58 protein-coding genes and 2 pseudogenes are annotated in these 52,729 nt (G+C 62.7%); 34 read left to right on the top strand and 26 right to left on the bottom strand.

All coding sequences use genetic code 11. The features are described from left to right. Positions 1-234: 234 nt before the first annotated feature. From AC1DUB_RS23690 to AC1DUB_RS23680, 3 genes are all read left to right on the top strand, one after another. On the top strand, positions 235-441 hold the full coding sequence (locus AC1DUB_RS23690) for a DUF6494 family protein (RefSeq protein WP_477716507.1): 207 nt from the start codon (positions 235-237) through the stop codon (positions 439-441). Positions 442-525: 84 nt separating this feature from the next. Further along, positions 526-1,548 (top strand): class I fructose-bisphosphate aldolase, encoded by a 1,023-nt coding sequence (locus tag AC1DUB_RS23685; RefSeq protein WP_477731611.1) that lies wholly within the window; start codon positions 526-528, stop codon positions 1,546-1,548. Between the two features lie 255 nt (positions 1,549-1,803). Beyond that, on the top strand, positions 1,804-2,199 hold the full coding sequence (locus AC1DUB_RS23680; RefSeq protein WP_477731610.1) for a response regulator: 396 nt from the start codon (positions 1,804-1,806) through the stop codon (positions 2,197-2,199). Positions 2,200-2,310: 111 nt separating this feature from the next. Here the strand turns inward: AC1DUB_RS23680 and AC1DUB_RS23675 are convergent, their stop codons facing one another. Next, positions 2,311-2,571: a hypothetical protein gene (locus tag AC1DUB_RS23675; RefSeq protein ID WP_477731609.1), complete on the bottom strand. Its 261-nt coding sequence runs from the start codon at positions 2,569-2,571 to the stop codon at positions 2,311-2,313. A gap of 364 nt (positions 2,572-2,935) precedes the next feature. Here AC1DUB_RS23675 and AC1DUB_RS23670 point away from each other — a divergent pair, with 364 nt between their 5' ends. The 5 genes from AC1DUB_RS23670 to AC1DUB_RS23650 all read left to right on the top strand — a co-directional run bounded on the left by AC1DUB_RS23670 (position 2,936) and on the right by AC1DUB_RS23650 (position 6,411). Beyond that, on the top strand, positions 2,936-3,325 hold the full coding sequence (locus AC1DUB_RS23670) for a DUF6216 family protein (protein WP_477731608.1): 390 nt from the start codon (positions 2,936-2,938) through the stop codon (positions 3,323-3,325). After that, positions 3,216-3,710 (top strand): CHC2 zinc finger domain-containing protein, encoded by a 495-nt coding sequence (locus AC1DUB_RS23665; RefSeq protein WP_477731607.1) that lies wholly within the window; start codon positions 3,216-3,218, stop codon positions 3,708-3,710. Before AC1DUB_RS23670 ends, AC1DUB_RS23665 begins: the two co-directional genes overlap by 110 nt. Positions 3,711-4,101: 391 nt before the next feature. Next, positions 4,102-4,872 carry a tRNA-uridine aminocarboxypropyltransferase gene (locus tag AC1DUB_RS23660; protein WP_477731606.1) on the top strand — a complete coding sequence of 257 codons (771 nt, stop codon included), beginning with the start codon at positions 4,102-4,104 and terminating at the stop codon, positions 4,870-4,872. Positions 4,873-5,181: 309 nt separating this feature from the next. Further along, complete coding sequence (locus tag AC1DUB_RS23655) at positions 5,182-5,847, top strand: glutathione S-transferase family protein (RefSeq protein WP_477731605.1); 666 nt, start codon at positions 5,182-5,184, stop codon at positions 5,845-5,847. 312 nt (positions 5,848-6,159) lie between these two features. Then, positions 6,160-6,411 carry a hypothetical protein gene (locus AC1DUB_RS23650; protein ID WP_477731604.1) on the top strand — a complete coding sequence of 84 codons (252 nt, stop codon included), beginning with the start codon at positions 6,160-6,162 and terminating at the stop codon, positions 6,409-6,411. On the opposite strand, the gene AC1DUB_RS23645 is transcribed toward AC1DUB_RS23650, so the two are convergent. Beyond that, positions 6,408-6,881 carry a bacteriohemerythrin gene (locus tag AC1DUB_RS23645; RefSeq protein WP_477731603.1) on the bottom strand — a complete coding sequence of 158 codons (474 nt, stop codon included), beginning with the start codon at positions 6,879-6,881 and terminating at the stop codon, positions 6,408-6,410. The genes AC1DUB_RS23650 and AC1DUB_RS23645 overlap by 4 nt on opposite strands. On the opposite strand from AC1DUB_RS23645, the gene AC1DUB_RS23640 reads away from it, so the two are divergent. Both AC1DUB_RS23640 and AC1DUB_RS23635 read left to right on the top strand, forming a co-directional pair. Further along, the gene (locus AC1DUB_RS23640; RefSeq protein ID WP_477731602.1) at positions 6,870-7,031 is read left to right on the top strand and encodes a hypothetical protein; all 162 of its coding nucleotides are present in this window, start codon (positions 6,870-6,872) and stop codon (positions 7,029-7,031) included. The genes AC1DUB_RS23645 and AC1DUB_RS23640 overlap by 12 nt on opposite strands. Positions 7,032-7,214: 183 nt before the next feature. After that, the gene (locus AC1DUB_RS23635) at positions 7,215-8,183 is read left to right on the top strand and encodes a PDR/VanB family oxidoreductase (protein WP_477731601.1); all 969 of its coding nucleotides are present in this window, start codon (positions 7,215-7,217) and stop codon (positions 8,181-8,183) included. Positions 8,184-8,202: 19 nt separating this feature from the next. Here the strand turns inward: AC1DUB_RS23635 and AC1DUB_RS23630 are convergent, their stop codons facing one another. Beyond that, positions 8,203-8,892 carry a Crp/Fnr family transcriptional regulator gene (locus tag AC1DUB_RS23630; protein ID WP_477731600.1) on the bottom strand — a complete coding sequence of 230 codons (690 nt, stop codon included), beginning with the start codon at positions 8,890-8,892 and terminating at the stop codon, positions 8,203-8,205. Positions 8,893-9,197: 305 nt separating this feature from the next. On the opposite strand from AC1DUB_RS23630, the gene AC1DUB_RS23625 reads away from it, so the two are divergent. From AC1DUB_RS23625 to AC1DUB_RS23585, 9 genes and pseudogenes are all read left to right on the top strand, one after another. Continuing rightward, on the top strand, positions 9,198-9,371 hold the full coding sequence (locus AC1DUB_RS23625; RefSeq protein ID WP_477731599.1) for a hypothetical protein: 174 nt from the start codon (positions 9,198-9,200) through the stop codon (positions 9,369-9,371). 137 nt (positions 9,372-9,508) lie between these two features. After that, positions 9,509-10,267 (top strand): SDR family NAD(P)-dependent oxidoreductase, encoded by a 759-nt coding sequence (locus tag AC1DUB_RS23620; RefSeq protein ID WP_477731598.1) that lies wholly within the window; start codon positions 9,509-9,511, stop codon positions 10,265-10,267. A 90-nt stretch (positions 10,268-10,357) separates the two neighbouring features. Beyond that, entirely contained in the window at positions 10,358-11,383 is a 1,026-nt protein-coding gene (locus AC1DUB_RS23615; RefSeq protein WP_477731597.1) for a Bug family tripartite tricarboxylate transporter substrate binding protein, read from the top strand. 124 nt (positions 11,384-11,507) lie between these two features. Further along, a pseudogene (locus AC1DUB_RS23610) lies at positions 11,508-11,850 on the top strand (transposase family protein); the annotation flags it as partial. Between the two features lie 347 nt (positions 11,851-12,197). Then, positions 12,198-13,640 (top strand): NAD-dependent succinate-semialdehyde dehydrogenase, encoded by a 1,443-nt coding sequence (locus AC1DUB_RS23605; protein WP_477731596.1) that lies wholly within the window; start codon positions 12,198-12,200, stop codon positions 13,638-13,640. A 189-nt stretch (positions 13,641-13,829) separates the two neighbouring features. Next, on the top strand, positions 13,830-15,125 hold the full coding sequence (locus AC1DUB_RS23600) for a cytochrome P450 (RefSeq protein WP_477731595.1): 1,296 nt from the start codon (positions 13,830-13,832) through the stop codon (positions 15,123-15,125). Between the two features lie 19 nt (positions 15,126-15,144). Continuing rightward, positions 15,145-15,369, top strand: coding sequence for a ferredoxin (locus AC1DUB_RS23595; protein WP_477731594.1), 225 nt, complete (start codon positions 15,145-15,147; stop codon positions 15,367-15,369). Positions 15,370-15,393: 24 nt separating this feature from the next. Next, the gene (locus tag AC1DUB_RS23590) at positions 15,394-15,717 is read left to right on the top strand and encodes a 2Fe-2S iron-sulfur cluster-binding protein (protein WP_477731593.1); all 324 of its coding nucleotides are present in this window, start codon (positions 15,394-15,396) and stop codon (positions 15,715-15,717) included. Next, positions 15,714-16,988 carry an NAD(P)/FAD-dependent oxidoreductase gene (locus tag AC1DUB_RS23585; protein ID WP_477731592.1) on the top strand — a complete coding sequence of 425 codons (1,275 nt, stop codon included), beginning with the start codon at positions 15,714-15,716 and terminating at the stop codon, positions 16,986-16,988. The genes AC1DUB_RS23590 and AC1DUB_RS23585 overlap by 4 nt, the downstream gene beginning before the upstream one ends. Before the next feature lie 49 nt (positions 16,989-17,037). On the opposite strand, the gene AC1DUB_RS23580 is transcribed toward AC1DUB_RS23585, so the two are convergent. The 5 genes from AC1DUB_RS23580 to AC1DUB_RS23560 form a co-directional block, all read right to left on the bottom strand. After that, entirely contained in the window at positions 17,038-17,451 is a 414-nt protein-coding gene (locus tag AC1DUB_RS23580; RefSeq protein WP_477731613.1) for a LysR substrate-binding domain-containing protein, read from the bottom strand. After that, complete coding sequence (locus tag AC1DUB_RS23575) at positions 17,414-17,920, bottom strand: LysR family transcriptional regulator (RefSeq protein ID WP_477731591.1); 507 nt, start codon at positions 17,918-17,920, stop codon at positions 17,414-17,416. Before AC1DUB_RS23575 ends, AC1DUB_RS23580 begins: the two co-directional genes overlap by 38 nt. A 126-nt stretch (positions 17,921-18,046) precedes the next feature. Then, positions 18,047-19,282: a Rieske 2Fe-2S domain-containing protein gene (locus tag AC1DUB_RS23570; RefSeq protein WP_477731590.1), complete on the bottom strand. Its 1,236-nt coding sequence runs from the start codon at positions 19,280-19,282 to the stop codon at positions 18,047-18,049. Positions 19,283-19,341: 59 nt separating this feature from the next. Beyond that, complete coding sequence (locus AC1DUB_RS23565; protein WP_477731589.1) at positions 19,342-20,331, bottom strand: Bug family tripartite tricarboxylate transporter substrate binding protein; 990 nt, start codon at positions 20,329-20,331, stop codon at positions 19,342-19,344. Positions 20,332-20,356: 25 nt separating this feature from the next. Next, a complete protein-coding gene (locus tag AC1DUB_RS23560; RefSeq protein WP_477731588.1) occupies positions 20,357-21,220 on the bottom strand; it encodes a fumarylacetoacetate hydrolase family protein in 864 nt (287 codons plus the stop codon). 345 nt (positions 21,221-21,565) lie between these two features. Here AC1DUB_RS23560 and AC1DUB_RS23555 point away from each other — a divergent pair, with 345 nt between their 5' ends. After that, entirely contained in the window at positions 21,566-22,543 is a 978-nt protein-coding gene (locus tag AC1DUB_RS23555; protein ID WP_477731587.1) for a porin, read from the top strand. Positions 22,544-22,750: 207 nt separating this feature from the next. Next, positions 22,751-22,990, top strand: coding sequence for a hypothetical protein (locus AC1DUB_RS23550; protein ID WP_477731586.1), 240 nt, complete (start codon positions 22,751-22,753; stop codon positions 22,988-22,990). A gap of 21 nt (positions 22,991-23,011) precedes the next feature. Here AC1DUB_RS23550 and AC1DUB_RS23545 read toward each other — a convergent pair whose 3' ends face one another. After that, positions 23,012-23,659 carry a TetR/AcrR family transcriptional regulator gene (locus AC1DUB_RS23545; RefSeq protein ID WP_477731585.1) on the bottom strand — a complete coding sequence of 216 codons (648 nt, stop codon included), beginning with the start codon at positions 23,657-23,659 and terminating at the stop codon, positions 23,012-23,014. A gap of 114 nt (positions 23,660-23,773) precedes the next feature. Between AC1DUB_RS23545 and AC1DUB_RS23540 the strand changes: the two genes are divergently transcribed. Next, on the top strand, positions 23,774-24,202 hold the full coding sequence (locus tag AC1DUB_RS23540; protein WP_477731584.1) for a nuclear transport factor 2 family protein: 429 nt from the start codon (positions 23,774-23,776) through the stop codon (positions 24,200-24,202). Between the two features lie 11 nt (positions 24,203-24,213). Next, a complete protein-coding gene (locus AC1DUB_RS23535; RefSeq protein ID WP_477731583.1) occupies positions 24,214-24,720 on the top strand; it encodes a c-type cytochrome in 507 nt (168 codons plus the stop codon). 215 nt (positions 24,721-24,935) lie between these two features. Here the strand turns inward: AC1DUB_RS23535 and AC1DUB_RS23530 are convergent, their stop codons facing one another. Continuing rightward, a complete protein-coding gene (locus tag AC1DUB_RS23530) occupies positions 24,936-25,352 on the bottom strand; it encodes a hypothetical protein (RefSeq protein ID WP_477731582.1) in 417 nt (138 codons plus the stop codon). Positions 25,353-25,521: 169 nt separating this feature from the next. Next, the gene (locus AC1DUB_RS23525) at positions 25,522-26,010 is read right to left on the bottom strand and encodes a hypothetical protein (RefSeq protein WP_477731581.1); all 489 of its coding nucleotides are present in this window, start codon (positions 26,008-26,010) and stop codon (positions 25,522-25,524) included. Positions 26,011-26,370: 360 nt separating this feature from the next. Here AC1DUB_RS23525 and AC1DUB_RS23520 point away from each other — a divergent pair, with 360 nt between their 5' ends. Beyond that, entirely contained in the window at positions 26,371-26,940 is a 570-nt protein-coding gene (locus AC1DUB_RS23520) for a DUF1439 domain-containing protein (RefSeq protein ID WP_477731580.1), read from the top strand. A gap of 232 nt (positions 26,941-27,172) precedes the next feature. Here the strand turns inward: AC1DUB_RS23520 and AC1DUB_RS23515 are convergent, their stop codons facing one another. Both AC1DUB_RS23515 and AC1DUB_RS23510 read right to left on the bottom strand, forming a co-directional pair. Beyond that, a complete protein-coding gene (locus tag AC1DUB_RS23515) occupies positions 27,173-27,880 on the bottom strand; it encodes an aspartate/glutamate racemase family protein (RefSeq protein ID WP_477731579.1) in 708 nt (235 codons plus the stop codon). Positions 27,881-28,007: 127 nt separating this feature from the next. Beyond that, the gene (locus tag AC1DUB_RS23510) at positions 28,008-28,850 is read right to left on the bottom strand and encodes a MipA/OmpV family protein (RefSeq protein ID WP_477731578.1); all 843 of its coding nucleotides are present in this window, start codon (positions 28,848-28,850) and stop codon (positions 28,008-28,010) included. A gap of 163 nt (positions 28,851-29,013) precedes the next feature. Here AC1DUB_RS23510 and AC1DUB_RS23505 point away from each other — a divergent pair, with 163 nt between their 5' ends. Together AC1DUB_RS23505 and AC1DUB_RS23500 are read left to right on the top strand one after the other, a co-directional pair. Continuing rightward, positions 29,014-29,985: an alpha/beta fold hydrolase gene (locus AC1DUB_RS23505; RefSeq protein ID WP_477731577.1), complete on the top strand. Its 972-nt coding sequence runs from the start codon at positions 29,014-29,016 to the stop codon at positions 29,983-29,985. Positions 29,986-30,144: 159 nt separating this feature from the next. Continuing rightward, positions 30,145-31,335 carry an NAD(P)/FAD-dependent oxidoreductase gene (locus tag AC1DUB_RS23500; RefSeq protein WP_477731576.1) on the top strand — a complete coding sequence of 397 codons (1,191 nt, stop codon included), beginning with the start codon at positions 30,145-30,147 and terminating at the stop codon, positions 31,333-31,335. A 387-nt stretch (positions 31,336-31,722) separates the two neighbouring features. On the opposite strand, the gene AC1DUB_RS23495 is transcribed toward AC1DUB_RS23500, so the two are convergent. Next, the gene (locus tag AC1DUB_RS23495) at positions 31,723-32,502 is read right to left on the bottom strand and encodes a GntR family transcriptional regulator (RefSeq protein ID WP_477731575.1); all 780 of its coding nucleotides are present in this window, start codon (positions 32,500-32,502) and stop codon (positions 31,723-31,725) included. A gap of 237 nt (positions 32,503-32,739) precedes the next feature. Here AC1DUB_RS23495 and AC1DUB_RS23490 point away from each other — a divergent pair, with 237 nt between their 5' ends. The 3 genes from AC1DUB_RS23490 to AC1DUB_RS23480 all read left to right on the top strand — a co-directional run bounded on the left by AC1DUB_RS23490 (position 32,740) and on the right by AC1DUB_RS23480 (position 35,948). Beyond that, on the top strand, positions 32,740-33,510 hold the full coding sequence (locus AC1DUB_RS23490) for an SDR family oxidoreductase (protein WP_477731574.1): 771 nt from the start codon (positions 32,740-32,742) through the stop codon (positions 33,508-33,510). Positions 33,511-33,605: 95 nt separating this feature from the next. Continuing rightward, on the top strand, positions 33,606-34,574 hold the full coding sequence (locus tag AC1DUB_RS23485) for a tripartite tricarboxylate transporter substrate binding protein (protein WP_477731573.1): 969 nt from the start codon (positions 33,606-33,608) through the stop codon (positions 34,572-34,574). 126 nt (positions 34,575-34,700) lie between these two features. After that, a complete protein-coding gene (locus tag AC1DUB_RS23480; RefSeq protein WP_477731572.1) occupies positions 34,701-35,948 on the top strand; it encodes an enolase C-terminal domain-like protein in 1,248 nt (415 codons plus the stop codon). Between the two features lie 344 nt (positions 35,949-36,292). Here the strand turns inward: AC1DUB_RS23480 and AC1DUB_RS23475 are convergent, their stop codons facing one another. Next, positions 36,293-37,069 carry a formylglycine-generating enzyme family protein gene (locus AC1DUB_RS23475; protein ID WP_477731612.1) on the bottom strand — a complete coding sequence of 259 codons (777 nt, stop codon included), beginning with the start codon at positions 37,067-37,069 and terminating at the stop codon, positions 36,293-36,295. Positions 37,070-37,206: 137 nt separating this feature from the next. Further along, positions 37,207-38,181, bottom strand: coding sequence for a LysR family transcriptional regulator (locus AC1DUB_RS23470; protein ID WP_477731571.1), 975 nt, complete (start codon positions 38,179-38,181; stop codon positions 37,207-37,209). A 121-nt stretch (positions 38,182-38,302) separates the two neighbouring features. Between AC1DUB_RS23470 and AC1DUB_RS23465 the strand changes: the two genes are divergently transcribed. Further along, entirely contained in the window at positions 38,303-39,184 is an 882-nt protein-coding gene (locus AC1DUB_RS23465) for a pirin family protein (RefSeq protein ID WP_477731570.1), read from the top strand. A gap of 139 nt (positions 39,185-39,323) precedes the next feature. Then, complete coding sequence (gene ycaC, locus AC1DUB_RS23460) at positions 39,324-39,950, top strand: isochorismate family cysteine hydrolase YcaC (protein ID WP_477731569.1); 627 nt, start codon at positions 39,324-39,326, stop codon at positions 39,948-39,950. Positions 39,951-40,060: 110 nt separating this feature from the next. On the opposite strand, the gene AC1DUB_RS23455 is transcribed toward ycaC, so the two are convergent. The 4 genes from AC1DUB_RS23455 to AC1DUB_RS23440 form a co-directional block, all read right to left on the bottom strand. Then, positions 40,061-40,420: a hypothetical protein gene (locus tag AC1DUB_RS23455; protein WP_477731568.1), complete on the bottom strand. Its 360-nt coding sequence runs from the start codon at positions 40,418-40,420 to the stop codon at positions 40,061-40,063. Positions 40,421-40,519: 99 nt separating this feature from the next. Beyond that, positions 40,520-41,428 (bottom strand): SDR family oxidoreductase, encoded by a 909-nt coding sequence (locus AC1DUB_RS23450; protein ID WP_477731567.1) that lies wholly within the window; start codon positions 41,426-41,428, stop codon positions 40,520-40,522. Between the two features lie 48 nt (positions 41,429-41,476). After that, positions 41,477-41,986, bottom strand: coding sequence for a DUF1097 domain-containing protein (locus tag AC1DUB_RS23445; RefSeq protein ID WP_477731566.1), 510 nt, complete (start codon positions 41,984-41,986; stop codon positions 41,477-41,479). 165 nt (positions 41,987-42,151) lie between these two features. Continuing rightward, the gene (locus AC1DUB_RS23440; RefSeq protein ID WP_477731565.1) at positions 42,152-42,925 is read right to left on the bottom strand and encodes a glucose 1-dehydrogenase; all 774 of its coding nucleotides are present in this window, start codon (positions 42,923-42,925) and stop codon (positions 42,152-42,154) included. Positions 42,926-43,248: 323 nt separating this feature from the next. On the opposite strand from AC1DUB_RS23440, the gene AC1DUB_RS23435 reads away from it, so the two are divergent. Continuing rightward, positions 43,249-44,145, top strand: coding sequence for a LysR family transcriptional regulator (locus AC1DUB_RS23435; protein ID WP_477731564.1), 897 nt, complete (start codon positions 43,249-43,251; stop codon positions 44,143-44,145). Positions 44,146-44,257: 112 nt separating this feature from the next. Here AC1DUB_RS23435 and AC1DUB_RS23430 read toward each other — a convergent pair whose 3' ends face one another. Next, positions 44,258-45,220, bottom strand: coding sequence for a LysR family transcriptional regulator (locus tag AC1DUB_RS23430; protein ID WP_477731563.1), 963 nt, complete (start codon positions 45,218-45,220; stop codon positions 44,258-44,260). Between the two features lie 168 nt (positions 45,221-45,388). On the opposite strand from AC1DUB_RS23430, the gene AC1DUB_RS23425 reads away from it, so the two are divergent. Next, entirely contained in the window at positions 45,389-46,255 is an 867-nt protein-coding gene (locus AC1DUB_RS23425) for an oxidoreductase (protein ID WP_477731562.1), read from the top strand. Positions 46,256-46,265: 10 nt separating this feature from the next. On the opposite strand, the gene AC1DUB_RS23420 is transcribed toward AC1DUB_RS23425, so the two are convergent. The 4 genes from AC1DUB_RS23420 to AC1DUB_RS23405 all read right to left on the bottom strand — a co-directional run bounded on the left by AC1DUB_RS23420 (position 46,266) and on the right by AC1DUB_RS23405 (position 52,020). Beyond that, positions 46,266-47,105 carry an oxidoreductase gene (locus tag AC1DUB_RS23420; RefSeq protein ID WP_477731561.1) on the bottom strand — a complete coding sequence of 280 codons (840 nt, stop codon included), beginning with the start codon at positions 47,103-47,105 and terminating at the stop codon, positions 46,266-46,268. Between the two features lie 40 nt (positions 47,106-47,145). After that, positions 47,146-50,220, bottom strand: a complete 3,075-nt coding sequence (locus AC1DUB_RS23415; protein ID WP_477731560.1) for an efflux RND transporter permease subunit — start codon at positions 50,218-50,220, stop codon at positions 47,146-47,148. Further along, positions 50,217-51,326, bottom strand: coding sequence for an efflux RND transporter periplasmic adaptor subunit (locus AC1DUB_RS23410; protein WP_477731559.1), 1,110 nt, complete (start codon positions 51,324-51,326; stop codon positions 50,217-50,219). Before AC1DUB_RS23410 ends, AC1DUB_RS23415 begins: the two co-directional genes overlap by 4 nt. A 76-nt stretch (positions 51,327-51,402) precedes the next feature. After that, positions 51,403-52,020 (bottom strand): TetR/AcrR family transcriptional regulator, encoded by a 618-nt coding sequence (locus AC1DUB_RS23405; protein ID WP_477731558.1) that lies wholly within the window; start codon positions 52,018-52,020, stop codon positions 51,403-51,405. A 93-nt stretch (positions 52,021-52,113) separates the two neighbouring features. Between AC1DUB_RS23405 and AC1DUB_RS23400 the strand changes: the two are divergent. Further along, positions 52,114-52,512: pseudogene (locus AC1DUB_RS23400) on the top strand (TolC family protein); the annotation flags it as partial. On the opposite strand, the gene AC1DUB_RS23395 reads toward AC1DUB_RS23400, so the two are convergent. Continuing rightward, positions 52,493-52,729: integrase core domain-containing protein (locus AC1DUB_RS23395; protein ID WP_477731557.1), on the bottom strand; the 237-nt coding region annotated here is incomplete at its 5' end. The pseudogene AC1DUB_RS23400 and the gene AC1DUB_RS23395 sit on opposite strands and share 20 nt — an antisense overlap.

The following is a 52,729-nucleotide window of genomic DNA, read 5'->3' as shown; positions in this document are numbered from 1 at the left end:
CTCATAGCAGTTCTCCGGCTCCCAGCCTTATGAATACGAAATGTGTTCGGTCAACCATTCGGGATGCAGCAGAACAAAGAGACCACCACCGTGCGCCCTGGGCTGTCATTCGAGCTCGGGCTCGCAGGAGACACAGGCTGCACAGCGGTGAGTCAACCGGTTCAGCAATCAAGACTCTCAACCATGTCCTGACCACTGAAGTTTGAACTATTTGAAAGATATAAGGAGACCCTGATGGACGAAGAAACATTCAACCTCAGCATCCGCAAGTTTTTGAAAATGGTAGGCGTCAAGTCGCAGCACGAGATCGAGCAGGCCGTGGCGCGGGCTCGCGCGAGCGGGGCCATCACCGGCACCGAGACACTGCCCGCCACCGTGACCCTCGAGGTCGCGGGCGTGCAGCTCAAGGTCAAGTTCGACGGCGACATCGCACTTCAATAGTGCAGTAGTGCAGTAGTGCAGTAGTGAATAGTCCATAGTCAGTAGTCAGTAGCTCGTCATGAGCGTCCGAACATGGGGGTCGTCATGAACACTCAAAGCGAACTGCAGGCAACGGTGCAAGCGCTCGTGCAAAAGGGCAAGGGCATTCTTGCCGCCGACGAAAGCGGCCCGACCATCGCCAAGCGCTTCAAGACCATCGGCGTGACATCCACCGAAGAGAACCGGTGCGCCTGGCGCAGCCTGCTGCTGGCGACGTCGGGGCTGGGCGACTTCGTCAGCGGCATCATCCTGCATGAAGAAACACTCAGCCAGCGCGCGCACGACGGCACGCCCTTGCCGCAATGCGCCACACTGCAGGGCATCGTGCCCGGCATCAAGGTCGATGCGGGCAAGATCCCGCTAGCCGGGGCGCCGGGCGACGAGATCACCCAAGGCCTGGACGGGCTCGCAGAGCGCCTGGATGCGTACAAGGCGCTGGGCGCCCGCTTTGCCAAGTGGCGCGCCGTCTACAACGTCTCTGACACGCTGCCCAGCCCGCTGGCGGTGAAGGCCAATGCGGAGGCCCTCGCCTGCTACGCCGCCATCTGCCAGGAGCGCGGCATGGTGCCCATCGTCGAACCCGAGGTGCTGATCGACGGCGACCACACAATGGCGCGCTGCGCCGAAGTAACCGAGACCGTGCTGCACGAGGTGTTCCACGCGCTGCACAGACACCGCGTCGTGCTCGAGTACATGCTGCTCAAGCCGAGCATGGTGGTGCCCGGCAAGACACACGCGGAGCAGGCAACCCCGGCCGAGGTGGCGGAACAGACCGTCCGGGTCCTGCGGCGCACGGTGCCCGCGGCGGTACCCAGTATCAATTTCCTGTCGGGCGGCCAGACGCCTGAAGAGGCGACGGCCAATCTCGATGCCATGAACCGGCTTGGCCCCCACCCGTGGCAATTGAGCTTCTCGTACGGGCGTGCGCTGCAGGAGCCCGCCTTGCAGGCCTGGAAGGGCCAAGCCGCCCATGCGCTCAACAGCCAGGACGCGCTGCTCAAGCGCGCCAAACTGAACGGCGCAGCGTGCCAGGGGCAGTACAACGCCGCGATGGATACGGTTGACTGACCCGGCGCGCCGGTTGGCGTAGGGCCGAGCAGCCGAACAGCCGTCAGGGCAGTCAAGACAGAACGGCACGGGCGCTGCCCGACTTCTCGCCGAACTGCCCCAGCCACCACCAAACATCACCACACAACCACCACGCGTGGGAAAACGCCTACAGCAGAAAGTGAACAGTGATCACCCGGTTCCGGCCCGGCCTGCGGTAGCTTTGCAGGTTACCCAGAGGGATACAACAGGAACAAAAAAGGGGGCGTCATGCTGATGAGCGTGTTTCTTGTGGAGGACAGGGCCGATATCCGCGACTCCTTGGTCGAGGGCATGGAAGAGCTTGCGCCGCTCCGCTTCGTGGGCCACGTAGACGGTGAAACGGCGGCCACACAATGGTTTGGCGCCAACCACGGCAACTGGGACCTGGCCATTGTTGACCTCTTCCTGGCCGAAGGCTCGGGCTTTGGCGTGCTGAAAGTTTGCCAGGCACGCCAGCCCTGGCAAAAGGTGGTCGTACTCACCAGTCACAGCCAGAAGAACATCCTGGACCATTGCCGCGAACTCGGCGCAGACGAAGTGTTTCACAAGGCCGGCGACGTGGACAAGCTCGTCGACTACTGCAGAAACCACGCACAGAACCTCGCCAGCATTCCCCGGACCGTGCAATAAACGGCTTCGGGCGGCGCCGTGGTGATCAGCAGGAAGTAAGACGCGGCAAGCCGCGGTCCGCCTTTGCTCCCTCTCCCCCTGGGAGAGGGCAGGGGTGAGGGCCAATGGCCTTCAAACAAGCACGGCGAAACACCACAAGCCGCAGGCCCTCATCCCCGCCTTCTCCCAGAGGGAGAAGGAGTAAAGCCATGAGCACAGCCGCAGCATTCCCATCTCCACCCCCTCTCCCTCTGGGAGAGGGTTGGGGTGAGGGCCAACAGCCTTCAACCACGCCCGGCGAAACATCAGGCGCTGCCCGTTGAGCAGAACACCCACCAGGGTGCGGCGCGTGCCGTGAAGCGTTGTCTTGCTGGTGCAGGGCAGCAGGTTCATTGGCAAATGGGTTGCTCGTTGCGACTATTTTCATAGCTGCATGCACCCGTGCTCTATGGGCTGGTGGCCATTTCCATGCTGAATAGCTCTCTGGCACATCAACACGGCCGCGCAGCCCGGCAACCGTTCTGGTGAATATTCACACCAAATATTTTCCAAAATGAATACCTTCGGAGTACCGCCTCCTCAATACTGACTAGAACCGACGCGCTTTCCCTGTGATGATGGTTGTCACCAAGTGTTAACAGGCTGACAACTCCCGGATGGCGACTCTTATTCCTTCGATCGGTACCTGCGTTTCGCGCATGACCAGTGGTGAGCGGCTGGAACACCACCTGGACTGAGTCCGATCACACCCAACCCAATGGATTCATCAACTCTTTCGACCTTCTCCAGCGCATTCGGTGTTCTTGCTCCCGTACTCTTTGTGCTTCTATTTGTATGGGTGTGGTGGCGCACTGGGTCTCGTCACGTACTGGTTTATCGCTTATGGCAGTTGGTCCACGGAAGTCAGGAAATCAGCGACCCGGAGGTCAGAGCGTTCATCAACGAACAAACCAGTCTGATGTCTTTTCGTTTTGTTACCGGCATCCGTGTGCGAACGCTGGAGCATGCGCGACAACTTATTCAATGGACTCAGCGCCATGACGTGGAGATGCGCACCGTCAGCCTGTGCGGCGAGTACTTTGATCTTGACTTGCGACAGGTTAGGGTGCACAAGCTTCCTTCACCGCAAATGCAAGCGGGAAGGTGATCGCAATCGCATTCTTTGCCCCTTCCATTCCGAAACCAACCCTTCAGTTGTGCTGTACCCCGGTGATGGGGCAAGACCCCCTCATTTCCATTGCTTCGCCTGCGGTGAGCACGGCGACATCATCTCGCTGGTGAAGCAGATAAACAATACTGACTTCATGGGGGCTATTCAATGGTTAGCCACCTCCTTTGGCGTGTCACTCCAAACAATTCAAGCGCACAACAAGGGTAGCCGCGCAGAGGCATACGGCAGGGATCGATCACAGCAGCCAAAATCTGAGCCCGCACCTGCTTTGTACGACTGGCTGGAAGTTGACCTGACACTTGGCGAATCTGAGGAGATACCAAAAGTGAAGGTGCCGAGCTGGGTGACGCAGGTTAAGTAGGCGGCGCCGCATTGCCTGCACCACGTCGGAAAACCAGGCACGAAGGCGTTCTTCTGCAAAAAAATACTGGTTTTCTGTGCTCTCCTATTTCACAGCCGAGCCGTTTTTCAGGAGACGCTGCTGACGGGATATAACTTGATGGGTCTCCTCGGATAAACCTCACTGTGGCGAGCCGACGCGTGCCTGTGTGGGGAGGTAGCGAAATCCAGTTTGGCGACCACGGGGCGACAATTAACCCCAACCCGGCGTGAAGCCACCGCTCAACTCCAATCCCTCGTTGAAGAGGCCTTGACCGATACGGTGGTTCACCAACGGATGAATGGCAAAAAAGACCAGCCAGCACCAACATCAAGAGCAGCAACATAACCAAATCCGCTTCCAAACCATCAGCATGACCCACGCCGTCTTCCGCCTGCGCACCGCGCGCCTGGCGCGCAGCTCCAAACCCTTTCTGGCCCGTGGCGGTCCGCGCGGGGAGCGCTGTGCCGGTTGCCGCCTGCTTCCCAGCCACTGCCTGTGCGCCTTGCGCCCGGCAGTGCCTGCGCGTGCGGGCGTGTGCCTGATCATGGCCGACATCGAGCCGCTCAAGCCCAGCAACACGGGCTGGCTGATTGCCGATGTGGTGGCCGACACGTTTGCCTTTGGCTGGGCGCGCACCGAGGTGGACCCTGCGCTGCTGGCCCTGCTGGCCGACCCGCAGTGGCAGCCGTATCTGGTGTTTCCGGGGGAGTTTGTGGCGGCCGGGCGGGTGGTGACGGAGGTGCTGCCCGTCGAAGCCCAGGATAGCAAGGAGGGTAAGGAATCCAAGAAGCCACTGTTTGTGTTGCTGGATGCCACCTGGCCCGAGGCGCGCAAGATGTTTCGCAAGAGCCCTTACCTGGACCACTTGCCCGTGCTCAGCCTGCAGAGCGAGCAACTCTCTCGCTACAAGCTGCGCCGCTCGAAGCGCCAGATTGGGGAACAGAGCCACTTCTGCACCTCGGAGGTCGCCGCCCTGTGCCTGGAGCTGGCCGGTGAAACGCATGCGGCGCAGACCCTGGAGGCTTACCTGGATGTGTTCACCAACCACTACCTGAATGCCAAGCAGCAGTTGCCCGTGGACCAGGAAGACGCTGCGCACCAGCGTTTGCGCAGCCTGCGCTCCCGGAATGACCACCGCTGACAGGCCCCGCTGCCGCGTCAGACTTGGCAAGAATGGTCGGCTTTCCGGCGTCGGGTCGAACAGTCAATCACGACCCTGATCTGCCGGCCACGAACGTCTGGAATTGGGCAATCTGATTTGAGTGGAGGCCGATCTTTTGCCTGAATGGTTTCGTTCGGGACACCGATTTACCCGATTTTTGAGCACTGGCAAAAAAAAGTAATTCAGGGATGTCGATTTAGGCCTATCTCGAACGTCTAGTTCTAGTAAGTGAGCGGTAAAAATGCGTATCCGGCACTCAACGAGACATCCAGCAAAGGAGAAATCACCATGACCCTTCCGACAACCCCTACCATTACTGCCTTTGAACGGTCGCCCGATCGCGGCAGGGGACTGGCGCGTGACATGCGCGTTCGCTGGGCGCTTGAAGAAGTGGGCCAACCTTACGAGGTTCGTCTTGTTTCGTTCGGGGCGATGAAGGAGCCCGCGCATCGAGCGCTTCATCCTTTCGGGCAGATTCCGACCTATGAAGAGGGTGATCTTGCGCTGTTCGAGTCGGGGGCGATCGTGTTCCATATCGCAGAGCGCCATGCGGGCCTGCTGCCTGACGATGCGAATGCCCGGGCGCGCGCGATCACCTGGATGTTTGCCGCGCTTAACACGGTGGAGCCGCCGATCCTTGATCGCGGAATCGCCACGCTCCTGGAGCACGACAAACCCTGGTATGGGGAGCGCCTGTCTATCCTCGAGGATCGCGTCCATGTACGGCTGGGCGAACTTTCCAGTCGGCTCGGGCGTGCCGACTGGCTYGAYGGTGCGTTCAGCGCMGGYGACCTGCTGATGGTGACGGTGCTGCKCAGGTTGAACGGATCGGGTCTACTGGAGAAATATCCGAACCTCTCCGCCTATGTCGCCCGTGGCGAAGCGCGGCCGGCCTACAAGCGTGCTTTCGACGCTCAATTGGCGGTTTTCACGGGCAAGCCACCGACCGGCTGAAACCAACTGACATGTCGTACCTTTACGCGACGTCAGGAAGGAAAAAAGCGGAATTTGAACTGAGCCAAGTAGAGGCGCGTCTCTGGCAAGCCGGTCAGTTTCAGGCACCTAATTTTGGTAGCTCTTCGACTGGTATTGGCCGGGAGCGTGAGTTCGACACCCGCAAACGCCGACACTGCCGGCGCCCCATAAGTTCTAGAACTTCGAGCGCACCACACCAGCGTCTAACCAGACGCCGCCACGCGGGCGACTCAAGAGCGACAATCGACCCCAACACACTACCTCGCCCCACATCAAGACAAGAGCAGCACCATGACCGAAGACCTGAACCGACAGAACGAATTGAAGAAGATGGAGCTGTGCGATTCATGCGCCGGCATCCAGCGCAACTGGCGCAAGGCCCCGGGCCACCCTGAGCTGGTGCAGGGCGGCAACCGGCAAGAAAAGCGCGGCGGCCATCTGGTCACCATCACCAAGTACCGCTGTGACCGCTGCGGCACCGCGTGGGAGTACGAGAACGACAAGGCCAACCTCAAGGCGGGCTGGTCGGTGGTGGGACGCTAGTCGGCGCCCGCCGTGGCGCCAGCCGGCTCGACCGGCCTGCGCCGCAGCATCGTCACCGGAACGCCGCCAAATCGGGACTTGCTGCGGACCGCCGCCAGGTTCGCGTCCATTTCACTCACATGCTCCGGCAGCCAGCGCAGGAGTTCGAGCGAAAAACTAGAGACCAGTCGCTGTGCCGTCGCCGGTGTCGTCGCCGTTTCGCCGAGGATGAGATGCACTTCGTCCAGGGACTTCAGGACTGCGGCGTGCTCGTCCAGGTGACACGCGGCGTTGTTGCCGCCCAGGCGACGCAGATCCGCGTCCTCGCGGCCAAAATGCTCCCGCATCTCGGTGCGCAAGCTGTCCAAGGCCATAGCCGCCTCGTCGCTGGAGGCATCGAGCAGCGTCCCCACCAGACGGAACAGCTCTGCGTGCTCCCGGTCCAGAAGGGCGTCACCCAGATTCATCGGCTGAAATGGATGGATATTCATTTCGACGAGATCTTTGCTTCTGTGATCACCTTGCCCCGTTTCGTGAGCTCGCTTGCCAGCAATTCGCGCGTCTGCATCGATGTACCCCTAGCGGCCCAGATTGAAAGCGGTGTTCGTCATGTTGATCCTCGTGAAGTGAATCTGCTGTGAGGCAGTATTGACTGCGCGCGTTCTTCCAGCAACCGGCGAAGTGAGGAAATTGTTCTGTTTGTTGCCTTTGGCGTTTGGGGCACGCGGACGCTGTGCAGGCTCGATCGGCCAATTGCAACTTTGGAAACGGTTGCGCCCTGTCTGGATTGGACCAACGCCTTGGCATCGCCAAGAATGGTCCTCATGAACATACTTCAAGCAAGGCTGCATTCGATCGAATGGCTCGCCTCCGGAATCCTCGGCTTCGATTTCAGGCCGCTGGGCGAAAATCAGTGGCCCAGCGCTCCGGCGGGATCCCACATCGACGCGCACCTTCCCAACGGCCTCGTGCGCAGCTATTCACTGGTCAATGCGCCGGGCGAACGCCATCGCTATGCGATTGCGGTGAACCGCGACGAATCCGGCAGAGGCGGCTCGCGCTACATGCACGAGCAGCTGCGGGTCGGGCAGGTGCTGTCCATCTCCGAGCCGCGTGACAGTTTTCCGCTGAACGAAGCGGCTTCGCATTCGGTGTTCATCGCCGGCGGCATCGGCATCACCCCCCTGTGGAACATGGTCCAGCGCCTGTCGCAGATCGGGGCCCCGTGGACGCTGCACTATTCAACGCGAACGCCCGAAGGCACGGCGTTTGCCGGCCCGATCGCCTTGCTTGCGTCGCAGGCGGGGGGCCGGGTGCACATGAACTACGACGGCGGGATGAGCTGCAAGCGGCTTGACCTTGGGGCCATCGTCGCGTCAGCCCCGCCCGATGCGCACGTGTACTGCTGCGGCCCCATCCGTATGCTGGAAGGATTTGAATCCGCGTGCGCGCAGCGGGACCCTGCCCTGGTGCATCGCGAGTATTTTGCCGCGCCGGCGGCGCCGCAGCCGGCGGGCGCCACGGACCAGGAATTTACCGTGAAGCTGGCGAGGGCCGGCAAAACGATTCCGGTCGGTGCCGGCATGTCTATTCTCGACGCGATCCTGAAGGCCGGCGTGGATGTTCCCCACTCCTGCATGAGCGGCATCTGCGGGGCCTGCGTGACGAACGTCCTGGATGGCGCTCCGGATCACCGCGACCTGGTCCTGTCCGATGCCGACAAGAACTCCGGGAAGACGATGATCATCTGCTGCTCCCGCGCGAAATCGCCGGAACTGACCCTCGACCTGTAAACGGGCGATGTGGATGAAGCTAGTTCGAGTCCGGCGCCATCTGACCCAGCTTGTCGTGGTCGAGGATCAAAATCCGGCCGTACTCGACCCGGATCACGCCTTCCGCCGCCATGTCCCTCAGCGCCCGGTTAACGACCTGCCTTCGCGTGCCCAGCATCGTCGCGATTTCATCTTGCGACAGGTTGACTCCGGAGCCGTCGCGCCCGCTCACGCTGCGGGCATCGATGGATTTCAGCAGGCCCGCCACCCTGGCCTGGATCGAGTCGACGGCGGCGCTGGCGTGGAGCTTCAGGGCCCGAAAATGGCGCCGTTCCTGCGCGGCGAAGAGAGAGAACGACAAGCGCCCGTTGCTGGCGATCATCTCGCGCAGGAGTTCGGCGGGGATTCGGACAAGCACGGTTTTTTCCTTGCAGGTCGCGTTGAAAAAATGCGGCACATGGGAAAGAACCGGCCCCAGCCCGTGGAATTCACCTGCAAGATGGAGCCCCGCCGTGAAAGTGCGCCCGGAGGACATTTCCCGGGTTAGGTGCATCGAGCCCGCAACGAGGATGGTCAGATACTTGGCCGGGTCCCCGGTGTGATGGACACAGGTGCCGGGCTCGACCATCAGCACCACGGCGTGGGCGACGAGACGGGCGATCGCTTCGTCGGGCCAGTCGGAAAAAAGCTCGGACTGTGTGATCGCCAGCCGTACCAGGGTGTCATTCATTTGGCCCGGCCTCCGCACCGGTGCGATTCAAGAGCAGCCCTCCTCGATGCGGGGAGGATATTCGCGTTGTAACACAGCGGCAAAGCGGCTGCTTTCCCCCTCGAACCACACGGGCTTGCGATGGCCCCGAGATGCACCAAACCCGCAAGGCCAAGGAAACGGACCCGGAAGGCCACAAAAAAGCGCGTTCAGCGCCCGCTTGAACCATATTCCCTCGTCATCGACCCGTGTGGGATCTTTGACGGGGCTGATTCAGCGTCGCCTTAAAGAATTGCTTCGATGAGCCTCGGACCCTCGAGGTTTGCTTGACGGCCAATCAGGCCAAGCTTTTTCACATGGGACTGAAGGGCGTACCTGCCCGCTCGACGCTGTCGGATGCATTGAACGTCTATCCGTTGGACACGACCACCATCGGCCTGTGCCTGAGTCTGTTCGACCGGGCACCCAACCCATATCACCACTCCTTGATAACCATTTGATTTTGTTCACCTTTTAACCGGACACTACTGTTGCAATAATTGCAATTTACTTCGATTTCACGGGGCGCTACAGTCGTTTTCCAACCTGAGCCATTGAGGCGCGGGGCCGTCCACGAAAGTAGAAAAGGAATGAACCGATGAACGATGTAAAGACAGACAGCAAGGGCGCGGTCGTGGTAACCGGTGCAGCGCAAGGCATCGGCTACGCGATTGCCGAGCGTTTTGCGGCCCTGGGCCAGCGTGTGGTGATTGCCGATCTGCGTGGTTCCGAAGCCGCGGCGCAAAAGCTGGGCCACGGTGCGCTGGGTTTCGATGTGAACGTGGGCAATGCCGCGCAGGTCGATGCCATGATGGCATTTGCGGCCGAACATTGCGGCGGCGTGTCGGTCCTGGTCAACAACGCGGGCATCTACACCTCGCTCACCAAAAAGCCGTTCGAGGAAATCGATCCCGAGGAATGGAAGCAGGTGTTCAACGTCAACGTCGAAGGGGTGTGGTTCTGCTGTCGCGCCGCGGCGCGCTACATGAAGCCAGCGGGCGCCGGCAACATCGTCAATATCGCCTCCGCGGTCGTGTCCAAAGGCACTGCCGGTTTCCTGCATTACGTGGCCAGCAAGGCGGCGGTGGCCGCGATGACGCGCAGCCTGGCGCGCGAACTCGGACCGTTCGGCGTGCGCGTCAACACCGTGTCGCCGGGCTTTACGCAAAGCGATGGCATCCTGGCGGGTGGCGCGGCGCGTGAAAAGCAAAGTGCGGACATCCGCCTGCAGCGCCTGGTGCAGCGCGACATCGCGCCGGACGATATCGCTGGCGCGGTGCTGTACCTGGCGGGGCCGGATGCCGGCATGTTGACCGGTCAAAACATGGTCGTCGATGGCGGCATGACCATGAACTGAACGTAAGCGAAAAAGTAATGTGCTACGACTTTCGCCGTGTCGCTATCGGCCGTGCGGCGCATGATATACGGCGATATTTTTGGAGACACCATGTCTGATCGAATGATGACCGACTGTGAAGCAAGCACAGCGCAAGTTTCAACCCGTGCGCCTGCGGAAATTTCCCGCCGTGACCTCCTTGCCTGGGGATCGCTCCTCGGCCTCGCTCCCTTCGCGGCATTCGCCGACACCTACCCAAGCCGCCCGATCAGCCTCGTCGTCGGCGCCCCACCCGGTGGGTCCGTCGACTTCGGTGCCCGGGCCCTCATGCGGCCGCTTTCGGAAATACTGGGCGTGCCGGTCATCATCGACAACAAGCCAGGTGCCACGGGCGTCATCGGTGCGAAGTTCGTCGCCAAGGCTCCAGCGGATGGCTATACCCTGCTGATCGCCACGCCAACCAGCGTCCTCATCGGGCCGCAGACAATGCCGGGGGATTCGTTCAATACCCTCAGGGATATCGTGGGCATCAACATGGTCGCGAAGAACCCGTTGACCATCGCGATCAATCCGGCCTTGAAGATCGACAACCTGAAGGATCTGGTCGCGCTGTCCCGCACGCGCCCGGTCACGCTCGGCCAGTCCGGCTCCGGGGGGTCGTTCGATTTGCTGATCAAACAGCTGGGCAAGTTCACAGGCGGCAATTTCGACAGCATCCCTTACAAAGGCATGGGGCCCGCCATCACCGACGCGGTGGGAGGCCAAATCGATGGCGTGGCGTCGGACCTGGGCCCGTGTCTCCCGTTCCATCAGGGTGGGAAGCTCAAGATCGTGGCGGTCACCTCGGACAAGCGTCTTGCATCGTTGCCGAACATTCCCGCAGCCAACGAGAGCTATCCGGGCTTGGTCGCCTACAACTGGCTCGGCGTATTTGCGCCCGCGAAGACGCCCCCGGACGTCATCAACAAGGTCAATGCCGCGCTGATGAAGATCCTCGCCCGCGACGACGTTAAGGCGCAATTCAGTCAATCCGCCAACATCGTGTCGTCGATGAAAGGGCCCGCTGAGTTCCAGGCGTTCGCCGCGAGCGAGTACAAACGCTGGGGGGCGGTGCTGAAGGAGCAAGGCATGATCTAGGGCCAGGTGTAGTTGCCCAAGGGGTTGTTCACCCGAGGTGAAGGAAGAGGGAGGTTCTGACATCTCCCAAACCCCTTCAGGACTCCCCGGATGAACATCCACAAGAATGCCTCCATGACGCCCAAAGATCGAGCGGGCTGTGGCTTTGCGGCGCAACCAGCGCTGAGCCATGAGCACATAGCCGCGCGAGTGGGCCTGTCCAGGAGCGCCGTGCCCGTCAGGCGCTATTGAAGCGTAGCAGCCCCGGTGAGCTGCGGCACATGGACACCAAGAAACCGCACCGCCTTGACAAGCCGGCCCACCGCGTCACGGGCGACCGGATCCCGAACACGCCTCGGGTGGGCTTCGGCCTGCTGCTGGCCGATGAGAAAGCCACCAGCGCCTGCGCTTTCCTGCTGGCTGCCTAGCGCCACTACAAGGCTTTGGGCGTGCGCGTTGCCCAGGTGATGACCGACAACGGTCATGCCAATTTCACCGGCCCCACTGTCTGCCCTCAGGGACGCAATCCAGCATCGGGAGTATTTTGCCGCGTCAGCGTCAGCGTCAGCGTCAGCGCAGATGGTGAAGGGCGGGTGGGTTTCGAATGACTACAGGAAACGTCTCAGACCAGCCGATCTGACTGGGCTTTCAAGGCCAACGAACAGGCCTTCGCATCCTGGATTCCTTCCTTCATTCATCGTCAATCAGGAATTCGCGGAAAAGGTTCCGAGAGTGGCGCCAAACCGAAACAAACCAGACAATCGATCGAACTGGATCCTTGCAATGCTTGCGGGCGGTAGCAATACTCGTCTCCACAACTGCGAAAGAAAGCATCATGGATTCGACCTATCCGCGTATCGGGCTGCATATCGACGGCCAATGGATTTACGACCGCCCCGCCTGTACCGAGGTCGTCAATCCGAGCAACGAGATTGCCCTTGGCAGCGTACCGGGCGCGACGTCCGGGGATCTCGCGCTCGCGCTATCCGCTGCGGAGCGAGGCTTCCGCGTCTGGCGCGACACACCGCCGCTGCAGCGGGCCCAGGTGATGCTGCGGGCTTGCGCACTGGTGCGCGAGCGTGCGGAGGCTATCGCACAAATCATCACACGGGAGCAAGGCAAGCCCATCGCCGACGCACGCAATGAAGTGGTGCGTGCCACAGCCTTCATTGAATGGGATGCGGCGGAGGCTCAGCGCCTCTACGGCAGCATGGTTCCGGCCGGGCCGCAAATGCAGCAGATGATTCTGAAGTTCCCCATAGGGCCCGTGGCTGCCTTCACCCCCTGGAATGTGCCGCTCGGCTCTCCGGCGCGCAAGATCAGCGGCGCGCTCGCCGCGGGCTGCTCGGTGATCATCAAGGCCGCTGAGGAAACCCCGGGCACTGCCTGCGCCATCGTGCAATGCTTCATCGATGCCGGCCTGCCGCCCGGCGTGCTGAATCTCGTTTTCGGCAATCCCGCCGTGATTTCCTCGACGCTGATCGCCTCGCCGGTCATCCGCATGGTGACTTTCACCGGCTCGGTGGCCGTCGGCAAGCACCTCACCCAGCTGGCCGCTGCCGTCATGAAGCCCGTGCTGATGGAGCTGGGCGGTCATGCACCGGTGCTGATCGGCGCTGACGTGGATGCGGCGGCGCTGGGCCGACTCGCTGGGAGCGCAAAAATGCGCCTGGCAGGGCAGGTCTGTGCTTCGCCGACGCGCTTCATCATTCACCGCAAGTCCTATGCCGCTTTCGTCGAGGCCTTTGCCAAGGTCGCGAGCGAAATGCGCGTGGGCGATGGTTTCGAGTCCGGCGTGCAAATGGGGCCGCTGATCAATGACCGGCGCCTCCAAGCCATTGACGCCCTGGTGCAGGACGCCGTGGCCTGTGGCGCACGCGTCGCTGCCGGTGGCAAGCGCGTGGGCGAACGTGGCTTCTTCTACGCACCGACCGTGCTCGCCGACGTGCCGGCGCAGGCCAAGGCAATGTCCACCGAACCCTTTGGCCCCCTGGCGCTGTGCGTTCCGGTCGACAACCTGGACGAAGCCATCGCGCTCGCCAACAGCCTGTCCGTAGGCCTTTCTGCCTATGCCTTCACCAATTCGCTGGAAGAGGCCGAGCGTCTGGCGCGTGAATTGGAGTGCGGTTCCCTGTCGATCAACCACTTCGGCATGCCCGGCACCGACACGCCTTTTGGCGGAGTCAAGGAAAGCGGTATCGGACGCGAAGGTGGACCGCAAAGCCTGGAGGCTTACACCTCCACCAAAACGGTGCTGCAACGGACCGCGCGCGTTTGAGCGCAAGGGCGAAAAAAAACTTGCGCCGCCCATTCTGAGCCAGTCGGGAGTTTTGTGTGTGTTGTATTACACGATGTTTAGAAAGATCAGGTATGCCAATGAAGAAGAAAGCAGACCCGACATTGGCAGACACAGCGGCTTTGCTGCAAATCCCCCAAGATCTGCTTGACCAGTTCGTCAAAGGCCTGATTGACCGCCGAGGCGGTTAACGCGGCATCGATGGCGTTAAAAAAGGAAATGAAAATGCTAGTACAAGGTTCCGAACCGCAAACGACTTTAAGCCTCGACGACATCAATCTCGGGGATCCCGACTTCTGGCTTAGAGATGACTTCTATGGCGCGCTCGCGATGTTACGCAAGGAACGGCCGATTTCGTGGCACGAGCATCCAGAGGCAGGCAAGGGCTTTTGGGCACTCCTTGACCATGAAGACATCGCCGAAGTTGACAAGGACTGGGAAGCATTCAGCAGCAAATATGGTGTGCGTGTGTACCATGATGCCGGCACCAAGATCCGGCCTGGCACGGGCGCGTTGATCGAACTCGATCCGCCCAACCATACAGTCAACCGCAAACGCGTGAGCAAGGCGTTTACGCCGCGCCAGGTGGGCAGTCTAGAGGGTTCCGTGCGGGAGCACGCTCGCCGGCTGGTATCTCAACTGTCCGAAGGACAGGAAATCGATTTTGTCGACGATTTGGCGGCGATTCTTCCTTTCGAGATCATCTGCGACCTGGTTGGCGTCGACCCCGCAGACCGGCGGCATCTGCTTAAGTTGTCGACGATAGGCCGCTCCGAGCATGAACCTGAATATGCCGGCAAACCGGAGATTCCACAGCAAGCCGTCAATGAACTTCGCGAATACGGCGTCAATCTCGCAGCAAAGCGTTTGCTCGACCCCAAGGAAGATCTGATTTCAGAACTGGCTCAGGTTCAGGTCGACGGTAAACCGATCGACAAGGAAGAGTTGGGCGGATATTTTGGTCTGATGATCTCTGCCGGCAGTGGCACGACGCGTTCAGCGCTTTCGCACGGGATGCTGGCGTTCTCGCAGTTCCCGGACCAGCGCCGCCTGTTCATCAGCGACCCTATGGGGCTCGAAAGGACGATGGCAGAAGAGGTCATTCGCTGGGCGACTCCGCTCAAGCATCAGGGTCGTGTTCTGACCCGAGACATCGACTTCAAAGGCGTCCAGATGAAGAAGGGGCAGAAGATCAGCATGTGGTTTATCGCGGCGAACCGCGATCCACGCCTCTTCACAGATCCGTTCAAATTCGACATCACGCGAGACATCAATCTGCACCAGAGCTTCGGTGCAGGTGGACCCCACTTTTGCATGGGGGCGCACATTGCACGCCGTGAAATCTGGGTGCTGTTCCAGGAGTTGTTTGCCCGCTTTCCCAATGCGGAGGTTATTGCAGACCCTGTTCGCGAACGGTCACTGCAGTCGAATGGCTTCAAGCACATGAAAGTGCGTCTTTCGCGTTGAATCGGAGCAGGAGGAATATATGACCGAGCAAAAATGGACGGTTACCGTCGACCCCGAGATTTGCGACGGGTATGGGGTGTGCCAGCGCATCGAAAAATCGATCTTTCAGCCCGCTGAGGACGATGACGTCGTGCGCATTGTCTCTCAGCCTGAAGCGCCGGAAATGCTCGAGCGTGTCAAGCTGGCCGTTCGCCGATGCCCAAAGCTGGCGCTGAAACTACTGCCGCGCGATGGTGCGGAGTAATTAACTTCATGGAAGTGAAATATTATGCCTAACGTGATTTTTATAGATGCCAGCGGCAAGTCGAAAACCATCGATTGCACGGTTGGCACCAGCCTGATGAAATCCGCGCAGCTCAACGGGGTCTCGGGTATCTATGCCGAATGTGGTGGCCAGCAGATGTGCGCGACATGCCATATCTACGTTGCCGAAGAGTTTCTCAATACTCTTCCAGAGATATCCGTCGATGAAGACGAAATGCTCGAAGCCACGGCATCTGATCGACTGCCCAACAGCCGACTGTCGTGCGCGATCATCGTCAAGCCGGAGCATGAGAACATGGTCATTCATCTTCCCAAGTTTCAGCGATGAGCCGCGTCCTTATCGTCGGAGGTGGGCATGGTGGCGTCGACGTCGCATTCGGCCTGCGCGAGCGTGGTTACACAGGGCCCATCACTGTGCTGGACAAAAGTGGCTTTGTCCCCTACGAGCGTCCCCCCATGTCCAAATCGTGGATCAACGGGTCCGGCGGTCCGGCGGAGCTTGCGTTACGTGGCCATGACGCTTTCTCAGGCGCCAATATCGAGCTGATGCTTAACTGCGAAGTGTTGAGCATCGACAGGGATCGAAAGGTCGTGGAGACCAGCAATGGAAGCCTCGAATATTCGACGCTCGTGCTGGCTCTTGGCTCCAGTCCGCGACAACTCCGGCTTTCGAGCGCCACACTGGCTGGCATGCATCACCTGCACACGCTCGAGCAGGCCAGCGCGCTCAGAGACGACCTTGCGTCCGCCACCAGCGTGGGCGTCATCGGTGCTGGTTTCATCGGACTGGAAATCGCGTCATCCGTGGCAAAACGCGGGGTTCACGTAACGGTCATAGAGACTGCGGGACGCCCGATGCCCAGAACCGCGAGCGAGTTCACGTCAGCTTACATGCGCGCCCGGCACGAAGAGGGCGGCACGGATTTCCGTTTCAACGCAGCGGTTCAGGAAGTAACCGGCCAATCAGGTCGAGTTTCGCGGGTCAACCTATCGGATGGGTCACACGTGGAGGCAGACCTGGTGGTGCTGGGTGTTGGCGCCCTCGCAAATGGCGGATGGGTGACAGATTTCGGCCTCGATTTTGACAACGGAATCGTCGTAGACAGCACCCTGCGCACCAAGGATCCGGACATCTTCGCGATCGGCGACTGCGCGCGCTTCCTGGATGATGAAGGGGGCGCCACGCGGCTGGAATCCATCGGCAATGCCGCCGACCATGCGCGGCGAGTCGCAGCAACCATTGCAGGCACTCCCGTGCCCGTACCGGATGTTCCGTGGTTCTGGACCCTGCAAGCCGGCGTTCGGCTTCAGATGGCCGGCCGGGTCGACCGTGTGGAGGAATGGCTGCTTACGGGTTCTGTTGAGTCGAACTCGTTCAGCGTGCTTGGCTGGCGGAACAGTCAGCTGGTTTATGGCGAATCCATCAACAGTCCAAGCGATCACGTAGCCATCCGGAAACTCCTGGCCGAGAATGCGGCCCCAACGCTGACGGAACTGCGGCCGTTCGCTGAGATGGGCTTGAAGGGTGCTATCAAGTTCTTGGCACAATTTCGATCGGCTCCAACAGATAAGGCAAGTCCTCCCCAAATGGCGCGTTAAACGTTTACCAATCCGGGTGACCCATCCGGCCAGAAACGCCCGATGAACCTCATCGGGCGTTTTCAATTGTAGGAATGGGTGCGGTCTTTCCTGGTTGTAGACCTGCACGGCCTCCTGGGTGCCGCACCTCGAAGGCGAAGCGCAGCTTCAGTGGCCTGGACGAAATAACTTGCTCCGTGAGAAGGCGGTTGCCACTCAAGGCGCCGATGGCGACCAGTGGTTCGCCCTCCAAGTCTTTCCATTTCAGCGAGCTCTGCGCGGCCAGGCTGTGACGGATGGGGCAGGCGGCCACCATGGGTTCGGTGAACAGCCGCTCGCTTGTGATCTCGCGGTGGAGGGAGACGAGGACCGAGATCGCAAAGTCGACCTCGCCGCGCAGCATCGCCTCGCGGATCTCGGTGACGGAACGGTCGAGAACCTGGATGTTATTGTTTGGGTAGCGCCGACCACACTCGCGCGTAATGCCCGCGAGTCGGCTGGCCGCGATCGTTGGCAGGGCAGCCGATGACGACCTCCTCGGAATCCTGCGTGGCCTTGATTTTCAATTCGTCCAGAGCGCTGGCCAGCTCGCGCACAATGCGGATGGCCTTGGGCAGGAACTCCATGCCGACGCGCGTCACCGTCATCGACCGCGTGGTGCGCTCGATCAGCGGCAGCCCCAATGCGGCCTCCAGCTTCTGCAGCCGGCGCGTCAGCGCAGTCGGAGAAATGTACAGATGGTGCGCGGCCACATTGAAGCTGCCGGCCTCGGCGATGCTGATAAAGGCTTGTACACCGAGCAGGTCGAGACGTTGCATACGGAAAGCTCCATGTGAGGTGACCTCCTTGTCAAGCGCATCGACAAAGTGCATCTCCGAGGTGTCAGGGTTCGTAAAGCACACATCGACAGGGTTGTCGATGCGCGTGTGGACAAGCTTTTCAGCGCCGTTCATGGGAACCTCTCGTTGCAGTAAAAAGCCTGCCTCACAGGCGGGCACGGTGCAGCTCGACTAGCGCAGCGAACTGCACAATGGAGAAGATCCGGCGCTTACCCGCGCTGTGAGTACAGGCTTGTTTCCTCAGGCAGTGGCTTTTGCCGCCGTGTGCTCAATGAGCGTGGACGCCTGGTTGATGCGGCACCATTCCTTGGTCGGCGCCCCTGTGCGGATCGCCTCCAGCTCGCGCGCGATAATCCGGCGCAGCATCGCGATGCCCAGGTCGGACGCGCCGAGCCGCTCGTGCACGCGGTCGGCGATCGCGCCCTGGCCTATGAGTGCCACGTAGTCCTGGGCGCTGGTCAGACGCACCAGAGGATCGTCCGGGTAGTTTCCGGCGAACAGCTCGTCGTGGTGGTCTGTGGCGCAGTAGTCCTCGCAGCCGTCGAAATACTCCTGGAGCTTGGTATCGGCCTCGGGGGTGGTCGACGGCGCTGCGCGCAGCGAGACCCGCAGGGTGTGCGTGTCATCAATGGGCACCATCCAGTTCGCGCTTTCCATCCACGGTCCGCCTGCGTACACCGCGGGCATGGCAACGTGGTTGCCATAGGGGAAAGTCCAGTCGCTCACCCGGACCTGGGACTGGCCGTTGGAAGCACGCACGGCGGTCTGCTGGATGCCGGCGGAAGTTTCTTCATATTTCAACGTTGGGATATCGCTGGTGATGGCATCGCCGAAGACCCCGACCTTGCCCATCTGATGGGCAAAGCTCACGTGCACGGCATCCAGGGAGTTTTCCGCATGCTGGAGCCAGTTGCAAGGCCAGATTTCCTGGCGCGGGAACAGCATGACACCAGGCTCCTCGAACTTGGGCTTGCGCGGCAGGTCGAACACCGGCGGCTCACCCTCTCCCAAGTAGGCAAAGATGATGCCGCAGTACTCGTGGACGGGATACGCCGTCACGCGGATGCTTGCGTGGCTGCCGGGCCTCTCGGCCGGCCGCTCGACACACTGGCCGCGGGCGTCGTATTTCCAGCCGTGGTACATGCAGCGCAGCTCGTCCCCCTGGACCCAGCCGGTATGCAGCTTGGTCAGCCGGTGAGCGCAGCGATTGGCCAGCAGGTGGGCGCTGCCGCCCTCGCCGCGGTAAAGCGCCAGGTCCTCGCCCAGCAGGCGAACTTCACGGGCCTGCCCAGGGGCGACGCTCCTGGAAAGAGCGATGGGATGCCAGAATTTGCGCAGTAGCTGGCCCATGGGGGTGCCGGCCGAAGTCTCGGCCAGTTGACCCATCCGGGCGACCAACTGCTGGTGACGATCCTGTTCCATGGACGGGTTCTGGATGTCATCCTGGCCCGGGCGATTCGATGCTGCGTTTGTCATGGTGGTACTCGTGTTGTTTGTGATGTTTGTGATGTTGTGCCGCGGCAGGGCAATGCTCTTTACTTCAGGGAGATTTTTGATTCATTGACCACATGGGCCCATCGGACGATCTCGCTCGCCATCAGTTCGCGCGCCTGCGCCGGTGTTCCCCCGGGCGCTCTGATGCCCATGTCCGCAAAGCGCTTCACCACGTCCGGCTGGCGCAGAGCCCGAAGCACTTCCTGGTTCAGGCGCTGGACTATGGGGCCGGGTGTCTGCGCCGGCGCAACGAACATGCCCCAGGACGACACATTGAATTCGCTGACGCCCTGCTCGGCGACTGTCGGGACATCGGGAAGAACCTCGGAGCGCTTCGCATTGGCGATGGCCAGGGCCCTGAGCTGGCCGGTCCTGATCTGAGCCAGCGCTGGTGGAACGTACTCGAACGCGAGGTCGATGTCCCCTGCGGACAGGGCGGTGGTCACTGCGGAGGCCGTCTTGAAAGGCACGATGGTGAAGTCGACCTTGGCGCGCAGCTTGAAGAGCTCCGCACTCAAGTGCTGGGTGGTACCCAGCAGGCTGACCCCGACCATCAAACCGCCTTTTTTCTCCCTGGCTTCGCGGATGAAGTCTTCCATCCGGGCGAATCGGGAGTCCTTGCGCACCAGAAGAAGGACGTCATTGCTGCTGACGGTGCATACCGGCGCGAAGCTCTCCAGCATGTCGTAGGGCTGGGGTTTGAACAAGGCCTGGCTGATAGCCACCCCGGCGCCGATGTAAAGCAAGGTCTGGCCGTCCGGCTTCGCTCCTGCAACCTGTTTGACTGCACCCACGCCACCAGCGCCCGGACGGTTCTCGATGATGACCTGCTGCCCCAGGAAGCCGCTCAGATGATGGGCAACCAAGCGTCCAATGGTGTCCGCTGCATTGCCGGGCCCGAACGCCAACACGAGGGTGACCGGTTTGGTGGGATAGCCGTGGCTCTGCGCAGACGCAGTCAGGGGCGCAACGCCAGACCACGCGAGCGGCAAGGCGCCTGCGGCCTTCAGGATGTCTCGTTTGTTGAGCATGTTCTTGCCTCCGCTCCTGGGTGCCTCAGCCTACCTTGACGCGCAGCGCGTCGAGGCCGCTGACCTGGACCTCCAACTGGTCACCGGTGGTCAGAAAACGGTTGCGGGCCACGCCGACGCCCGCAGGGGTTCCGGTGGCGATGACGTCGCCGGGCAACAGGGTCATGTAAGAGGACAGCGTGGCGATGATCTGCTCGGTCGAGAAGATCATCTCCTTCATGCTCTCGCTCTGCACCTGCTCACCGTTGAGCCGTGTGGTGATCGTCAGGCTGCGCTCGCGCAGCGCCGTGAGGATGTCCGGTCCGCAAGTAATGGTGGGGCCCAGCGCGGAGCCGCCATCAAGGCCCTTGTTGGCGGTCCAGTCAGGCCAGAAGACTGTCGCGGTATCGGGATTTCCGAGCGCGACTTTGCTGATGTCGCGCGCACTGCCGTCGTCGAAGGCGCAGACGCCGACCACGAAGCTCAGGGCATTCTCTAGCGTCGCGTTCTTGCAAGTGCGGCCTATGACCACAGCGATTTCGCCCTCGTAGTCGAACTTGGCGGTGAGCTGCTTGTTCGGGTTGAGGGTATCGCCATGGCCCACAAAGTTCGAAGGCGCTTTATAGAACATCAGGGGCCGCGAGGGCGGCAGCGCCTTGGCTTCGGCGCCGTGGGCGTGGTAGTTGATGGCGATGGCGAAGACGCGGGCGCGCGGATCGAGCGGCGCCAGCATCCTGGCACTGCCGACCGGGATCCGCCTGATTGCAACGGCGGTGGATTCCGGCGAGGCCAGCACGCGCGGAAGATCGTCGCTCTCGCTGACGATGTCGATGAAGCCGCTATCGGGGCGTCCGATAACAATCTTGCCATCGAACAGGTAGCGGCCAAGGTTGAAATTCGCATTCGTCACGTGGATCCTCTGGTGGTGATTGATTAGAGGCAAGTGTGATCTGCGCCTTTGCGCCAGGCAACGCTTAAAGCGCAGCGATTGTTGCGTTTGTTGCTATGCGCTGACCTTGCCCCAGCCCCTGGATTCCGTATCCCTGCACCGAGATCGTGACCAACCCACCACCTGGCGGCCGAACAGCTCAAGCGCGGCACCAGCCGCCGCGAAAAGTCGCCTGATTGTTCTCTTTGTTGCTATAGAGATAGGAGCGTCGTTGTGCGCGTCCATGGCGAATCTGAAAATTCCTTCACAACAACATGAAGTGCAAAAGTAGTGAGAAACCAACTTTTTTCGGGTGCAATCGGCCTCATGCTGCTAGCCGGCACCATCCTGCCGGTCGCTGCGCAATCCCCCGTGCAGATCTACGGCAGGGTCATCACCTCGCTCAATCACACGAAGGCCGGGAATGGTGCAACCAAGCTCGACCTGGAAGAAAACGGATCGAAACTGGGATTCCGGGGCAGCGAGGACCTTGGCGAAGGCTTGTCCGCCCAGTTCGGTCTGGAGATGGGCTTCGACACTTCCTCGGGTGCCGCCACGCTCCCGCAATACCGGCACAGCTATGTCGGGTTGAAAGGGGGCTTCGGCACTTTGGCGCTGGGGCGCCTGGACTCGGGCACGTCGGTCGGCTCGCCCATTTTTTCGCAAGCCTTGTCGATCATCAACCTGGCACCCAATGATGCCGGAGCCACCCAGATCGGCCCCAACTACCTGAACTTGCGAAACCGGACGTCAAATGCGATCGGCTACGTCAGTCCGAACATGGCCGACTTCGTCGTTCGCGCACGCTACTACCTGCGCGGCCCGCCAGACAATGTGAACATGGAAAACGGCGCCAGGTCGCTCGACGTGGGCGTGACTTACGCGAACGGCCCCTGGCGAACCGGCGTCAGCCATGGTCGCGATTCCCGCCCAGGCGGACTCCTGCCCAACGAGTTTTCCAAAAAATGGCAGACCGGCGTGCGCTACGACGTCGGCTGGGTCGCGCCTTATGTCCTGGTGGGGCGTGATACCTATGCGAACACGCGCGCCAGCCGGCGCAACGTGGACTACTGGCTCCTGGGCGTCAAGTTCATGCACAACGCGCACGCCGTGGTGCTCAACGTCATGAACCGCGACGTGCAGACCTCACTCACGGCCGACCGCCCGAAGCAGCAGCTAGCCTACACCTACGCGCTGTCGAAGCGCAGCGAGTTCCAGGCCTTCTACGACCATGACAAATTCGACTCCAGCAAGCCCCATATGGACAAGCGCGTCTTCGGCATCGGCCTGCGGCACGACTTCTGACAGGGCGGGATGCTGCAAGATCGCTCTCCCGGGCTCGCGCAAAGACGTGCTGGATGTCCTGGTTCAGCCGCTGCACGATCGCGTCCGGTGTTTGCGCGGGCGCGGCGATCGCCAATCCCTGGTTAAAGAGGGCTTGGGCGCTACGGTGCTTCCGCCCACGGCTAACTGGCAAATCGGCCAGCCATCACCAACCCAAAGAGCAGCACCATGACCGAAGACCTGAACCGACAGAAGATGGATCTGTGCGATTCATGTGCCGGCATCCAGCGCAACTGGCGCAAATCCCCCGGGCACCCCGAACTGGTGCAGGGCGGCAACCGCCAGGAAAAGCGCGGTGGCCACTTGGTCACCATCACCAGCTACCGCTGTGACCGCTGCGGCACCGCGTGGGAGTATGAGAACGACAAGGCCAACCTCAAGGCGGGTTGGTCGGTGGTGGGGCGGTAGACGCCGCCCGTTTGGCCCCACTTATCCTCTGCGCGCAGCGGGCTTGCCGGCCGCATTCTCCAGCCCGGCCCGCAGGAGTGCCTGCGCAGCCCACTCCAGCGTTGCCAGTGCCTCCTCGTCTGAAAGGTTGCAGACGTCTTTCATGACGACCAGCGCTTCCATGCCCAAGGTCAGGGCCAGCGCCGATCGCACACGGCGCCACTGCGCGGGGCGCAACTGCTGCCGAACGGGCTCCAGCGCCTCGTCGAGCCATCGGGTGCGCCTGCCTTCTCTGACGGCGGCGGGTGCCTCGCCGCGCCGGCGGCTTTCCAGCCAGGTGTCGAGATACACGCGCAGGCCGGTGCGCAGCGCGATCTCCTCGGTCAGAACCACGCCGTTGAAAGTGCCCAGCAGTCCGCGCAGCCTGTCCACCGGCTCACCTCCTTCCAGGCTTGCCAGCCAGCGCTCAACGGGCTCCGCCGCCGGGTTGACCTGGGCGACCTCCACCAGCAGGGCTTCCTGAGTCGGGAAATAACGGTAGGCCGTTGCGCGGGACACTTTGGCCAGCTCCGCAGCTTCGGCGACGGTAGGCTGCGCGCCGTCTCTCAGCAACTGGGTGGCCGCGGCAACCACCGCCGAGCGGGTGCGCTCTTTCTGGTTGGCGCGTGGATCGCTGGGTTGTTTGATCATAGGCTCGTTACGATACTTTTGTCTCAAGATGACTTGACAGTCTAACATGACGCGTTATGATACTCTTGTCTCATGAAGGGACGCAACTCCAACCTAGATGAAGGGATGCTTACCATGTCACTTACTCCAGCCGAGGTTGACCGCCTCATTGATACGCACTTCATGTTCGAGGCCACGGACGATGTCGAGGGCGTCCTGGCCAGCCTGGCCCCGGGCGCCGAACACCATGTGGTCCCGTCCCCGTACGGCATCGTTCGCGACGCCGGGAAAATCCGCGAGTTTTACGTCACCTTGTTCGGCGATCTGAAGGGCGAGGGCGTCACGCCTGTGCGCCGCCTCTATGGTGACGGCTTCGTCGTGGACGAGGCCATCTGGAACGGCCACGTTGAGGATGGCCGGCTGTTCGGCTGCGCCGGCAGGAAAGGGCCTGTCAGCTTCCGTCTGCTGCATGTGTTCGAGTTCAGCGGCGACAAGATCAGCCGCGAGAATGTGTGGTGCGATTTGTCGGCCATCCAGCAACAGCTGGGCGCGAAAGTGTCCTGAGGAGATCGGCAATGAAAACTCCCGCCATCAACATTTCCACACCAGGGACACGCCTGGCACGCGCTGTCTTCCTCGTATCGTTCGGCTGGGCGGCGCTGGCAGCATCGGCAATGGCCGCCGGCAAGGGCGACGAGATCAGCCGGGGCCGCTACCTGATTGAAACCGCCGGCTGCAATGACTGCCACACGCCTGGGTACGGCGCCAAGGAGGGCAAGGTCGACGAGAAGCTCTGGCTGACCGGTGACACGCTGGGGTGGGCCGGACCTTGGGGAACGACCTATCCGTCAAATCTCCGGCTTCTCCTGGCGGGCATGACCCAGAAGGAATGGCTGGCCCATGCGCGAACGATGAAGCCGCGCCCTCCCATGCCGTGGTTCAACGTGCGTGCGATGACCGACAGTGATCTCAAAGCCATCTACGCCTACACCCGCTCGCTGGGGCCGGGCGGTGCGCCAGCGCCTGCCTATGTGCCCCCAGGCCAAAAGGCGACAGGCCCGGTGGTGCGGTTTCCAGAGTAGCACTGGCAGAAATCCGTCATCCCGGACCCCGGATCCAAGTCCGGGGCGAGCCCGATGCCGGGCATTGCTATTGAGACTTTCATAAATCTTGACAGGCACTTCGCTACCGTTCGCCCTGAGCCTGTCGAAGGGCTTCGCCACTTCGACAGGCTCAGGGCGAACGGTGTGGTGTCATGAGTTACGGAAACATCAATAATGAAGCAGACGGCCCTGCCTTATCGTGCCAGCCCGCCGCGCTTGACGGCCTCGTCGCACTCCGAGCGAAGTTGCTGCAGCTTGCCTTTCTCGGTATGAAAGACTTTGTCATCCAGCGTGCTGACGGCCTTTGTGCCGGAAAGCCCGGCGACGTGTGACGCCTGTTCGAGGGCGGTTTTGCAGGCGCGGAATTTGTCCCACGGGCTGGGGCCACTGGCCACGATGGGCCATTGCTTGCGTTGTGCATCCAGGGCGGCCCTGGTTAATCTCAGGCGCTGGACGTACTTCATGGCCTCGGGCTCAGCGGCCCCGACTGCATATTCATTCAGGACGTGCTGAGACCTGATCGCCAGGGCCAGCGCGTCCTGCTCGCCCTTGGTTTGCGCGCCGGCCAGCGCAGAGGCCGAGAGCAGCAGAAGTGTGGGAAGGATTCGCATCACGCTGACCATACATGAGTTGAGGCTGAGTTGAGGTTAAGCCCCACGCGGCATGCCCATGCGGCATGGATGACGGGTTGGAGGCGCAATGAGAACGCCCATAAAAAAAGACAGGCGAGGCCTGTCTTTTTGAGGGGTGGCAAGACGGCCTGCAGCCGTCGCGTGGCAATTACTTGCTGCCAGCCGCTTTCACGTCGGCCTTGGCTTCTGCCTTGACTGCAGTGGTTTCGGCACCGGCGGTGGCCTTGTCGGCCGCGGCCTTGATGCGCACGGTGTCTACCTTGGTGTCGGCTTTGATGACGGCCTTGTCGGCTTTGACATCGGCCTTGGCATCGGTTTTTTCAGCTTTGGCGGTGGTCTTGGTTTTGTCTTCAGCGTCGGCCTTGTCGGCTTTGGCGTGCGCCTTGGCTTTGGTCGTTGCGGATTTGGTCAGGGCTTTGGTTTTCTTTTCAGCAGCGTTGGTTTCTGCCTTTTCAACCTTGACGTCAGCCTTGGCGTCTACCTTGGCTTCGCTGGTCACAGCCGCAGCCACGGACTTGTCGGCCTTGGCTTCTGCCTTGACGACGGCCGGGGTGGCAGGCGCCACGGGCGCAGGCGTCTGTGCAAATGCAGCGCCGGCAATCAGGGTGGTCATCAGGGTAGCGAGTAACTTGTTCATGAAGGTCCTTTTTGAATACGGTTTGTCAAATCACATTGATTTCACATGGCCTGGTGCTCAACGGCGCGCCTCGGCACACTGTTGACTAGCCTCACACAACGTTGCATCCCATACCTTGGCTTTACATTCAGCGCGTCTTTGGGTGGGCTTTATCAATGCATCCTTTTACGAATGCGTGCTTTTTCTAAACGTTGCCGTGGCCATCGTCTCGCAGAACAAGGTCTGTGCGTTACAAGATAGGGGGCAACGTAGGGGCGTGACGCCTTCGCAGAAAACAACCGAATTTTTGAACCGGGCATTGCCTTGCGCCAACGCATGTGCGCACCGAGCCGGGCCACAATGAATCAACGAAAGGCATCGATGAAACGAAGACTGTTGCTGACTTTGGCTATCTGGACAGCGTTAGGCGGAGCCGGTTTGTTGACATGGCCGGATGCGCACGCCCAGCCGAGCTACACGGTATCCAGCGAGCAATTGCAGGAGGCTGTGGCGCAGCGGTTCCCGCGGCGTTACGCGATGGGTGGCCTGCTGGACCTGACCCTGCAGACGCCGCGCCTGCGCTTGCAGCCCGAGCAGAACCGTCTGGGCACCGAGATAGTGATCGACGCGGCCGGCCCCGCCCTGGCGCGTAACTCTACCGGCACGTTCGACGTGGATTTTGCGCTGCGTTATGAGGCCAGCGACCAGTCGATACGCGCGCATCAGCTGCGCGTCAATTCACTGCGCCTGTCGGGCCTGCCGCCTGGCCCGGCTGCACTGCTGGAGGCTTATGCGCCGGCCCTCGCCAACCAGACCTTGCTGGAAGTGGTGGTGCACAAGCTCAGGCCGCAGGACTTGATGCTGGCCGACGGCCTGGGGCTGGAGCCGGGCACGATCACGGTGACGGCCAAGGGGCTGATGATTGGTTTTGTGACGAAGCAGCCGCGCTGAAAATGTTGGCGAATGTTGGCTAATGTTGGCTAATGCGGCTGTTGGCGTATCGACCATCAGCCCGGCGCGGTGTTCCACAGCGTGGGCGCTACCTCCCTCTCATCTCCTTCCCCCGCTGGGGGAAGGCCGGGATGGGGGCTCACGGCGTAGGCGTCGGGCCGCCGTGCTGACTCGGTCGCCGCAGGCCCCCACCCCAACCCTCCCCCAGCGGGGGAGGGTGCCTCATGGCCAATTACGCCGGCGCAGCTGCGCCCAGCACCGCCCGGCGCAACGCCGCTCGCGCGAGCAGGCGCGTGGAGTCGAGCGTCGGCAGCGGCGAGTTGGTGTCGTTCATGATCAGCGGGATCTCGGTGCAGCCGAGGACGACGGCGTCGCAGCCTTCTTCTTTCATTCGCCCGATCACCCGCTGAAAGCAGGCAACCGCCTCGGGCTTGAAGACGCCGTACACCAGCTCGTCCATGATGATGCGGTTGGTCTTGTCGCGTTCCGCATCGCTCGGGCGCGTATAGGCCAGTCCGCGCGCGGTGAGCTTGTCTGGATAAACCTCGCTGTCGACGAGCCAGCGGGTGCCGGTGATGCCGATGCGGTGAAAGCCGCGCCGGGCGGCTTCTGCGGCAACGACTTCAGCGATGTGCAGCCAGGGCAGCGGCGAGCGCGGCTCGACGTGGGGCAGCGCCTGGTGGATGGTGTTGTCGGGGCAGATCAGGAAGTCGGCACCAGCCGCGGCGAGCTTGCGGGCCGAGGACAGCATCAACTCGCCCACGCCTTTCATGTCGCCTGCGTCGAGGCAAGTCACGTAGTCGGCCAGCGAGTGGGTGTGCATCGACACCTCAGGGTGGGCGTGCGGGCCGAGCAGTTGCACGCCTTCGATACAAATGGTTTTATAACAAAGCGCTGCACCTTCGGCGGAGCAGCCGACGATTCCGATGTGTTGCGGCATGACAGTGGTGTTCCAGGACGTAGGGGGTAGCCGTTGCGCGGTTACCGGCGAAGGGTGGTGCGTGGTCAGTGGCGAATCACCGGTGCTTTGGATTATTGTGGCGGGCGGCGGGAGGTTCAAGGCCGGCTCAGTCGCGCACCAGCGTGGCTGACCGTGCGAAGGTGTAGGTCAGGCCCACGCCGACGCTGGTGCCCGCGGTTTTTTGCACCAGCGGGCTCGCCCGGTTGGCGGCGCCTGCAACGGAGTCGAACCAGGCGAAGCCGAAGAGGCGCAGCTTGGGCGTCACGTCGCGCGACACCGTGAGCCCGAGGCGCCAGTTGATCAGCCCGCTTTCGGCCGTGTAGGCGGGGCGGCCTGCTGTGACATAGGCGGGCGCCACGCCGTAGTACGTGTCGGCCAGGCGCCGGTTGCCCAGCACCGCGCCGGCGCTGGTGCCGTAGCGCCAGCCGCCGCTGCCCTGCCACTCGTAGATCAGCCGGGGCTCGAAGGAGATGCCTTTGTGGCTGAGCTCGTCGTCCAGGTCAAACACGCCGCGCAGCGCAAACTCGGCCCGCAGGCGGCCATTGGCCGGCCCCTGGCCCAGGTGCCACTTGAGGCGGGGCCCGAACTCCACCAGGGTGCCCAGGTCGGGCATGCCGCGGCGCGCGTCCACTTCGTCCGAGCGGGAGCCGAAAGCGGCGGCAAAACCCACATCAAGTTCAAACTGCGGCGTGCTGAAGGCGCGCAGGCCCACGCTCTCGCGGTCGGCGCGTAAGTACTTGCCGCGGTAGATCAGGTAAGGCAGCGCCAGGCCGCGGCTCACGTTCTGCGATGCGCCCGGGTAGGCCTGCTGCGACATGGCCAGGCCGACCGCGCCGATCTCCCACAGGGGAAGCGGCGCGGGCGCCGGTTCCTGCGCTCGGCTGGCCATGGGCGCGGCCAGCAACAAGGCGACGACCGCACAGCCGCAGAGTAAGGGTTGAACTTTCATAGGGGCTCCCGGCTGGACAAGGGTGAAGGAAAAGTATGCCGGGTGCTTGGTTTTGCCTACTTAATTCATAAAAGCTGAACAAGTAAATCACTTTTCAGGCCTTCCACCAAGCAAAGCTAACTTCTACAGTGGAGTCACTTTAACTTTACTTCAGGACATCGCCATGAATGCTTCGACTGAACTTCTTTCTACCCGCCGCCAGTTGCTGGCGGGCGCCGCCACCCTTGGTGCCGCATCGGCCGCGCTGCTGGCAGGTGCGTCACCCGCCTTCGCCGCTACGGCAAGTCCCCGCGCCGCCGCAGTGCCCGGCTTCACGGCGCGCACCGCCGACGTCAATGGCACGCGCATTCACTACCGCGTGGGCGGCAGCGGCCCGGCGGTGGTGCTGCTGCACGGCTATGCCGAAACCAGCCACATGTGGAACCCGCTGATGCCGCTGCTGGCCAAAAACCACACGGTGATCGTGCCGGACCTGCGCGGCGCCGGTGGTTCGTCCAAACCCGAGGGCGGCTACGATAAAAAGAACATGGCCGTGGACATTCATGAGCTGGTGAAGTCACTGGGCGTCAAAAGCGCGAGCATCGTTGGCCACGACATCGGCCTGATGGTGGCCTATGCCTATGCGGCGCAGTTTCCGGCCGAGACCGAACGCGTGGTGCTGATGGACGCGTTTTTGCCCGGCATCGGCAAATGGCAGGACGTGTGGCTGCTGCGTGACCTGTGGCACTTTCATTTCCACGGCCCGGTGCCGCTGGCTTTGGTGAAGGGGCGCGAGCGCATTTACTTTGAGCATTTCTGGAACGACTTTGCCGCCGATGCCAAACACTCGGTGCCGGAAGCCGACCGGCGTGTGTATGCCGCGGCCTATGCGCAAGACGGCGGCATGCGGTCGGGTTTTGAGTACTTCAAGAACTTTGAGAAAGACGCTGCCGACTTTGCCGCGCTCTCGGCCAACAAGCTGCCCATGCCCATGCTGGTGCTCTCCGGCGAAAAAGCCGGCGGCACTTTCCTGATCGAGCAGGGCAAGCTGGTGGCGAACGACGTCAAGGGCGTGGTGGTGAAGGGCTCGGGCCACTGGCTGATGGAGGAAGCGCCAGACCAAGTGATTCCTGCACTGGTCGACTTCCTGAAATAACTGGGGAATAAGGGACTGAGGGCATGGGAGGGCGGCGGGAACCGCCCTCGCCGGTCCCGCTGTTTCGCTATCTTTTCAATAGCCTTCAGTACTAAGCGCTGCGGCAAGCGGGCCGAATTTTCCCAAGACCTGGAGGTAGGATGAGCACCATCAACCAGGATGGAAAGTACGGAAAAGATGGGCCAGGCAGTACAGAAAATAGTCATCGCCGGCGGTGGCGTCATAGGCAGCGCGCTCGCCTACTTTTTGGCAACGCACCCGCGCTTTCGCGGCGATGTGACCGTGGTGGAACGCGACCCGACCTATGCGCAAGCCTCTTCGGCGCTGTCGGCCAGCTCCATACGCCAGCAGTTCTCGGCGCCGGTGAACATTGCGATCTCGCAGTTCGGCATTGGGTTTTTGCGCAATATCAAACAGCACCTGGCGGTAGACGGGGACGTGCCCGACATCGGCCTGACAGAAAAGGGCTATTTGTATTTGGCCACTGAAGCCGGTGCGGCCACCTTGCGCGAGAACCACGCCACCCAGCGCGCGCATGGCGTAGAGGTGGCGCTGCTGGAGCCGGCTGCGCTGCAGCAGCGCTTCCCCTGGCTGCAGGTGGACGACCTGGTACTGGCCTCTTTGGGCTTGAATGGCGAAGGCTGGTTTGACGGCTACGGCTTGCTGATGGCCTTCAAGCAAAAGGCGCGCAGCCTGGGCGTGCAGTATGTGAAGGCGCAAGCCACCGGCTTTGCGCACAGCCAGGGCCGCGTGCATGCGGTGACGCTGGAAGGCGGTGCGCAACTGCCCTGCGACTGGGCAGTGAACGCGGCCGGCGCCTGGGCCCGGCCCCTGCTGGCTGGCACCGGGCTGGACCTGCCGGTGTGTGGGCGCAGGCGCTGTGTGTATGCGTTTGCCAGCCCGGCCAAAACGCCCGATTGCCCGCTGGTGATTGACCCGAGCGGGCTGTGGTTTCGCCCCGAAGGCGACATCTGGATTTGCGGCCTGCCGCCGCCGCAGGATGACAACGACGCGCCGCTGGAGGTCGACTACGAGCTGTTCGACCAGGCCTGGCTGACGCTGGCGCACCGGGTGCCAGGCTTTGAGGCCGTGCGCCAGCAGCGCGCCTGGGCCGGATACTACGAGTACAACACCTTTGACCAGAATGCCCTGCTGGGGCCGCACCCGGCCCTGCCCAACCTGCTGCTGGCCAACGGCTTCAGCGGCCACGGCCTGCAGCAGGCGCCGGCCGTGGGGCGCGGCCTGGCCGAGTGGATAAGCGACGGCGCCTACACCAGCCTGGACTTGTCGCCGCTGTCGGTGCAAAGGCTGGTGGAGGGGCGGGCCTTGCTGGAAAAGAATGTGATTTGAGGTGCTGCTCTTACTCTTGCTCCTTCCCGCCTTTGGGGGAAGGCAGGGATGGGGGCAGCGAACCCGCAAGAATCGCTATTTATTTCATGGCAGCTTGCGCCCATCTTTGTTGGGCTGGACCGGGATGAATAGCCATGCGGTTCAGTTAAGCCCCAAACCCCGTTCGGGCTGGGCTCAGGGCGAACGGCTTAACTGAATGGGATTGGGGTTAATCGCGCGTTCGCACACGCTGCGGGGAGCCCCCATCCCTGCCTTCCCCCAAAGGCGGGAAGGGGTAAAGCGGGGATGACCCCTCAACGCACGCCGCCGGCGCCTTTCGCCTTGCCCGCCAGCCATTCCACCGCCAGGTCGATGAAGGCGCGCCGTGCTGCGCGAAGGTCACACCGGTTAGGCCGTACCCAGGTCGAGCGATTGAAGGCTGCAATCGAGCAGTGCCGGGTCGACCTCGCGCTCCAGCACATAAAACATGCCCTCAACAAAATCCATGAGGCCGTCGGACGCGGCAATGGCAGCGTCGACATGGCCGTTGGCGACCGCGTCGATCACCGCGACATGCCCGTCCACCGTGCCCTGCAGATTGGTGTGGTTGGCCGTCTGCATGTGGTAAATCCAGCCGATGCGACGGAAGATGGTATGCAGCGGCCGCAAGGTGCTTTCGACAAACGGCTCGTTGGCCGCCGCCAGGAACAGCTGGTCGATGCGCCGGTCGATCGTGTTGAACTGGGCGATCGTCATGTCGGCGCCATGCTCCATGAGCTGGCGCCGGATGTGCAACATCTGGTTGCGCTGTGAGGCGCCCGAGCGCTCGGTGGCCAGGCGAATCACAAAACGCTCCATGTCGCGGCGCAGGCGCAGCAGCACGCGCTCGCGGGTCAAATCGATCGGCGCGATCTGGATGCCGTGGCGCGGCGACACCAGCATCAGCGTGTCGGCGGCCAGGCGGCTCACGGCCTGGTGCACCGGCGTGCGGCCATAACCGACCAATGCCTGCAGTTCATGCATCGCAAGAAAGCGGCCCGGCTTGAGTTCGCAGCAGATCAGCAATTCCTCCAGGCGTTCATAGGCCAGATCCGACAGGTTGACCTGGCTGCGGCGGCGCGGCGCTTCCGGGGCCGGCGCGGTGGCGGCGGCAACCAGTTTGGGACGGTGGCGCGGGGACGTGGCCATGAGGCTCCTTGAATTACCGGGAAATTGAGAAATTTCAGCGAAGACACATCAAAGCATACCCTGATATGCAAGCAGTGGTTCGCTCACTTTTGGCAATTTGACCCGTAATTTCAGCCATCTTCGCCCGTTTTGCGCTCAGGTCATGGTTCGGGTAAATACTGAGTCTTTTCGTGAAATATCACAGTATTCTTCAAAGCATCGACAAAAACCGCAAGACGGTGCAACACCCTCCACCCCATGTCACATCCTCTTTTTGATCTGTCCGGCCGCACGGCCCTCGTCACCGGCTCTTCGCGCGGCCTGGGCCATGCGATTGCCGAAGGACTGGCCCAGGCCGGCGCCCGGCTGGTGCTCAATGGCATGGACACCGAACGCCTGGCGCTCGGCGCCGCGGCCCTGCGGGCCAAAGGCCATCACGTCGATGAGGCCGCTTTCGACGTCACGGACGAAGCCGCCGTGTGCGCAGCCTTTGCGCGCCTGGATGACGCCGGCATCGAAATCGACATTCTCGTGAACAACGCCGGCATCCAGTTGCGCAAGCCGCTGGTCGAGCTGTCGGTGGCCGAATGGGACAAGGTGCTGAACACCAACCTCACCAGCGCCTTCCTGGTCGGCCGCGAAGCAGCCAAACGCATGATCGCGCGCGGCCGCGGCGGCAAGGTCATCAACATCGGCTCGCTCACGAGCGAAGCCGCGCGCGCCACCGTCGCGCCCTACACGGCGGCCAAGGGCGGCATCAAGATGCTGACACGCGCCATGGCGGCCGAATGGGCCGAGCACGGCATCCAGGCCAATGCGATCGGGCCGGGCTACATGGCCACCGAGATGAACACCGCTCTGCTCGACAACCCGGCGTTCGACGCCTGGGTCAAGGGCCGCACGCCCGCGCGTCGCTGGGGCCGGCCCGACGAGCTGGCCGGCACCGCGATCTGGCTGGCATCGAAGGCGTCCGAGTATGTCAACGGCCAGATCATTTACGTTGATGGCGGCATGCTGGCCGTGCTTTGAGCCGCCCCTTTCTTTCCTTCCCCCCTGACCGTCCCCTTACCTTCCCTCTTACCGTCCCCTTTACCTTCCCCAACCAACCGACAGAGAGACAAATCATGAAGTTTCTGCGCACGCTCCTTCCCGCCACCGCGGTCACGCTCGCGGCCCTGACGCTCCCGGCCGCCGCCATCGCGGCGGACTACCCGATCCGGCCCATCGAAATGGTCGTGCCGTCGACCGCCGGCGGGGGCACCGACATCATGGCGCGCCTGTTTGCCGAGACCGCCAAAAAATATGTCACCCAGCCCATCGTGGTGAGCAACAAGCCCGGCGTCAGCGGTGGCCTGGCGATGACCGAAGTGCAACGCGCGACGCCCGACGGCTACAAGATCGGCGTGCTGATTTCCGAGCTCGCGATCATCCCGCACCTGGGCATGACCAAGGTAACGACGAGCGACTTCATCCCGCTGGCGCGGCTCAACGGCGACCCCGGCCTGATCGCCGTGCGCGCCGAGTCGCCTTACCAGTCCATTGACGAGCTGCTGGCCGCCGCGCGCAAACAACCCGGCACGGTCACCATGGGCAATGCCGGCACCGGAACGATCTGGCACCTGGCGGCCGCGGCGGTGGAAGACAAGACCGGCGTCAAGTTCAACCATGTGCCCTTCCAGGGTGCGGCGCCCAGCGTGATGGCGCTAGCCGGCGGCCACGTCGATGCGATCACGGTCAGCCCCGCCGAGATCGGCTCCTTCGTCGCGGCCGGCAAAGTTCGCGTGCTGGTTTCCATGGCCGACCGCAAGCTGCCCGCGCCCTACGACAAGGTCGTGAGCTTCAAGGAAAAAGGCGTGGACCTGGTCGTCGGGACCTGGCGCGGCCTGGGCGTGCCGCTGAACACGCCGCCCGAGGTGGTGCAGTACCTGCGCGAAGCCAGCCGCAAAACCGGCGAAGACCCGGCCTTCCGCGAAGCGCTCATGAAAGCCAACCTGCAGCCGGCCTACCTGGACGGCGAGCAGTTCCAGGTCTTCATGAACAGCCAGTCCGCTTACTTCAAGAAGCTGCTGGCCGGGCTCAACATCCAGAAATAAGCCGCACGGCCCGGCGCAAGCCCCGCGCCTGCTGCCGATCGCCAGGAGAACCCGGAACCCGCGCCGGGTTCTCCTGCCTTTGCAATACCGCCAACCCCAGCAGACACCCCAGATCACCCTGACCCCATGGCCACCCTCATCACCGACGTCAAAGTCATCCTCACCGCGCCCGAAGGCATCAACCTCCTCGTCGTGAAGATAGAAACCAACCAGCCCGGCCTGCACGGCCTGGGTTGCGCAACCTTTGCGTACCGGCACCTGGCGGTGAAGTGTCTGGTCGAGGAGTACCTCAGGCCCCTGCTCATCGGCCGCGATGCCGAGGCGATCGAGGAGCTCTGGCAGCTGATGCACCAGAACGCCTACTGGCGCAACGGCCCGATCGAAAACAACGCGATCTCGGGCGTGGACATGGCGCTCTGGGACATCAAGGGCAAGCTGGCCGGCATGCCGCTGTACCAGCTGTTCGGCGGCAAGGTGCGCGCAGGCGTGCCGATCTACCGCCACGCCGATGGCCGCGACCTGGCCGAGCTGTGCGACAACATCCAGAAATACCGTGAGCAGGGCATCACGCACATCCGCTGCCAGAGCGGGGGCTACGGCGGCGGTGGCTTTGGCGCCGCGCCGGCCGGCGCACCCCGGGGCGCTGCCGACGGCATCTACCTCGACAGCCGCAAATACATGCGCGAGACGCTCAAGCTCTTTGAGGGCATACGCAGCAAGGTCGGCTACGAGGTCGAGCTCTGCCACGACGTGCATGAGCGGCTCAAGCCGGTCGATGCGATCAGCTTTGCCTGCGAGCTGGAGCGCTTCGAGCTGTTCTTTCTGGAGGATGCGATCCCGCTCGAAGAAGGCAACTGGCTGCGCCAGCTGCGCGCCAAAACCAACATTCCGCTGGCGCAGGGGGAGCTATTCAACAACCCGTACGAATGGAAGTTCCTGATCACCGAGCAGCTGATCGATTACATCCGCGTGCACCTGAGCCAGATCGGCGGCATCACGCCGGGTCGCAAGCTGCAGATCTTTGCCGAGCAGTTCGGCGTGCGCACCGCCTGGCACGGGCCGGGCGACATGTCGCCGCTGGCCCATGCAGCGAACATCCACATCGACCTGGCCGCGCGCAATTTCGGCATACAGGAATGGTCCGGCACCGAGCCGCCCAACTTTGTCATCCAGGAACTCAAGGGACCGCGTGAAGCGCTGCTCGACGTCTTCCCGGGCCTGCCGGAATTCCGTAAGGGCCATGTCTATGCCAACGACAAGCCCGGCCTGGGTGTCGACCTCGACGAAGCCGAGGCGGCTAAATACCCGTGCGAAAACACCGTCACCACCTGGACGCAAACGCGACTCGCCGACGGGACCTTGCAGACTCCCTGAGCGGCGCAAGTGCGCCTGGTGCACGTAAATAAGCAGCGCCGGTTGCGCTGCCCCCATCCCTGCCTTCCCCCAAAGGCGGGAAGGAGTAAAACGGGGATGACCCGTTCACTCAAAGCGCGCCACCACCAAACTCCGCCTGCCGCTGGGCACCGACACTGTTGTGGGGCATAAGTCGACTATGCGTTTATTCACCGCAAATTGTGCGGCGAGTATCCTGAATAATCACCGCATGACAACGGCCACGGCTGGCAGCCGAAAGGAATTGCTCTACTTTTGATAGCCGTTTGCGGGCGTTTTTGCGGACTGGGTCAAGGCCGTGTTGAAGCGGAGTTCGAGGCAAAACCTCACGGCCTGGCGCCCTCCACCTCGCGCAGCAAACGCATGCCCACCAGGGTGTAACGGGTCTGCGGTGAGTTCCAGTTGCGGTAGCTGCAGCGGGCGTACAGCGACCAGGTGTGCCAGGAGCCGCCGCGGCGCACACGCACGCTTCCCGCGTCGGGGCCGGGCGGGTCGTTCAGGGTGTTGGCCCATTGCAGCAGCGACTGGGGGTCGTTGCCGCCAAAGTAACGCGCGGGTGAACCGGCGCGGCAGGCGTATTCCCATTCGGCTTCGGTGGGCAGGCGGTAGGTATGGCCTTCGTGCTTGCTCAGCCACTGGCTCAGGGCCACGGCGTCGTTCCAGGTCACGTTGAGCACCGGATGCGCATCGCTCTGGGCGAAGCCGGGGTTGCGCCACGAGTACTTCGGGTCGCGCCCCTCAAAGGCATCGCCGCGTGCTGATGTGGCGGGGTCGTAGGCGGGGTTGTAGCCATAGCCGCCGGTGCCGTCGGCGATGGATTCGGGTACGTAGCCCGAGGCCTCGATGAATCGGCGGAACTGGCCCACCGTGACTTCATGCTGGCCCAAGTAAAAAGGCCGCGTGATGCGCACCCGGTGCACGGGCGCTTCGTCGGCAAGGTCTGTCAGGCGCTTGCGCTGGTAAGCCGGGTAGTCGCGCGCCAGGGCGTCGGGCGACTCGTCGCTGCCCATCAGGAATTCACCGGCCGGCACCAGCACAAACTTCATGCCCAGTGAATTTTCAATGGCGCGCGGAGCGGGCGGCTTCGGCGGCGTGGGCTGCATGCGTTGCGAGGAGCAGGCCGACAGGAGAAAACCAGTGGCCAGTAGAAAAACCGAAGCGTAGGTGCGCATGGTGTGGGTGGGATACGTTCAGCACAGCAACGTGGGCCACGCTAACCCGGCGTGACGGGCGCAATCCTTCATGGCGCGGCTTGGGTCGGCGCATGCACCGGCGCTGCCGCCAGCGCCGGCTCATCACCGCGCTCAGCCAGGGCGAGCTTGGCAAATTCAAGGGCCAGGAAATCGATCAACTCGCGCACCGCCGGCAGCAGGCCGCGGCGTGACGGAAACACCGCATGCACAATGCCCGCCCGCGGCCGCCAATGGGGCAGCAGGTCGACCAGCAACCCCTGCGCCAGGTCCTGTTGCACCATCATCGTCGGCAGCTGCAACACGCCCACGCCTTGCAGCGCGGCCAGGCGCAAGGCCAGCCGGTCGTCGCTGATGAGGCGCGGCGTGTGGTGCACCACGGCGCTGGCGCCGTTGGGGCCCACCAGGTGCCAGGCATGCTCGCGGTGCGGCGGGCCTTCATCGAGGCTGGGCAGGTGGCCCAGGTCGGCCGGCAGCAGCGGTGCGACCAGGCCGCGGGCCTTGAGCAGCCCGGGGCTGGCCACCAGGCGCTGCGTGCTGTCGCCCAGCACGCGCATGACGAGGTCGGTGTCTTCGAGCGGCGGAAAGCGCACGCGAATGGCGATGTCAAAACCCTCGCCAATCACGTCGACGCGGCGGTTGGTGCTCTCCAGCTGCACCTGCACGCGCGGGCAGGCGGCCATGAAGCGCGCCAGGACGTCGCCGAGCTGGTAGTCGAGCAGGGCCGTGGGGCAGCTCATGCGCACGGTGCCCTGCGGCTCGGCGCTCACGCGATCAATCACCTCCTGCGCCGCGTTGGCCTCGACCAGCATGGCCAGGCAATGCCGGTAGTACTCCTGGCCGATCTCGGTGACGGCAAAGCGGCGGGTTGAGCGCTGGATCAGACGCACGCCCAGGCGCTCTTCCAGCAGGGCGATGCGCCGGCTCAGCTTGGACTTCGGGCTATTAAGCGCGCGGCCTGCGGGCGCAAAGCCCTGGTGCTCGACCACCTGCACAAAGTAATAAAGGTCGTTGAGGTCCTGCATGCCGTCATTGTTCCTCAAATAGAACGCTGATGGCAAATTTAGCCGACTACCGGATTCATCGTTCCGGAACTATCTTTCGTTCATGGCTGTTTTTTCTGCAGTCACTTTTCAAGGAGCAGTCATGAAGAAGGTTCTGGGTATCTATAGCAGCCCCCGCCCGCACTGGGTGGGCAACGGTTTTCCGGTGCGCTCGCTCTTCAGCTACGACACGCTGGGCCAGCATGTGAGTCCGTTTTTGTTGCTCGACTACGCCGGTCCGGCGGAGTTCAAGCCGGCCGGCACACCCGGTGAGCGGCGCGGTGTGGGCACGCACCCGCACCGGGGTTTTGAAACGGTGACCATCGTCTACAAGGGCGAAGTCGCGCACCAGGACTCCACCGGCAGCGGCGGCGTGATCGGCCCGGGCGACGTGCAGTGGATGACGGCGGCCTCGGGCATCCTGCACGAAGAGTTTCATTCGCCCGCGTTCACGCAGCAGGGCGGCACGCTGGAGATGGTGCAGCTGTGGGTGAACCTGCCCGCCAGGGACAAGATGGCCGCGCCGCGCTACCAGGGCATCGTGGATGCGCAGATCCCGTCGGTGGCCCTGCCTGAGGGCGCTGGCAGCGTGCGCGTGATTGCCGGCAACTACGACGGCAACACCGGGCCCGCACAAACCTTCACGCCCATCAATGTCTGGGATGTGCGGCTGGGCCAGGGTAAAGAGGCCGCACTGACCCTGCCGCCAGGCCACACGGCCGCCGTCGTGGTGCTGCACGGCACGGTGCTGGTCAATGGCGAGGTGGTGCACGAAGCGCAGATGGCGCTGCTGGAGCGCGAGGACGATGGCTTGAGGCTGGAGGCGAACAGCGATGCCACGCTGCTGGTGCTGAGCGGCGAGCCGATCAACGAGCCCATCGTGGGCCATGGCCCCTTCGTCATGAACACGCAGGCCGAAATCGCCACCGCCATCAACGACTTCAACGCCGGCCGCTTCGGGCGGATCAGCCCGACGGCGCACTGAGCACGCGGATCCGGCCCTGCGATGGGCCGGGCCACAGCCCCGCCTGCGGGCGGGTTTTCCCCGGGCATCTCGCCCATCGCCCAGCCGGGCTTTGTCACTTTGTCAATCAACCCTTGTTTATCACTTCAGGAGAATAGCCATGTCAAATCCGTACCGTCGTCTCGACAAAAACCAGGCCGCCGTGCTGCTGGTCGATCACCAGGCCGGCCTGCTGTCGCTGGTACGCGACATCGAGCCCGACAGGTTCAAGAACAACGTGCTGGCGGTGGCCGACATCGCCAAGTACTTCAAGCTGCCGACCGTGCTGACCACCAGCTTTGAGGACGGCCCCAATGGCCCCCTGGTGCCCGAGCTGAAGCAGACGCTGCCCGATGCGGCCTTCATTCCGCGGCCGGGCCAGATCAATGCCTGGGACAACGAAGACTTCGTGAAGGCTGTCAAGGCGACCGGTCGCAAGCAGCTCATCATCGCTGGCGTGGTGACCGAGGTCTGCGTGGCCTTCCCCGCCCTGTCGGCACTGGCCGAAGGCTTTGAGGTGTTCGTGGTGACCGATGCGTCGGGCACCTTCAACGAAGTCACCCGCCACTCGGCCTGGAACCGGATGTCGGAAGCGGGCGCACAGCTGATGACCTGGTTTGGCCTGGCCTGTGAGCTGCACCGCGACTGGCGCAACGATGTGGAAGGCCTGGGCACCCTGTTTGCCAACCACATTCCCGACTACCGCAACCTGATGACCAGCTATAGCGCGGTCAAGGCGTCGAAGTAATACCCACCACCACCGGGCCTGCTGTGGGCCTTCCTGACGAGCGCAAGCAGCGCTTTCAGGGGCCGCGGAGGACGGCAGGTCCATTTGCCCGCCGGCCGGTTTGCCTGTTTCTATTTGAGACTCGCGAGCTGCGCCGAAGAAGCTGCACTGCCCAGCAGGATGAAGGCACCGGCCAGGGCCAGGTTCTTGAAGAAATGCAGCAGCTGGTTGCGCTGGTCTTGCGGGATGGCGCTCCAGAAGGCGTGGGCCAGGAAGGCGTCCACCACCAGGAAGAGCGCTGCCGCCAGCGCCAGCCAGCGGACCTGCCATCCGCCCATCAATGCCAGACCGGCGGAGACCTCGACCGCACCAACAGCAGCCTGGAGATGATTGCGTTGTCGCAGTGAATCGATAAGGTGGGCCGCGCCAGGCCCGACGAAGGCCAGGGCCAACAGGACCCGGCCGAGGATGAGGGTTGAAAGGGTGTTCATGGGCGCTTTGTCGTTGGGTTTGAGTTGCATGGTTGGGTCGTGAGGCAAGGCTCGGGGACGGCAGCTCATGCCGCCGCCTCCGAAGCGGAACCAGCCGGCTCAGGCCTCCTGCGCCTCCCGCAATACGGTCGGCTTGAGCATGTCGGCGATGCCGATGCGGTGCGCAAACTCCTCGCGCACGCGTTCCGCCACCTCGGTCACGGCACCGGCGCCGTCGTCGATGAAATCAATCACCGAGCGGAAGGGCCGGCTGCCGTGCGGCAGGCTCACGATGCGGGCGATCTCGTCGGCCACAGCTTGCGGGTCGGCGTGGTCGGGTGTCAGCGCTGACAGCCGTTCGCCCACCTGGTCCATCACGCCGTCGTAACGCGCATAGGCGCCAGCGGTGGCCTGGTCGGCGGGTTTGCCGGCATTGGGGAAGTGCGCCGTGCCGCGCGTGAAGGCGCCGGGTACGACGATGGAGGTCTCGATGCCGAAGCGGGCCAGCTCGTAGGACATGGTGACCGCCATCGAATCCATCGCGGCCTTGGCGGCCGCATAAGGGCCGAGGAAGGGCGGGAAGCCGCCACGCACCGTGGTGCTGCTGACCCACAGGACGAGGCCGGCTTCTTTCTGCCGCATGCCCGGCAACACGGCGCGGTTGACGCGCTGGCTGCCGAGGAAGTTGGTGTCCATGACCTTGATGATTTCTTCCGGCGTGAAGGCCTCGGTGGGGCCGACGACCAGGTGGCCGGCGTTGTGCACCACGACATCGAGGCGACCCTGCTCGGCCAGGATGTGGGCCACGGCGGCATCGGCCGAAGCCCGGGACAGCACGTCGAGTTCGACGGCGCGCAGGTCAACGCCGTTGGCAAAGCTCCAGTCGCGCAGCTCCCGGACCTTGGGTGCGTTGCGGCCTTCGGTGTCGCGCATGCTGGCATAGACCGTGTGGCCGGCCCGGGCCAGGGCGCGGGAAGTGAGGTGGCCAATGCCGGTGGAGGCGCCGGTGACGAGGATGACGGATTTCATGATGAGGATCTTTCTGAAAATTTACGTGATTGAAGTGATTGGAGGGAATCAGGCTGCACGGGTCATGCGGTGCTGCAGCGCATGGGCAATCCAGGCCGCCAGAGAGCCCAGAGCAACCGCGCTTGCCAGCTCCGCAAAGGCCGCCGGTGACGGTTGCAGGTGCGAGGCAAAGAAGGCAATCAGGCCAAGGAAGTAGCACAGGATGTTGTTGAACACCGGCGCGGCGCGCAGCGAGACGACCACCACCGCCACCGCGAACACCACCAGTGGCAAGGCCAGCGCACCCAGCGCGGGGCCCAATGCGCCCAGCCCCAGCGCAGCGGCCATGCCGAAGCCCAGGCCGAGCGCAACGCATAGGGCATTGACCGCGCCGTCCCGCGCACTGATGCCACGCGTAAAAAACGCGACCCAGCCGATGAACATGGCCCAGACCGGCAGCGCCAGCGTGGCGGTGAGCCCGGCAGCCAGCGCTGCCGTCACGGCCGCGGCGACGGTCAGCATCAGGAACAGCGCAGGCGACGGCGCGCGGCGCGCAGTGGGGGTAGAGGTAAATGTCATTGATAAGTCCTTGGTTGCGAGTGCTTGGTGTCGAGCGGTGACGAGAGGGCTTGAAGATTTCGTAGCGAGCGGGCCGAGGTCGGGTCGAGCACCGCAGCCGTACTCACGTACGGCGAGGAGCACAGGCCCGAGATCGGTCCGCGCAGTAGAAAGATTCATGTCCTCTCAGACCACGCCACCGTTGGCGCGCAGTGTCTGGCCGTTGACCCACCCGGCGTCTTCGCTGACCAGGAAAGCAACGGCGCTGGCGATGTCCTCGGGCGTGCCCAGGCGCTCGAGCGGCGCCATTTTTGCCATGCGCTCAATCGTTTCGGGCGTCTTGCCGTCCAGGAACAGCGCGGTGGCCGTGGGGCCGGGCGCGATGGCGTTGACGCGGATGTTCTTGCCGCGCAGCTCTTTGGCCATGATGTTGGTGAGGGTTTCGACGGCGCTCTTGGTGGCGCCGTACACCGCATAGCCGGACAGGGCCAGGCCGATCACGCTGGTCGAGAAGTTGACGATACGCCCGCCCTGCTGCAGGCGGGCGCCGGCTTCGCGCAGGGTGTTGAAGGTGCCCTTGACGTTGACTGCGAAGAGGCGGTCAAAGGTGTCGTCGTCGGTGTCGGCCAGCTGCGGCAGGGTGGGCGGCATGATGCCGGCGTTGTTGATGAGCACGTCGACGCGGCCGAAGGCCTGGATGGTTTCGTCAAACAGGGCTCTGACGGCAGCGGAACTCGACACGTCGGCCTGCACGGCGACGGCTTGGCCGCCGGCGGACGTGATGGATTGCACCACGGCCTGGGCTTCGTCGGCCTTGCCGGCGTAGTTGACGACGACGGCGTAGCCTTCCTTGGCCAGGCGTTGGGCAATGGCGGCGCCGATGCCGCGCGAAGCGCCGGTGACGATGGCGGTTTGGGTGGCTTGGGTGGCTTGGGTAAGCTGGTTTGCTGAAGCGGTCATTTGGAACTCCTGGGATTGATAAAGGTTGGTTGGCTCTGACCGCCCGCAGCGCTGGGTGGGTTGTGCGCTTTTGGTGGGTCAGTGAAGGTATTGTTCTATTCAATCCACATGCGATAAATACCGTAAACTTGCCATCACTGCTCAATAAATGCCAACAATGCGATGAGCAAAACAACCAGCAGAGAGCCACTCGCAGTGGACGAACGTGGGGGCTTTTCATTCCAGCAGGGGCCGCGGGACTGGCTTCGCCAGACCGCAGGCGCAGCGGCCCCCTCGGGGGGCAGGGCGCTACACGCAGTGAGCAACCGTGGGGGCGCTAGCTAGTGGATCGGTTTCATTCCATGCAGCTCTTCACCCGCATCGTGGAGCTGGGCAGTTTCACCAAGGCGGCCGACGACCTGCAGCTGCCGCGCGCCACGGTGACGCATGCGGTACAGCAACTCGAAAAGCGCCTGGGCGCGCGGCTCTTGCACCGCACCACACGCCATGTGAGCCCCACGCAGGACGGCGCGGCTTATTACGAACGCTGCCTGCGCCTCCTGACCGATCTGGAAGAGGCCGAGTCGGCGTTCGTCAACGTGGGCAGCAAGCCCCGGGGCAAGCTGCGCGTGGACCTGCACGGCACGCTGGCCAAGCACTTTTTGCTGCCGGTCATTGCGCAATTTTTTGAGCGCTACCCCGACATCGAACTCGAAATCGGCATGGGCGACCGGCTGGTGGATCTGGTGCGCGAGGGCGTGGACTGCGTGCTGCGCGTGGGCGAACTGACGGAGTCCAGCATGGTGGGGCGCCGCGTGGCTTTATTGGAGCAGGTCACCTGCGCCAGCCGCGAGTACCTGGCCCGGCACGGCACGCCCGACACGGTGGAGGCGCTGCGCGGGCACCGCGCCGTCAACTTCCTCTCGACCCGCACCGGCAAACCTTTGCCCTTTGACTTCCTCGTGGAGGGTGCTGAGCGCCAGCTGCAGCTCAAGGGCTCGGTGGCGGTGACCGACGCCGACGCTTATGCGGCCTGCTGCGCCGCGCACCTGGGCCTGATCCAGGTGCCGCGCTACCACGTGGCGGCGCGGCTGAAGGAAGGCACGCTGGTGGAGGTGCTGCCGGCCTTCAGGCCCGCACCCATGCCGGTGTCGGTGCTGTACCCGCACTCGCGCCAGCTGTCGCCGCGCGTGCGGGTGTTTGTGGACTGGGTGGCCGATGTGATGGGGCGGGCGGGTTGAAAGAAGAAGGCCCGAACAGCTGACGCCTGAATGGATGCGGGCACCCGGCCATGGGGTGCATTCCTGCAGAGCGCAGCGGAGCGCCTGAACAGCGCGCTACCCGCTTCTTCGCTTATTTGCGGCGCCGGCCTTTCACGGCGGCCGGCGCCAGCTCATGCGGCTCCAGGAAAAACTGCGTGTTACCGACCAGGCGCTCCACCGCCAGGTCGATGAACGCCCGCGCGCGCGCCGGCTGCGCATTGCGGCTGCCGTAGTACACATGCAGGCCAAGGTGGTCGGTGACATGCTGTGTGAGCAGCGGCACCAGCTTGCCCGCGCGCACCAGCGGCGCGGCGGTCACGCCTATCAGCTGGCCGACCACCTGACCGGAGACGACGGCGCGTGCTTCGAGGTCCACGTCGTTGGTCAGAAAAGCCGCCGCAATGCTTCGCCCCACGACTTCTTCGCCCACCTTGAATTCCCAGGGCATGGCCTTGCCGGTGCCGGCATGCCTGAAGCCGCTGCAGCGGTGATCGGCGAGCGCGTCTATCGTCTGCGGCGCACCGTGCTGCGCGATGTAGGCCGGCGATGCACAGACGACGAGTTGCAGCGGCATGATGCGCCGCGAGATGACGCCGCCCTCGGGCGGGGCGCCCGCCCGAAAGCCAACGTCAACCCGGTCTTCGACCCAGTTGCCGATGCGGTCGTCCATCTGGATGTCGGGGTCGACCTGCGGATGGCGGCGGCAATACTCTTCAAGCACCGGCCACAACACCTCCAGCATGATGGAGCGCGGCGCCACGATGCGCAGCGGCCCGGCGATCTCTTCGCGGCCCCGGCGGGCGCCGTGCAGGGCGCGCTGCAGGGTGGTCAGCCCGGGCTGGGCGGCCTGCAAAAATTGTTCGCCCTCTTCGGTCAGGCTCAGGCTGCGGGTGGTGCGGTGAAAGAGGCGCACACCCAGGTGCTGCTCCAGCTGCACCAGCGCCTGGCTGGCGGCTTGGGGCGTGATGGCCTGCGCAGCGGCGGCCTGACGCAGGCTGCCCAGCTCGGCGGCCTTGACGAAGGTGGAAACGGCGCGCAGTTCATTGAAGGCCATGGCGGCTCCTTGCGTGTTTACGGGGCTTTATCGGGTTAATGGATTGAGGGATCGAGCCCGTATTGTCATGTTTTGATTGATTATGAACCCAGCGATTGTGGTCTATTCAACACTCAATCGAAAACCTACATTGCCCTCCTCAGCAACATTTTTTCAAAGGGCAAGACCATGAATGCAAAGACTGATTTCAAACGTATCTGGATGATCACCGGCGCGACGCGCGGCATTGGCGCCCGCATTGCCGAGGCGGCACTGGCGCACGGCGACGCGGTGGTGGCGACCTCACGCGACGCCGCTTCGGTGCAAAAGAGATTTCCCGCGAGCGATGCGCTGCTGGCGCCGCCGCTGGATGTGACCGACGAAGCGCAGGCAGCTGCCGCCGTCCAAGCCGCATTGGCGCGCTTTGGCCGCATCGACGTGCTGGTCAACAACGCGGGCTACGGCCTGCTGGGCGCGGTGGAAGAAGCCACGGCGGACGAAGTACGGCGCCTCTATGAAACCAATGTGTTTGGCCTGCTCAACGTGACGCGCGCCGTGCTGCCGGCGATGCGGGCGCGCCGCAGCGGCCACGTGATCAACATTTCATCACTGGGCGGCTACCAGTCCAGCGCGGGCTTTGGCGTGTACTGCTCGACCAAGTTCGCGGTAGAAGGCCTGACCGAAGCGCTGCACGGCGAGCTCGTGCCGCTGGGCATTCATGTGACGACGGTGGAGCCGGGTTACTTCCGCACCGACTTCCTGGACAGCAACTCACTGGTGGTATCGCCGCGCATCCTGGACGACTACGCCGCCAGCGCCGGCAAGGTGCGCGTGGCCGCCACGCAGATCAACCACAACCAGCCGGGCGACCCGCTGCGGCTGGCGCAGGCGATGCTGAGGCTGGTGGAATCCGCCACGCCGCCGCTGCGCCTGGCGCTGGGCACCGACACGCTGCAGACCATCCAGGACAAGCATGCGTTTGTGGAGGCCGAGATGAAGGCATGGAAGGCGCTGTCGGCGTCGACGGACTTTCCGAAGGAAGCGCTGGCGGCCTGAGCCGCGTTGTTCAGGCAAGAGAAGGATTCGATTTCTTCAATGCCCTGTTTAGGCCGAGCGCTTTTCTCAGGCTGGCATCGACAGGGCCTGCAGGCATGAAGCGGCGCAATTTACTCAAGAGGAATGCCTGTCCAGCCGGAGTGCGGCGCATACGCCAGGTGCCAAGCGCCGCTTCGACGATCGTGTTTGCCACCTCAGAGGGTTCGGGTGCGCCGTTGACGCTATCGGCGACAGAGCGCGAGACGATGTCGCGTTCGCGGTCATAGTCCGCGATTTTTGACTTTACCTGAGGCGAGCTGGCCTCCAGATTGGTCTTGGTATAAGACGGCTCGACCAATGTTACGCGGATGCCGAACTGACGCACCTCATGATCCAGGGTTTCCGATAGCCCTTCCACAGCATGCTTGGAGGCCGAATAAAGCCCCATGTACGGAGCCGGGAGAAAGCCAAGCACGGAGCTGACATTGACGATCCTTCCGTGGTGTTGCGCTCGCATGTGCGGGAGCACCGCCTGGGTGGTGCGCAATATGCCGAACACGTTGGTGTCGAACAGGGAAGCGGCCTCGCCGGTCGTTGTTTCCTCCACCGCGCCGATCATGTTCATTCCCGCGTTGTTGACCAATACGTCGATACAGCCAACCTGGTCGATGATGGATTGGATAGCGCGTTGAACGGAAGCGTCGTCGCGAACGTCCATCTCGATGAGTTCGACGCCGGACATTGGTTTCGCTTTGGCGATGCTGCGCACGGTGCCGAACACCTGGCATCCTCGCCGCGCGAACTTTTCTGCAGCGGCACGCCCGATGCCCGATGACACGCCAGTAACAACGACAACGATAGATTTCGACATGGCAGATCCTTCCGATAAGTGAATAGTGAAGAAGAGCAAATCAGCGCGGATCAGCTTCTGTCGCCGGGCGGATCTTGAACCAGATGGAATACATGGCCGGCAGGAACACCAAAGTCAGAACCGTCCCGGCGAAGGTGCCACCGATCAGCGTGTAAGCGAGCGTTCCCCAGAACACCGAATGGGTCAGTGGGATAAAGGCCAGGATCGCAGCCAAGGCTGTCAAAACCACCGGCCGGGCTCGCTGCACGGTGGCCTCGACGACCGCGTGGAATGGAGCCAGTCCCACCTGTTCGTTGTGGCGGATCTGCCCGATCAATATCAGCGTATTGCGCATCAGGATTCCCGACAACGCAATCAACCCGACCAGCGCATTGATGCCAAATGGCTGCTGGAACAGAAGCAGGGTTGGCACTACGCCGATCAGTCCCAGCGGGCTGGTCAGGAAAACCATGACCATCGCGGAGATTGAGCGCACCTGCAAGATGATGATGAGCAGGGTGAATGCCAGCATGATGGGGAAGATCGGTAGCATCGCGACCGTCGCCTTGCCTGATTCTTCGATGGAGCCCGCCTGATCAATGCGATAGCCGCTCGGCAACTTGTCCATGACAGGCTGAAGCTGCCGGGTAATCGCTGCCGACACGTCCGGTGGCTGCAAGCCTTCGGCGATGTCGCCGCGGACGGTAATCGTGGGCATGCGGTCGCGCCGGCGCATGACGGGTTCCTCCATGCGTATGTCGACCTTGCCCAGTTGCGACAGTGGAATGCGCTGCCCGTTAGCGCCAGCCAGCGTGAAATCGCCGACCCTGGCGGGGTCGAGCCGGACCTCGCCAGCCGCGCGAGCGACGACCTGCACCGTACGGATATCTTCGCGCACGGAGGTGATGGGGACTCCTGTCAGAAAGAATTGCAGTTGTTGCGCCACCGCGCTAGAACTCAGCCCGACGGCTTGCAACCGGTCCTGTTGCAAGGTGAGGTGCAGCGCGGGCGTACGCATGCCCCAGTCAGTGTTGACGGTGCGCATCATCGGACTGGCGGCCATGACCTGTTGCACGTCTGCCGCAATTTCTCGCAGCTTGTCGGGGTCAGGGCCGGTGACCCGGTAGGCCACCGGAAACGGCGAATAGGGTCCGAATACGAGCTGGGTAACACGCAGCCGGGCCTCCGGTGCAAGCCCCTCGGCGATGGCCTGCCGCAGCCGGTGTTTCAATGCCTCGCGCTCGTCCTGGCTGTCGGTGCGCACCACGATCTTCGCAAATGATGGGTCGGGCAGTTCCGGTCCCATCGAGAAGTAAAAGCGCGGCGCACCCTGGCCGACATAGGCGGTAACGATCCGGGCTTCCTTTTGCTGGGCCAGCCAGGCTTCCACTTTCGACGCGGCGGCGCTGGTCTGGGTGATAGCAGTGCCATAGGGCATCTGCACCTCGATCAACACTTCGGGCCGGTCGGAGATCGGGAAGAACTGCTTTTTGACGACCGCCATGCCTAGTATGGCCACCACGAACAGGCCCACGACGGACGCGGCGACCAGCCACTTGCGCGCGATCACACGACCCAGAAGTTGGCGAAAGCGGTTGTAGCGCGGCGTGTCGTAGATCGCCTCGTGGCCGCCTTCGACCCTTTTTAGCTCAGGCAATAGTTTGACGCCGAGATAGGGCGTGAAGACCACGGCGACCACCCACGAAGCAATCAGCGCGATACCGACGATCCAGAACATATTGCTGGTGTATTCCCCTGCGGTCGACCGGGCGAAACCGTTCGGCATGAAACCGACGGCCGTGACCAGCGTTCCCGAAAGCATGGGCGCGGCAGTACGGCTCCAGGCATAGGCGGAGGCGGCGATGCGGCTGTAACCTTCCTCCATCTTCACCACCATCATCTCGATCGCGATGATGGCGTCGTCGACCAAAAGACCCAGGCCCAGGATCAGCGAGCCCAGCGTGATGCGGTCGAAGTTCTTGCCGGTCGCGAGCATCACCACGAAGACAGCCGCCAGCGTCAGCGGCACGGCTGCGGCGACCACGATACCGACCCGCCAACCCATGCTGACAAAGCACACCACCATGACCACCAGCAGAGCGGCGAAGAACTTGACCATGAATTCATCGACCGCCGAGCTGATGTTGACCGCCTGGTCCGTGACTTTTGTCAAACTCATACCGAGTGGCAGATCGGCGTTGACCGCCGCCACCTCTTTGTCCAGCGCCTTGCCGAGGTCGAGCCCGTTCCACCCATCGCGCATGACGATGCCGAGCAGCAACGCGGGTTCACCGCCATTGCGGACCAGGAAAGTTGAAGGGTCTTCATGGCCGCGCCTGATCGTGGCGATGTCCGATAGCTTCAGGGTGCGTCCCTGCGCAATGACCGGCGTGTCGCGGATCTTCTGCAGCTCGTCGAACGCACCGTCCAGGCGAATGAACACCTGCGGGCCCTTGGTTTCCACCGAACCCGCGGGCGTCAGGGCGTTCTGGCTATTGAGCCCGGCGAACACCTCCTGCGGGCTGACGCCCAGCGTTGCCAGACGTTCGTGCGAGAACTCGACGTAGATGCGCTCGGACTGCTCGCCGACGATGTTGACCTTCTTGACACCCGGCACGTGCAGCAACCGCTGGCGCAGCGTCTCCGCATCGCGCACCAGCAAGCGCTGCGGTTCGCCTTTGGCCTTGAGCGCGAACAGGGCAAAGGTGACGTCTGAATATTCATCGTTGACCATCGGCCCGATCACGCCGGACGGAAGGCTGCCGGTTTCGTCTCCGACCTTCTTGCGGGCCTGGTAGAACTGCTCCTGCACTTCCGAGGGCGGTGTGCTGTCGAGCAGGGTCAAGGTCGTGAAGGCCAGGCCCGGTCTGGTGTAGGTCTCGGTACGGTCGTACCAACGCAATTCCTGCAGCCGCTTTTCAATCTTCTCGGCGACCTGGTCCTGCATTTCCTGCGGGGTTGCCCCTGGCCAGGCCGTAATGATCGTCATTGCCTTGACGGTGAAGGAAGGGTCTTCCGCCCGGCCCAGCTTGAAGAACGCAATGAGCCCTGCCAGCGAGATCAGGCAGATCAGGAACAGGGTGATGGAGCGCTCGCGCACGGCGAGCGCCGACAGGTTGAAACGGCCTTCGCTCATGGCCGCGCGCTTGCGGTTGCGGCCGCTTGACCAGCCACGCGAATCTGCTCGCCTTCGCGCAGCAGGTGCGTGCCAAGTGCGACTATCCGGTCACCCTGCTTGAGTTGACCTGCGATGTGAGCACTGTCGTCGCCCAGGCGCTGGACCTTGACCGGTCGCCACGAAACCTTTGCCGGCTCACCCTGAATGACCCAGACTCCCGGCCCTTTGCCCGCGTCGGACAGGGAAGCAATGGGTACCGAAAAGCCGCCTTGCGTCGTGGAATTTGCATCCGGGATTTGAACGGTGACTGTGCTGCCCAATGGAGCGTTGGACAGCTCGCCATCCAGCACGTAGCGCGCCTCGAAAGTGCGCGTCAGCCGGTCCGCGGCGTTCGAGAGCTGCCTGAGCCTGGTCGGAACGGCTACGCCTTCCTGGCCAAAGAGCGTGGCCAACCCGGTTGAACCGACCGCAGGGCGCAAGGTTTCCGGTAGTTGAATGACGGCTTCACGGCGGCCGGCATGGGCCAGACGCACCACGACCTGTCCCGCGTTGACGACCTGGCCGGGTTCAACCAGCGTTTCCATGACGACGCCATCGCCATCAGCCACCAATTCCGTATAGCGGCTCGCGTTCCGGGCGACTTCGGCCTGGGCCTCGGTTGCGTTGAGCTGGGCTTTGGCCGCATCTGCTGCAGCCTTGACCTGGTCATAGGCCGAGGCTGAAATGGCACCGGTTCCGCGCAGGTCCTGGTAGCGGGCTTCGTCCTGCGCCGTTTGCTGCGCTCGCGCCCGGGCGGCGGCGACGGCCTCCTGTTGCCCATGAGCAGCGAGTTTCAGGTCGACGGGATCGATACGCATGAGCGCTTGCCCGCGCTTAACGGTTTGCCCCGTATCCACAAGGCGTTCCAGCACTTTGCCCGAGACCCGAAAGCCCAGATCGCTTTGTACCCGAGCGGCTACGGTCCCGGTGAACGCGCGAGACGCAGCTACCGAGCCCTGAATGGTGGCCACACGTACCAGCGGCGCCTCGGTACGCGGATCAGATTGCGCCTTGTCGCCGCAAGCGGCCAACACAAAAGGCAATGCACAAATGGCTGTAGATGTAGCGAAGTAACGCCTGAGCATGAAAGTCCCATTGACGAAATGATTAGACTTTCATTATGGTACTTGTGACCAAATTAGTCAATAGTCACAGTTTTATTTATGGTGACAGGCTGCGAAGCACCAGGCTCGACAAATGCGCCGGCGCCTCCTTGTTGTAGTCAAAGCTATGTTGCAAAAGCAAAGGGTTGAGGTAGGGGCGCATGACCAGATAGATGGCCAACGCCGTCTCGTCCAGGGGTGTCTTGCGCTCGAAGTCTCCGGTTTGCCGACCTTCCTGCAAGACGTCCCGAAGCAGCTTCTGGATGCGTTCTTCGTAGGCATAAACCGCCTGCCAGCGCTCTGTAGCGGCCGATGCGGCAATCTCGTAAAGCTTGCGGTCCTGGAAAAACAGGCGAAGGCTCGCCTCGGTCATGGCTTTAAACATCCGCCGCAGCTTCTCTGGCGGCATGTCGGCCCCTGCAATAGCCGCACTGACCTCGGTTTCAATCTCGCGCAGGCAGTTCGCGCAGATCATCTCGCCAATGGCCTGCTTGGATTCAAAGAACTTGTAGATGTAAGCCTTGGAAAACCCGATGGCTTTGGCGAGATCGGAGACGGTCGTTTTCTCGTAACCGTAGCGGCTGAAGTGCTCGGTGGCCGCGGTAACGATCTGATCGCGCACGTCGTGGTCGGCCGGGCCGCGGGCGGAAACCGGATAAGTGGTCGCTTTGTTCATGGTCTGAAGCTTACCTCTATCCCGAGAAATCAACAACAAGTGACCATATTGTATTATAGTCACCTCATCGACTACCTGATCCGGAACAAGTCCATGTTGCCCAAACGCACCCTTGCCATATTCATTGTTGCCGGCCTCTCGGCCGGCTGCGCCGTCGGTCCCGACTACGTCAGGCCCGATACGCCCATGCCGCGACAGTACCTGGGCCAACCAGCGGTAGACCAGCGGCATGCCACTGCCCATGCCGATCTCGTCACATGGTGGACGGGTTTCGGCGATCCGCAACTGACCCGATTCGTCACGCTGGCGTTGGAGCAGAACCTCGATCTCGCGCAGGCGTCCGCTCGCGTCACCCAGGCGCGCGCGGAGCTTGGGGCGGCAAATGCTGCGTTGCTGCCTTCCGGCAACGTCAGCGGCCAGGCAGCCAGAGCCTACCAATCCCTTGAAACGCCTCTGGGCAAAGTCTTGAGCGCTAGCTGTAGTTTCTCACGACGTTGTTCCCATCAAATCCGAGGCGAGAAGCTGGAGGGCGGTGGGAGGTCGCTGAGTGGGGCCTGCGAAAGTTGTAGTGATGCATCCAGGGCTCCAGTTCATGGGCCCTAGCATCTGAATCGGGGTAGATGAAGGCGTAGGCCCATTCGCGCAGCAAGGTCTGGATGAATCGTTCGGCTTTGCCGTTGGTGCGTGGGGTGTAAGGGCGCGTGCGGCG

Source organism: Polaromonas sp. P4_F9, from assembly GCF_056401235.1.
The sequence above is the reverse complement of the archived record's forward strand: the minus strand, read 5'-3'. Positions and strand labels throughout refer to the sequence as shown.

Excerpts from the sequence above, each read along its gene's own strand:
- AC1DUB_RS23690 (WP_477716507.1), top strand. The coding sequence starts at position 235 with ATGGACGAAGAAACATTCAACCTCAGCATCCGCAAGTTTTTGAAAATG.
- AC1DUB_RS23685 (WP_477731611.1), top strand. The coding sequence starts at position 526 with ATGAACACTCAAAGCGAACTGCAGGCAACGGTGCAAGCGCTCGTGCAA.
- AC1DUB_RS23680 (WP_477731610.1), top strand. The coding sequence starts at position 1,804 with ATGAGCGTGTTTCTTGTGGAGGACAGGGCCGATATCCGCGACTCCTTG.
- AC1DUB_RS23675 (WP_477731609.1), bottom strand. The coding sequence starts at position 2,571 with ATGAACCTGCTGCCCTGCACCAGCAAGACAACGCTTCACGGCACGCGC.
- AC1DUB_RS23670 (WP_477731608.1), top strand. The coding sequence starts at position 2,936 with ATGGATTCATCAACTCTTTCGACCTTCTCCAGCGCATTCGGTGTTCTT.
- AC1DUB_RS23665 (WP_477731607.1), top strand. The coding sequence starts at position 3,216 with ATGACGTGGAGATGCGCACCGTCAGCCTGTGCGGCGAGTACTTTGATC.
- AC1DUB_RS23660 (WP_477731606.1), top strand. The coding sequence starts at position 4,102 with ATGACCCACGCCGTCTTCCGCCTGCGCACCGCGCGCCTGGCGCGCAGC.
- AC1DUB_RS23650 (WP_477731604.1), top strand. The coding sequence starts at position 6,160 with ATGACCGAAGACCTGAACCGACAGAACGAATTGAAGAAGATGGAGCTG.
- AC1DUB_RS23640 (WP_477731602.1), top strand. The coding sequence starts at position 6,870 with ATGGATATTCATTTCGACGAGATCTTTGCTTCTGTGATCACCTTGCCC.
- AC1DUB_RS23645 (WP_477731603.1), bottom strand. The coding sequence starts at position 6,881 with ATGAATATCCATCCATTTCAGCCGATGAATCTGGGTGACGCCCTTCTG.
- AC1DUB_RS23635 (WP_477731601.1), top strand. The coding sequence starts at position 7,215 with ATGAACATACTTCAAGCAAGGCTGCATTCGATCGAATGGCTCGCCTCC.
- AC1DUB_RS23630 (WP_477731600.1), bottom strand. The coding sequence starts at position 8,892 with ATGAATGACACCCTGGTACGGCTGGCGATCACACAGTCCGAGCTTTTT.
- AC1DUB_RS23620 (WP_477731598.1), top strand. The coding sequence starts at position 9,509 with ATGAACGATGTAAAGACAGACAGCAAGGGCGCGGTCGTGGTAACCGGT.
- AC1DUB_RS23615 (WP_477731597.1), top strand. The coding sequence starts at position 10,358 with ATGTCTGATCGAATGATGACCGACTGTGAAGCAAGCACAGCGCAAGTT.
- AC1DUB_RS23605 (WP_477731596.1), top strand. The coding sequence starts at position 12,198 with ATGGATTCGACCTATCCGCGTATCGGGCTGCATATCGACGGCCAATGG.
- AC1DUB_RS23595 (WP_477731594.1), top strand. The coding sequence starts at position 15,145 with ATGACCGAGCAAAAATGGACGGTTACCGTCGACCCCGAGATTTGCGAC.
- AC1DUB_RS23590 (WP_477731593.1), top strand. The coding sequence starts at position 15,394 with ATGCCTAACGTGATTTTTATAGATGCCAGCGGCAAGTCGAAAACCATC.
- AC1DUB_RS23585 (WP_477731592.1), top strand. The coding sequence starts at position 15,714 with ATGAGCCGCGTCCTTATCGTCGGAGGTGGGCATGGTGGCGTCGACGTC.
- AC1DUB_RS23575 (WP_477731591.1), bottom strand. The coding sequence starts at position 17,920 with ATGAACGGCGCTGAAAAGCTTGTCCACACGCGCATCGACAACCCTGTC.
- AC1DUB_RS23570 (WP_477731590.1), bottom strand. The coding sequence starts at position 19,282 with ATGACAAACGCAGCATCGAATCGCCCGGGCCAGGATGACATCCAGAAC.
- AC1DUB_RS23565 (WP_477731589.1), bottom strand. The coding sequence starts at position 20,331 with ATGCTCAACAAACGAGACATCCTGAAGGCCGCAGGCGCCTTGCCGCTC.
- AC1DUB_RS23555 (WP_477731587.1), top strand. The coding sequence starts at position 21,566 with ATGCTGCTAGCCGGCACCATCCTGCCGGTCGCTGCGCAATCCCCCGTG.
- AC1DUB_RS23550 (WP_477731586.1), top strand. The coding sequence starts at position 22,751 with ATGACCGAAGACCTGAACCGACAGAAGATGGATCTGTGCGATTCATGT.
- AC1DUB_RS23545 (WP_477731585.1), bottom strand. The coding sequence starts at position 23,659 with ATGATCAAACAACCCAGCGATCCACGCGCCAACCAGAAAGAGCGCACC.
- AC1DUB_RS23540 (WP_477731584.1), top strand. The coding sequence starts at position 23,774 with ATGTCACTTACTCCAGCCGAGGTTGACCGCCTCATTGATACGCACTTC.
- AC1DUB_RS23535 (WP_477731583.1), top strand. The coding sequence starts at position 24,214 with ATGAAAACTCCCGCCATCAACATTTCCACACCAGGGACACGCCTGGCA.
- AC1DUB_RS23530 (WP_477731582.1), bottom strand. The coding sequence starts at position 25,352 with ATGCGAATCCTTCCCACACTTCTGCTGCTCTCGGCCTCTGCGCTGGCC.
- AC1DUB_RS23525 (WP_477731581.1), bottom strand. The coding sequence starts at position 26,010 with ATGAACAAGTTACTCGCTACCCTGATGACCACCCTGATTGCCGGCGCT.
- AC1DUB_RS23520 (WP_477731580.1), top strand. The coding sequence starts at position 26,371 with ATGAAACGAAGACTGTTGCTGACTTTGGCTATCTGGACAGCGTTAGGC.
- AC1DUB_RS23515 (WP_477731579.1), bottom strand. The coding sequence starts at position 27,880 with ATGCCGCAACACATCGGAATCGTCGGCTGCTCCGCCGAAGGTGCAGCG.
- AC1DUB_RS23510 (WP_477731578.1), bottom strand. The coding sequence starts at position 28,850 with ATGAAAGTTCAACCCTTACTCTGCGGCTGTGCGGTCGTCGCCTTGTTG.
- AC1DUB_RS23505 (WP_477731577.1), top strand. The coding sequence starts at position 29,014 with ATGAATGCTTCGACTGAACTTCTTTCTACCCGCCGCCAGTTGCTGGCG.
- AC1DUB_RS23500 (WP_477731576.1), top strand. The coding sequence starts at position 30,145 with ATGGAAAGTACGGAAAAGATGGGCCAGGCAGTACAGAAAATAGTCATC.
- AC1DUB_RS23495 (WP_477731575.1), bottom strand. The coding sequence starts at position 32,502 with ATGGCCACGTCCCCGCGCCACCGTCCCAAACTGGTTGCCGCCGCCACC.
- AC1DUB_RS23490 (WP_477731574.1), top strand. The coding sequence starts at position 32,740 with ATGTCACATCCTCTTTTTGATCTGTCCGGCCGCACGGCCCTCGTCACC.
- AC1DUB_RS23485 (WP_477731573.1), top strand. The coding sequence starts at position 33,606 with ATGAAGTTTCTGCGCACGCTCCTTCCCGCCACCGCGGTCACGCTCGCG.
- AC1DUB_RS23480 (WP_477731572.1), top strand. The coding sequence starts at position 34,701 with ATGGCCACCCTCATCACCGACGTCAAAGTCATCCTCACCGCGCCCGAA.
- AC1DUB_RS23475 (WP_477731612.1), bottom strand. The coding sequence starts at position 37,069 with ATGCAGCCCACGCCGCCGAAGCCGCCCGCTCCGCGCGCCATTGAAAAT.
- AC1DUB_RS23470 (WP_477731571.1), bottom strand. The coding sequence starts at position 38,181 with ATGCAGGACCTCAACGACCTTTATTACTTTGTGCAGGTGGTCGAGCAC.
- AC1DUB_RS23465 (WP_477731570.1), top strand. The coding sequence starts at position 38,303 with ATGAAGAAGGTTCTGGGTATCTATAGCAGCCCCCGCCCGCACTGGGTG.
- ycaC (WP_477731569.1), top strand. The coding sequence starts at position 39,324 with ATGTCAAATCCGTACCGTCGTCTCGACAAAAACCAGGCCGCCGTGCTG.
- AC1DUB_RS23455 (WP_477731568.1), bottom strand. The coding sequence starts at position 40,420 with ATGAACACCCTTTCAACCCTCATCCTCGGCCGGGTCCTGTTGGCCCTG.
- AC1DUB_RS23450 (WP_477731567.1), bottom strand. The coding sequence starts at position 41,428 with ATGAAATCCGTCATCCTCGTCACCGGCGCCTCCACCGGCATTGGCCAC.
- AC1DUB_RS23445 (WP_477731566.1), bottom strand. The coding sequence starts at position 41,986 with ATGACATTTACCTCTACCCCCACTGCGCGCCGCGCGCCGTCGCCTGCG.
- AC1DUB_RS23440 (WP_477731565.1), bottom strand. The coding sequence starts at position 42,925 with ATGACCGCTTCAGCAAACCAGCTTACCCAAGCCACCCAAGCCACCCAA.
- AC1DUB_RS23430 (WP_477731563.1), bottom strand. The coding sequence starts at position 45,220 with ATGGCCTTCAATGAACTGCGCGCCGTTTCCACCTTCGTCAAGGCCGCC.
- AC1DUB_RS23425 (WP_477731562.1), top strand. The coding sequence starts at position 45,389 with ATGAATGCAAAGACTGATTTCAAACGTATCTGGATGATCACCGGCGCG.
- AC1DUB_RS23420 (WP_477731561.1), bottom strand. The coding sequence starts at position 47,105 with ATGTCGAAATCTATCGTTGTCGTTGTTACTGGCGTGTCATCGGGCATC.
- AC1DUB_RS23415 (WP_477731560.1), bottom strand. The coding sequence starts at position 50,220 with ATGAGCGAAGGCCGTTTCAACCTGTCGGCGCTCGCCGTGCGCGAGCGC.
- AC1DUB_RS23410 (WP_477731559.1), bottom strand. The coding sequence starts at position 51,326 with ATGCTCAGGCGTTACTTCGCTACATCTACAGCCATTTGTGCATTGCCT.
- AC1DUB_RS23405 (WP_477731558.1), bottom strand. The coding sequence starts at position 52,020 with ATGAACAAAGCGACCACTTATCCGGTTTCCGCCCGCGGCCCGGCCGAC.